Consider the following 57,671-nt stretch of genomic DNA (forward strand, 5'->3'; position numbering starts at 1 on the left):
GACTTGAGTGCCCGCACCGCCCGCTCCAGCAGGTCGGTGTAGAGGCTGAAACCGATCTCCTGAATCTGGCCGCTCTGGTCGTCACCGAGCAGTTCGCCGGCACCGCGAATCTCCAGATCGTGGGTGGCCAGGGTGAAGCCGGCGCCCAGTTCCTCGAGGGATTCGATCGCCTCCAGACGCTTGCGCGCATCCTCGGTGAGGGTCTTCGGCGGCGGCGTGAGCAGATAGGCGTAGGCGCGGTGGTGGGAGCGGCCAACCCGGCCGCGCAGCTGGTGCAGCTGGGCCAGGCCAAGCTTGTCGGCGCGGTGGATGATGATGGTGTTGGCGCTGGGTACGTCGATGCCGCTTTCGATGATGGTGGTGCTCACCAGCAGGTTGAAGCGCTGGTGGTAGAAGTCGCGCATGATCTGCTCCAGCTCGCTCTCGCGCATCTGGCCATGGGCGAAGGCGATGCGCGCGCCCGGCACCAGCTCGCCCAGGCGCTCGGCCATGCGGGCGATGCTTTCGACCTCGTTGTGCAGGAAGTAGATCTGGCCGCCGCGTTTGAGTTCGCGCTGGCAGGCCTCGCGGATCAGGCCGTCGTTCCACTCGCTGACGAAGGTCTTGATCGGGTGGCGTGCCGCCGGTGGGGTGGCGATGATGGACAGATCGCGCAGGCCGGACATGGCCATGTTGAGGGTGCGCGGAATCGGCGTCGCCGTCAGAGTGAGCATATCGACGTTGCTGCGCAGGGACTTCAGCCGCTCCTTGTGGCGCACGCCAAAGCGGTGTTCCTCGTCGATGATCACCAGCCCCAGCTGCTTGAATTTGATCTCGCTGTTAAGCAACTTATGGGTGCCGACGACTATGTCCACGGTGCCATCGGCCAGACCGGCCAGCGCCACCTTTTGCTCCTTGGCGCTGCGAAAGCGCGACAGGTTCTCGATGCGCATCGGCCAGTCGGCAAAGCGGTCGGAGAGGTTATCGAAATGCTGCTGCACCAGCAGGGTCGTGGGGGCAAGTATGGCCACCTGACGCCCGCCCTGAGCGGCCATGAAGGCAGCGCGCATCGCCACCTCGGTCTTGCCGAAGCCGACATCGCCGCAGACCACCCGGTCCATGGGCTGGGGCGCGGTCATGTCAGCGATCACGGCATCGATGGCGGATTGCTGGTCGGGTGTTTCCTCGAACTCGAAGGCGGCGGCAAAGGCGGCATACTCGGCGCCCGGCGGGGTGAAGGCGTGGCCCTGATGGGCCTCGCGGCGGGCATAAATATCCAAAAGCTCAGCGGCCACATCCCGGGCCTTCTCCATCGCCTTGCGCCGCGCCTTGTCCCACTGGCCGCTGCCGAGGCGGTGCAGCGGCGCGTTGTCCGGCGAGACGCCGGTGTAGCGGCTGATCAGGTTCAGCGCCGAGACCGGCACATAGAGCTTGTCGCCCTTGGCATATTCCAGGGTGAGAAATTCGCTGGTCTGGCCGCCGACGTTGAGGGTCTGCAGGCCGAGATAGCGGCCGACGCCGTGCTCCTCGTGCACCACCGGCGCGCCGATGTTCAGCTCGGTGAGGTTGCGCACCACCAGCTCGGGGTCGCTGTCGCTCTTGCGCTTGCGCCGGTTCTGCCGCACCCGCTGGCCGAGCAGCTGGGATTCGGTGATCAGGCTCAGGCTCGGCTGTTCCAGCCTGAAGCCTTGCTCCAGCGGCGCCACGCAGATGCCCAGCGGGCGGTCATCGACGCTGAACTCGGCCCAGCTGCTGTAGCTGTGGGGGTTGATGGCGAAATCCCGCAGGCTGGCCAGCAGTTGCTCGCGCCGGCCTGGACTTTCGGCGAGAAACAGCACGCGGCCCGGATCATTAGCCAGAAAATCCTGCAGCAGCCCGGCCGGGCGCGCAGCACGGGCGTTGAAGCCCAGCGGCGGCAGGGGGCGGATGTTGAGATTCTGCGCCGCCTTGAAGCCCTTGCGCGGTGCTTCGATGGCCTTGGGGTCGATCTCCACCAGGCTGCGGCGCTTGAGCTGGCTGACCAGCTCATCCGGGCTCAGATAGAGCCGCTCCGGCGGCAGCAGCGGCCGCTGGATGTCGTGGCGCAGCTGCTCGTAACGCAGGGCCAGATCCTGCTGGAACTGCTCTGCCAGCTGGCGGCTGTTGGCGAAGCTGACGCAGACCCGGTTCTCGCTCAAATAATCGAACAGGCTGACCAGCGGATCGAAGAACAGCGGCAGATAGTTCTCGATGCCGCCGGGCAGCAGGCCCTCGCTGATCCCTTGATAGATGGGGCTGGCCAGGGGGTCGCCGTTGATCTGGGCGCGCCAGGCCTGACGGAAGGCGGACAGGCTGTCCGGGTCGGTGGGGAACTCGCGCGCCGGGAACAAGCGAATCTGCTCGGTCTTGGCGCCGGAGCGCTGGCTGTCCGGGTCGAACAGGCGGATGCTGTCGATCTCGTCATCAAACAGGTCGATGCGGTAGGGCTGCGCCGCGCCCATGGGGAAGAGATCAAACAGCGAGCCGCGCACGGCAAACTCGCCGTGGGCCACCACCTGGGACACGCTGCTGTAGCCGGCATGGGTCAGCTGACGGCGCACCTGCTCCAGCTCCAGGCGGTCGCCGACCTTGAGATCAAACACCCGGCCATGGAGAAAGCTCGGCGGGCACAGGCGCTGCATCAGGGTGCTCACCGGCACGATCAGGGCACCGCGCTCCAGGCTCGGCAGGCGCGCAAGCAGGCTCAGGCGCTGGGAGATGATCTCCGGCAGGGGCGAGAAGACATCGTAGGCCAGGGTTTCCCAGTCCGGAAAGGCCAGCACCTCAGGCCCGTCATGGCCGAGAAAGAACTCCAGCCCCAGCTGCAACTCGGCGGCGCTCTGCATATCCGCCGCGGCGATAAGCACCGGACCCGGGTGGGCCTGCACCAGCTCCGCCAGCGCCAGGGCGGCAGAGGCGCCGGGCAGACCGCCCCATTGCAGGCGCTCACCCGCCTGCTGCGGCAGGGGCGGGGCAAGGAGGGGGGCGGTTTTCGGCTTGGCGGTCTGACTGGAAATGGGCTGGCTGGGCATGGGCTAATTGGGCATGAAAGACAGATGATGGCTGGCGGAAGGGGTGAGAGGCTAAGCCAAATCGAGGGGGATCGCAATTACGCGCTGCCCCTGTTAGCCCAAAGGGGCAAGGTCCCTTGCTGATTACCCACAAAGCTCAGCCAATCGAATAGGGCGGCCCGTGGCCGCCCCATGCCGCACGGCAAAGTCGGCCTCCCAGCCCAGGACGTGCACCGCCAGCCCAGCCGAGACAATGGCCGAGTCATGGCTGAGATACAGGGGTAATCAGGCGTCCCTTTCCACCAGGGCTTGGGTGTCGGCCAGTATCTCCTGCAGCAGGGCATCGGGCAGGGCTTGACCGCTTTGGCTGAGGGCGAGGATGCGGCTCAGTTGACTGATCTGCTCCTGGGGCAATCTGGCGTTGGGGATGATTTCGGCGTAGAGCCAGAGGTTGGCCTGCTCCGCGCTGGGGGCGATCTTGTCTCCAGCCAGTTGGGCGGCGGCGGCCAGGGCGGCGCTGCGCAGCAGCTCGGCAGCGGCGCTGGGGCAGTCTTGCTGCAGCAGCAGGCGCGCGGCCTTGAGCTTTTCCGCCGCCTGTTGCTGCAGCGGGTTTGCCTGGGTTGCCGCGGGCTCTGGGATAAACAAAGGTTCGGCCTGGGCGGTGGGGGCGGCCTCGCCCAGACGCTGGAGGCTGGTGAAGGTGCGCCGGTCGATGAGCGCCACCGGCAGGCGTCCTGGCAGGCCAGCGAGCTGGTCCTCGTCGGCATCCTCTACCCGATCCAGCACCAGCATGAGACCGCCGCTGGTTGTGCTATTGGTCCCAGCCTGAATCTCGCCATTGGCCGCCTTGGCCCTGCTGCTGAGGCCCAGAATCTGCTCGATGCGCGCACCGAAGCCTTGCTGCAGGGCGATGATCTGCTCGCGCACCGCTGCCGCCAGCTCGTCGCCGTAGCGCTGATATAGCCGCTCATCCTGCAAACCGTTGCTGGAAAGTTTGCTGGGTTCGGCCTCCGTTGCCTCCTTGGCAGGGTGGACATGCCCCGGCTCGCGCTCCCTCGGCGACCCATCCGGATCGAGGCTTTGCAGCAGTGAGGCGAGGAGCTTTTCCGAGACGCCAACCACGTCCTCGCTGGCGTCGTCTTCCACCACGTTATCGAACAGGTCGCGCTTGCCCTGGAGGATGCCGAGTACGGATTCCTCGTAGGCACCGGCGGCGACCATATTGACGATGAGCACCTTGCTGGTCTGGCCAAGGCGGTGGATGCGGGCGTTGCGCTGCTCCAGCACCGCCGGGTTCCAGGGCACGTCGAGGTTGATCAGCACGCTGGCGCTCTGCAGATTCAGCCCGGTGGCTCCGGCATCGGTGGTGATGAACACCTGGCAGGCGGGGTCGTCGCGAAAGCGCTCCAGCAGTTCACCGCGCTTGGCGGTGGCCACGCCGCCGTGCAGGCGCACATGGCCCAGGCCCTTGGCGCTGACACGCTCCTGCACCATCTGGGTCATGCGCTCCCATTGGGAGAAGATCACCAGCTTGAGGCCGGATTGCAGGCAGAACTGCTCCAGCAGGTCGTCCAGCTCATCGAGCTTGGGCGAGCCCTTGGTCTCCTTGTCCACCAACCCGGCGGCGTTGCAGGCCATGCGTGCTGCCTGCAGGGCAGCCATCAGGCGGTTTTTCTCGCTCGGCGTGAGGGGCCGACGCTGGGCGATACGCGCCAGATTGCCGGCATTGGCCAGAGCGGCGTTGTGCAGCTCCCACTGGGTTTCGGTGAGTTCGATATCGATGCGCTGGTCGATGCGCTCCGGCAGCTGGTCGCGCACCAGGCGGCGGTCGCGGCGCAGCATCACCCCCTGCAGGCGGCGGCGCAGCTCGGAGAGATTACGGTAGCCGATCACCTTGCCGCGCTCGTCGCTGATGTGAAAATCGAGCAAATAGCGCCACAGTGGCCCCAGCACATGGGGATCGACCACCTGCATCAGGCTGTAGAGGTCTTCCAGGCGGTTTTCCAGCGGCGTGCCGCTGAGGACGAAGGCGTAGCGGCTGCGAATTTGCTTCACCGCTGTGGCGATCTTGGTGCGCCAGTTCTTGATGCGCTGGGCCTCGTCGAGGATGACCAGGTCCGGCAGCAGCTGCAGGTTGATGTGGCTGGCATCGCGCAGGATCAGCTCGTAGTTGGCGATGTAGAAACCCGGCCCCTGGCGATACTGCACGCCGCGCTGCTCGGCGTTGCCCTGGATCACCGCCACAGTAGCATCGCTGAAGCGCTCGATCTCCCGCGCCCACTGATGCTTGAGCGAGGCCGGGCAGACCACCAGCACCCGCTCCACCCCGGCGTTCTGGCGCAGCCAAAGGGCGGCGGCTATGGCCTGCAGGGTCTTGCCCAGGCCCATGTCGTCCGCCAGCAGGGCGCGGCCCTTGGCGGCGAGAAAGGCGATGCCTTCGATCTGATAGGGATAGAACTGGGCGCGAATGCCGGGGATGCGGCCACCGCCGACGCGAATCTGCTGCTGGATGGTCTCGGCGCGCTGGCGCTGGGCCTGTTGCTGCGCCAGGCGGCGGGCGTAGGCTAGGGCGTCCTCGCCCAGATCGATCGCCTCCAGACCGTCGAGCAGGTCGGCCAGGCGCAGAAAATCGTCTGGCAGGCGCAAGCGAAACAGACCGGCATCATCGAAATAGCCGTTGAGCAGGTTGCCAAGCTCCCCCGCCAGGGAGCTGGTCCGATGCAGCCGCACCTGCGGCGGCTGGGGCGCGCTCCAGTCCAGATAGATGAAGGGCCGTGCCGCCGGGAGAAGCGCCCATTGGGCATACTCGGCCTGCTTTTGCAGGCGCTGCAACACCGCCTCGATGTGCTTGCAGGTGCCCAGCTGATTGACCTCAAAATCCGGGCAGGTGCAGAAGTTCACCCGCTTATTGAGGGAGCGAATGTGCACCCGGTAGCGCCGCTGAAAGCTACTGTCATGATTCACCGACCAGGCGCGCCAGGCACCCTGACCCCGCTCCGCCGACAGAGGTTCCACCCGCACCTCGGTCTGGGCACTTTGGATGCGCTCGGCCACCGCCTTTTGCGCCGCATCCAGCAAGGGCGCCTCCGCTTGCTGGGCGGCAGCGTAATCGAGCAACAGGGCAATGCCGTGGCGACAGATGCCCTGCTCCGCCACGCTGCCAGGGCGATCAGGGCTACAATCGCAGTCGCAGTGCAGATTGCCCTGGCTGTCGTAGCTCAGGCACAGGCTTAGGTCCTTGGCGCTGTCCGGATCCTCCACCTGGCCATGCAGGCTGCCCTCCTCCCCCAGCCAGCCGCGGGTGACGCAGTCGTTCTTGAAGGCATCCAACCCGCCGCGGATCTCATTCTCGGCAGCGATGCGGTGGAGCTCTTCGATGTCGAACAGGAAGGGGTCTGCGGGGGGTTGCTGGTCTTGGATCATGCTCTTGGTCACTGTGAAATTCGGGGCCAGATTCTAACCCGAACGCATCGCCCGGTGCAGGTGTGCAGAAAATGGCGTCAACTTAAGGCGTTTGCTGATGCATTGGCGCGAGGCCTACTTCGGCTGGAGCATTTACTCATGCTGGTCCATTCTGCTGCTTTCAATTGCATCGAGTATATTTTGTGTGCTTGCCTTTGTTTTTATTCCTGCTATCTGGAATGGAGATAATGATTTTTTTTCTTTTGATCTAAGAGAAAAAACAGTGCCGTCTTTTCTTTTTATTTCTACTTCTTCTAATTGAGCAAAAGCCAGTACCTTTGATAGGTTTTGACGAGCTTCAGAGTATGTAAATACTTTCATTGCATTCATTCCATAACTTGAATATTTAATGCTTGAGCGTAAAGTTATGGGCATTGGTGTGGCGAAGCGGGATACCGGCTCGGCCCCCTCGACAGGCTCAGGACGGTGTTCAGGACCATGCCCGGTTAGAGGAACATATCCAACAGGGCAGGGCGAGCGTCGCGGTCGTTTTGGATGCTGCTGTAGATATCGGCCTTGTTGCCAGATGCCGCCAAGCCCATGTTGGCGGGGGCCAGATCGCCCCCTTCCTGACGCTGCTTGGCCATCTCCATACGGGCCTCGGCGGCCATCTGACTGGCCTGGGCGGCTACACTGCGATCCTGGGAGGAGGGGTCCGCCGGGGCCAGTGCGGCGTTGCGAATCTTCTGCGCCTTGGCCAGGGTGGCCTCGGGGTCACCCCGTACCGGCGAGGTATCGATGCTGACCTCGCCGCCTACGGCATACCTCTTGCCATCCGGCCCTTGTTCGTACTCATAGCTGGCACCGCCCCGTACCAAACCGGAACCGGCCGCCATGTGCGCCGCCTCGTGGGCACGGACCTCGGCATCCCGCCGTTTGAGTTCCTCGACCTGCCTTTGTTCCTCTTCACTGAGTTCCTTTTGTGCCTGGGTTTGCTGCTTCTCAGCACGCACCGGCCCACTTCCCATGCCCATCGGGGGAAAGGCGGTGTAGGACATGGCGCTGGATGCGGCTGCAATCTCCATGGTGGTCGTTCTGTTTAGATCATGGGTATGGGTTCATTTATTATTTGGGCATGGCTACAAACTGTTTCGGCATCTCTGCGCCATCACCAAAGAAGAAATTTTCCATCTGCTCTTCCAGGTATTTGCGTGCCTTGGGGTCCATGGGGCTGAGGCGGTTTTCGTTGATCAGTATGGTCTGGTGCTTGAGCCAATCCTGCCAGGCCTGCTTGCTGACGTTGTCGAACACCCGCTTGCCCAGATCGCCCGGATAGGTGGGTCGATCCAGCCCTTCGGCCTCCTTCTTGAGTTTAACGCATTGAACCATTCTTGCCATGGAATCTGCTCCTGTTGAGGATGGGGATTGTTGCTGCGCTCAGCCGCTGGTTTGCAACTGGGCCTGCAACCGAGCCAGCAGCCTGGCCACCGGCGCGGCCAGGCCGATTTTCTCCGGTTGGCCCAGGTTATACCAGATCAGTTCCGTCTCCATCACCGCCAATGTCCCGCCAGTGATTCGGGTTTGGCAGGGGTGCATCTGCAGCTGGAAATGGCTGAAGCTGTGCTCCACAACGGCAAGCTGCTCCACAGACTCCAGCTTGACGCCGAATCTGCGCCCCGCCCAGACGGCGATATCCTCATCCAGCGGACATTCCGGCAGACTCCACAGACCACCCCAGATGCCGCTGGGCGGACGTCTGTGCAGCAGCACCCGATCCTGCTCGTCGCGCAGGATCAGCAGGCGGCAGGCCCGTTGTGGCAGGGCCTTGCTGGGGCGGCGACCGGGAAACTCGGCGGTGCGGCCTTGCAGCCGGGCGCTGCAGATGCCACTCAGCGGACAGGGCGCGCAATCGGGCTTGCTGCGGCTGCACAGGCTGGCACCCAGGTCCATCAGGGCCTGGTTGTAGGGGCCACAACCCTGCTCCGGCAACAACTGCTCGGCCAGTTGCCACAGCTGGCGCTGTACCGCCGCCTGGCTGGGATGGCCCGCGATGGCAAAGCAGCGCGCCAGTACCCGCTTGACGTTGCCATCCAGAATCGGCTGACACTGGCCCAGGGCCAGGGAGAGTATGGCTCCGGCGGTGGAGCGACCTATGCCCGGCAAGGCCATGAGCGGTTCCAGCTGCTGCGGCACCCGGCCGCCGTGTTCGGCAAGAACCCTGCCGGCCGCTTGGTGCAGATTGCGTGCCCGGGCGTAATAACCCAGTCCGGTCCATAGGTGCAGCACCTCGTCCTGATCCGCCTGCGCCAAGTCGGGCAGATCGGCAAAACGCTGGCAAAAGCGCCGGAAATAGGGGATGACGGTGCGCACCTGAGTCTGCTGCAGCATGATCTCCGACACCCAAACCCGGTAGGGGGTCGGGTCCTGCTGCCAGGGCAGATCCCTGCGCCCGTGCCGGGCATACCAGGCCAGCAGGCGTGGGGCAAATCCTGACTGGATCATGTCCTGCGCCGCAGATTGTATGGGTTTATGGGGTATGGATTCATCTGTGGGCCTGTTGAGGTTCGGCGGCCCTGGCGGGCGGGATTTACGACGGACGGATCTCGGGCTTGCCGGATCAGAATGGGCACCCAGCCACAGCGCGGCGGTATAATAGGACAAGAACCTTGCTCACCGAAGCCCGAACCCTGGAGAACCATGCGCCAACATCTTCTCTGCGCCGACATCGGCGCCACCCATGCCCGCTTTGCGGTCGTGGCCGTCTGCGCCGACCGATTGGAGGTCGTGCAACGGCTTAAGCTGTCCAGCGCGGCCCATGCCAGCGTGGCCGATCTGGTCGCGGCGGCACGGCGAGGGCTGCCCTTTGCCTTCACCGCCATCGCCCTGGCCCTGCCCGGCCCGGTCACCGACGGCTGCTGCCGCGTTACCCTGCTGCCCTGGCAGGTCTGCGAGGCCGAGATTGAACAGGCCAGCGGCCTGCCCTGTCGCCTGCTCAATGACCTGGAGGCCCAGGGCTGGGGTATCGCCGAGCTGGATCGCGACCAACTGCTGGCGCTGACCCCCCAGCGCCCGGGTCGGCCCGGCAATCGCTGCATCCTCGCCCCCGGTTCCGATCTGGGCGAGGCCATAATCTACTGGGATGGCCAACGACACCGGCCCTTCCCCACCGAGGGAGGACATTGCGACTTTGCCCCCAGCGACGGGCTGGAGTGGCGGCTGGCGGAACTCCTGCGGGAGCAATACGGCCAGGCGCGTTGGGGTGATCTGCTGTCCGGCCGAGGCATTGTCTCCCTGTATCGCCTGCTGTCGAATGACAGCAGCTGTTGCAAAAGCGGTGAGGACGTAGCCGAGCTGGCGGTTCAGGGCGAGGCCGCCGCGCAGCAGGCCATAGAGCGCTTCCTGCGCCTGCTGGGACGGGAGGCGGCCAACCTGGCGCTCACCTCCATGGCGCTCAATGGCGTCTATATCGCCGGTGGCATAGTCCCGGCCCTGCCCCGCTCCTGGCTGATGCGACTGACCCCGGCAAGCTTTGACAACAAACCCTCCATGGGGCATCTACTAGGCGACATACCCCTGTATCTGATCGACTCGGACAACCTGGGCATACTCGGCTGCGCCCGGTTTTTGTGCGCTGGTTCACAAAACGGTGAAAAATAACGGCAAGCTATTTGCCATGGCCTTCCCGCCTGCCTATGATGAGTCCATGGAGTACAGATTATGAATATAGGTGCAGTCAACAACTCGGCCCTGCTTGGCATACAGCGCGGTTTCGATAACATGAACCGCGATGCCGCCAAGATCGCCAGCGCCACCGCTGTCAGTGCCGCTGAGGCCCCAGCGCGGGAGGATCTGACCCGCACCCTGGTGGGGCTGCAAGAGAACAGCAGCAACGTGCAGGCCTCCACCAAGGCCTTTTCCACGCAAAACCGCATGCTCGGCATGTTCCTCGACGAAGTGGCCTGACAGGCCAGCGCTTCGCCCATCCTCAAATCCTGTTCCGGCGGTTCACCTCGCCCCCCTCACCCCTGCATCAGGCCCATGCGCCGACGTCGGCTTACCGCCTTCATCAACCCGGCTATCTCCACGCCCCTCGCCCCGGACCTCCCGCTTCGCTCCAGCGAGCATGGAGTGGGCAGCCCTGGCCGCTGACGGCTGGCAACTGATCTAAGCCACAAAGCGCATCGATAGATCCACCGCCTTGACGTCCTTGGTCAGGGCACCGATGGAGATATCGTCCACCCCGGTCTCGGCGATAGCGCGGATGCCCTCCAGGCTGACGTTGCCCGAGGCCTCCAGCCGGGCGCGCTTGGCACCACACTCATTATTCAGCACCACCGCCCGGCGCAGCTGCTCCAGGCTGAAGTTATCCAGCAGCACCCGGCGGGCGCCGGCGTCCAGGGCCTGCTGCAGCTCATCCAGGCTCTCCACCTCGATTTCGATCTCGGTGCCCGCCGCCACCTGGGCCTGGGCGGCGTGCAGGGCGGCGGCAATGGAGCCGGCAGCAAGGATATGGTTCTCCTTAATCAGCACCGCATCGTAGAGGCCAAAGCGGTGGTTGCTGCCACCACCGCAGCAGACCGCGTATTTCTGCGCCCGACGCAGGCCGGGCAGGGTCTTGCGCGTGTCCAGCACGCGGCTGTTGCAACCCTCCAGCCGCCGCACATAGCTGGCCACCTGGCTGGCGGTGGCGGAGAGGGTCTGCAGAAAATTCAGCGCCGTGCGCTCGCCGCTGAGCAGGGCACGGGTGTTGCCCTGCAGGCGGCAGAGCAGCTGATCGGGCTGGGCGGGCTGGCCATCCGCCAGCTGCCAGTGGATCTGAATCTGCGGGTCGATCTGCCAAAAGGCCTGCTCGAACCAGGCCTGACCGCAGACCACCGCGCTCTGGCGGCTGATCACCTCCACCTGGGACTGGCGCTCGGCCGGGATCAGGCCGGCGGTGAGATCACCCGCACCCAGGTCCTCGGCCAGGGCGCGGGCCACATCCTCGGCGATGCGCTCGGCAGGGGGCAGGGGGCAGTTCATTGCAGGCCCAGCAGTTCCACTTCAAAGATCAGGCTGGCGTTGGCCGGGATCACGCCACCGGCACCGCGGGCGCCATAGCCCAGCTGGGGCGGGATGATCAGCTTGCGCTTGCCGCCGACGCGCATCTTCTCCACCCCCAGGTCCCAACCGCGGATCACCTGACCGGCACCGAGCTTGAAGCTGAAGGGGTCGTTGCGATCCAGCGAGGAGTCGAACTTGCTGCCGTCCTCCAGCCAGCCGGTGTAGTGCACCGTCACGCGCTGGCCGGATTGGGCCTGCTCACCCTCACCTTCGATCAGGTCTTCGTATTTCAGCCCACTATCGAGCATCTTTTCTGCCATGGTTTCACCCCTGTTATGGTTAGTTGGCCAAGCATTATCCCGGAAGCGGGAAGCCCTGGCCAGAAGACAGGGGACAGAAGACGGAAGACAGATTTTTGCGTCGCTGCGCGACAGATTAAGTGAAACTGGCGCGAAGCGCCTCTGTCCTCTGTCCTCTGTCTGGTGTGCCTGGCAACTCGGGCATTTTAATCCCGCTGCAATTTTAATCACCCCCGCTACGCAACCTCAGATGCTTCTGCTAGACTTTGTCGCTTTAACCTTACCCGGCAGCAGGATTCCATCGCCCGTGAAGCCTAATCCGCCTCCCTCCACCGGCCTCCGTCCCTGGGGCTTGCAGCGCCTGCCGCATCTGTTTGGCCTGGCCTTGGTGCTGGCGCTGCTGTGGCTGGTATTGTCCGGTCACTACAACCCACTGTTGCTTGCCCTGGGTGCCTTTTCCGTGCTGCTGGTGGTGCTGCTCAACCTGCGCATGGACCTGCTCGATCACGAGACCCTGCCGCTGCACTTCGGCCTGGCCATAGCCCCCCTACTGGGCCTGGCTGTTGAAGGAGGTGGTGCTATCTAACCTGGATGTTATCAAATGTATCTGGCTGGGCACCGGCAGCATCTACCCGGCGGTGGCCTGCCTGCCGGTGCGACAGAAGACCGACCTGGGCCGGGTGATCTACGCCAACTCCATCACCCTGACGCCGGGCACCGTCACCATCGACCTGGATGATAACCGCATCCGCGTCCATGCCCTGACCCCGGCCGGGCTGGACGCCCTGCGCGAGGGGGAGATGAGCCGCCGCGTCGGGGCCCTGGAGCGCTGATGTTCATCGCCGTCACCCTTGCCATCCTGCTGACCATGCTACTGGTGCTGATCCGCGCCTTTTTCGGACCCACCCTGTACGACCGCATCCTGGCGGTGAACATGTTCGGCACCAAGACGGTGCTGCTGATCGCCGTACTGGGCTTTCTCATGGGACGGCCGGAGTTTCTCGACATCGCCCTGGTCTATGCCCTGATCAACTTCATCGCCATCATCGGCCTATTGCGTTATTTCGAGTACAACCAGGGGCAATTGCCGCGCAATAGCGAACCCACCTGCACGGATGACAGCCCCTGATGACCTGGCTTGCGGACATTCTCGACCTGCTCAGCTGGCTGGCTTTGATGGCCGGTGGCTTTTGCGTCTTCTCCGGTGGCCTGGGGCTTTTGCGCTTTCCCGATTTCTTCAGCCGTATGCACGCCGCCGGGGTGATGGATACCCTGGGTGCCGGGCTGATCCTGCTCGGCCTGCTGTTTCAGGTAGAGGACTGGCTGGTAGCGGTGAAACTGCTGCTGATCCTGGCATTCATCGGCCTGACCAGCCCCACCGCCTCTCACGCCCTGGCCAAGTCGGCCATTCACGGCGGCCTCAGGCCCCTGCTGGGGGAACAACTCAAGGCCGATGGAGGCAAAGACTGATGGAGATCCTGGTCGATGTGGTACTGCTCAGCCTGCTGGTGATTACCGCCCTGGCCATCAACGGTACCAAGGATTTGTTTGCCTCCATCATGCTCACCGGCATCTACAGCCTGCTCTCGGCCAGTTTTTTCGTGCTTATGGACGCGGTGGACGTGGCCTTCACCGAGGCGGCGGTGGGCGCGGGCATAGCCACCCTGCTGATGCTCTCCTGCATGACCCTCACCGGCCAATACGAGCGCAAGCCGCGTCGCAGCCAGCAGGCGCTGGGGTTGCTGGTGGTCAGTATCACCGGCGTGCTGCTCTATTTCGGCACCCTGGACACGCCCAACTTCGGCGATGCCCACTCCCCCATCCAGGACCACCTGGCACCCCATTATCTGCACCAGTCGATGGCGGAGATCGGCATCCCCAACGTGGTCACCTCAGTGCTGGCCAGCTATCGGGGCTTTGATACCTTTGGCGAGACGGTGGTGATCTTTACCGCCGGCATCGGCGTACTGGCCCTGATCGGCTTCAGGCCCAAGCGCAAGACCGACGGCCAGTTGCAAAGCCTGGTCGCCCCCATGCACCATCAGAAGATCCTGCGCGTGCTGAGCAAGCTGCTGATCCCGCCCATACTGCTGTTCGCCCTCTATGTGCAGTTCCACGGCGACTACGGCCCCGGCGGCGGCTTTCAGGCCGGAGTGATCTTCGCCGCCGCCATCATCCTCTACGCCATGATCTTCGGCGTGGATATCGCCCGCCGCGCCTTTCCCGATGCCGCCGTGCGCCTGCTCGCCGCCCTCGGCGTGCTGCTCTACGGCAGCGTCGGCCTGGTATCCCTGCTCTCGGGCAAGCATTTTCTCGACTACAGCATCCTCGGCGACACCCCCCAGCACGGCCAGCACTGGGGCATACTGCTGGTGGAGCTGGGCGTGGGCATTACCGTGACATCGGTGATGCTGATCATTTTTTTCACCTTCTCCGCTCGGGTGGACCGCCGCGGCCGTGATGGCGATGCGAGTCAACGCCAATGAGCTACTCTGAAACATCCGTGACAACTGCCGAGTCCCGAATCCCGAGTCCCGCAGCGGCCAAGGAATACGTCATACTCCAGGTTGCCGCTGCGCACACCATGGGCCTTGCCCAATGAGCGCCCTGCTGCATTACAACTATTGGATAGTCATCGTGTTGATGATGATCGGCTTTTACATCGTCATCACCCACTCCAACCTGATCAAGAAACTGCTTGGCCTGAGCATCTTCCAGACCTCTGTGTTTATCCTCTACATCAGCATGGGCAAGGTGATTGGCGGCAGCGCCCCCATCCTCAGCGACAAGGTACAGATCTACTCCAACCCCCTGCCCCATGTGCTGATCCTTACCGCCATCGTGGTCGGCATAGCCACCACCGCCCTGGGCCTGGCCCTGGTGGTACGCCTGCGCGAGGCCTACGGCAGCATTGAGGAGGAGGATATCCAGGCCCAGGAACGCGATGAGGGTCAGGCACCATGATGCAGCATTTGCCCGTATTGCAGGTGATCGTGCCCCTGCTGGCCGCGCCCCTGGCCCTGCTGCTGCGCCCCTCGCGGCTGGCCTGGCTGTTTGCCCTGATTGCCAGCGGCGCGGGGCTGTTCATCTCCCTCTCCCTGCTTGCCCAGGTGCTGGAGCAGGGCACCCTGATCTATGCCCTGGGCGGTTGGGCCGCGCCCATCGGCATCGAATACCGCATCGACCGGCTCAATGCCTTTGTCCTGCTGCTGGTGTCCCTGATCGGCTTTGTCGTCCTGCTTGCCGCGGATACCAGCATCCGGCGCGAGATCGATGAGGACAAGCAGCCCTACTTCTACAGCCTCTATCTGCTCTGCATGGCGGGCCTGCTGGGCATTGTCGCCACCGGCGACGCCTTCAATGTGTTCGTCTTTCTGGAGATCTCCGCCCTGTCCACCTATACGCTGATCGCCATGGGGCGGGATCGGCGAGCGCTCTGGGCCTCCTATCAATACCTGATCATGGGCACCATTGGCGCTACATTCATCCTCATTGGCATCGGCCTGCTGTATATGATGACCGGCACCCTGAACATGCACGATTTGGCCCTGCGCCTGCCGGCGGTGCAGAACAGCGCCACCGTGCTTACCGCCACGGCTTTTTTCGTGGTCGGGGTCTGCCTCAAGCTGGCCCTGTTCCCCATGCACCTGTGGCTGCCCAACGCCTATGCCTATGCGCCGTCCATCGTCACCGCATTGCTTGCCGCCACCGCGACCAAGGTGGCCATCTATGTACTGATCCGCTTCGTTTTCACCATCTTTGGCCTGGACTTCGCCTTCGACTCCCTGCCGGTACACGAGATGCTGTTGGTGCTGGGGGTGGTCGGCATCCTGGTGGCCTCGGTGCTGGCCATCGCCCAGAGCAACGTCAAGCGCCTGTTCGCCTACTCCAGCGTGGCGCAGATCGGCTACATGGTGCTGGGCATAGGCCTGGCCAACACCACCGGACTCACCGCCAGCCTGCTGCACCTGTTCAATCACGCCCTGATGAAGGGTGCCTTGTTTCTGGCCTTGGCTGGGGTGTTTTACCGCCTCAGCACGGTGGAGCTGAAATCTTTCCAGGGCCTGGGACGGCAAATGCCCCTGACCCTGGCCGCCATTGTCATCGGCGGCCTGAGCCTGGTGGGGGTGCCGCTCACGGTAGGCTTTGTCAGCAAGTGGTATCTGGTGCTGGCGATCCTGGAACGGGGCTGGTGGCCTCTGGCCTTTCTGGTGATGCTCGGCTCCCTGCTGGCCCTGGTCTATCTCTGGCGTATCGTTGAGATGGCCTATTTCAGCCCGGCCCCGGCCGATGGCGGCAATCCCCCGGTCAAGGAGGCCCCACTGATGATCCTGCTGCCCACCTGGCTGTTGGTCATCGCCAATGTCTATTTTGGCCTGGACACGGACCTGACGGTGAGCCTGGCCAGTCTGGCCTCCATTGAACTCTTTACCCCGGTGGTGCCATGAGCCTGGGCCTGAACCTTGAGCTGGGCTTGAACCTGGCCCTGCTGCTGCCCTGGCTGGCGGCCCCTCTGCTGCTGTCCCTGCGCCGCTGGCCTAATCTGCGCGAGGCGGTCACCCTGCTGAGCGGGATTGGCCTGTTCCTGCTGGTGTTTGGCCTCTATCAGGCCCATCTGGATGGCCAGCGGTTGCAACTGCACTGGCTGGAGGTCATGCCCGGCCTGAGCCTCAGCTTCCAACTGGAGGCCCTGAGCCTGCTGTTTGCCCTGGTGGCCAGCGCCCTCTGGCCGGTCACCAGCCTCTATGCCATCGGCTACATGCGCGCCCACGACGAGGCCCATCAGACCCGCTTTTATATCTGCTTCGCCATCGCCATAGGTGCCACCATGGGCCTGGCCTTCAGCGACAACCTGTTCAGCCTGTTTATCTTTTATGAAGTCCTGACCCTGTCCACCTATCCCCTGGTGACCCATGCCGGCACAGACAGGGCGAAGCGGGGCGGGCGGGTCTATCTGGGTATACTGATGACCACCTCCATCGGCTTCCTGCTGCTGGCCATCATCGCCACCTGGCTGCACGCGGGCCGTCTGGACTTCAGCCCCGGCGGCATCTTTCAAGGCCAGCTGGAACCTTGGCTTGGCAGCCTGCTGCTGGCACTGTTTGTGTTCGGTATCGGCAAGGCGGCGATCATGCCCTTCCACCGCTGGCTGCCAGCGGCCATGGTGGCACCGACCCCGGTCAGCGCCCTGCTCCACGCCGTGGCCGTGGTCAAGGCCGGGGCCTTCAGCCTGCTCAAGGTGGCAGCCTTCATCTTTGGCCTGGACCTGCTCAAGGATCTCCCCGCCACCGACTGGCTGCTCTATCTGGCCGGCATCAGCGTGGTGCTGGCCTCCCTGGTGGCCCTGACTAAGGACAACCTCAAGGCGCGACTGGCCTATTCCACCATCGGCCAACTGGGCTACATCAGCATCGGTGCCCTGCTCGCCACCCAGTCGGGGTTGATTGGCGGGGCCATGCACATCGCCGCCCATGCCTTTGGCAAGATCACCCTGTTCTTCTGTGCTGGGGCCATCTACATCGCCCTGCACAAGACCGAGATCAGCGACATGCGCGGCATCGGCCGCCAGATGCCCCTGACCCTGGCGGCCTTTTTCATCGGCGCGGTGAGCATCATCGGCCTGCCCCCCAGCGGCGGTGCCTGGAGCAAGTGGTTTTTGGTGCTGGGCGCCCTGGATGCCGGTCAGCTGGCGCTGATGGCCGCGCTCATGTTCAGCTCCCTGTTGAATATCGCCTATCTGCTGCCGATTCCTTATCGCGCCTTCTTCCCCAACGACGGTCGGCCGGTGTGGCAGCCGCAGGCCCGACAGGAGGCACCCCTGCCCATGCTCATCGCCATCGGCCTGAGTGCCTCGGCCAGTCTGGCGCTGTTTTTCTATCCGCAGCCGTTCTATCGACTGGCCAGCGGGATACTTGGAGGTTAGCCATGGCGACTCAACCGGACACCCAGGTTTATCTGTTCGATAAGCCCGCCAACGTCAAACGCCTGCTGCGCGGGCTCTATGTCGCCTGCGGACTGCTGGTGGCGCTGGATTTTGTCATCCACCGCCACGTGCTGCATGACTGGGAGAAGATCCCCGCCTTCTATGCCCTCTATGGCTTTGTCGGTTGCGTACTGCTGGTGCTGATCGCCAAGGGCATGCGCCGCTTTCTGATGCGGCCCGAGGACTATTATCTGCGCCGGGAGCAGGGGCCAGGCCCGCTGCCGGATGACACGGAAACGCAACAGGGTCCACACTAGATGAGCGCCTTGCATCCCTTCATCCCCTTTCTGATTGGTGCCCTGCTGGCCGGGCTGCTGCGCGGCCCCCTGCGCTCGGCCCTGGTGCTGGCCACACCCCTGATCGGTGGCTATCTGTTGTGGTTGACCCCGCTTGGGACGCAGAGCCAGATGCTGTTCATGGGCATGGAGCTGATGCCCTACCGGGTCGATCAGCTCAGCCTGGTGTTTGGCTATATCTTTCACATCGCCGGTTTCATTGGCGTGCTCTATGCGCTGCATGTCAAGGATAGCCTGCAGCAGGTCAGTGCCTTGCTCTATGCCGGCAGCGCCATAGGCGCGGTGTTTGCCGGTGACCTGCTGACCCTGTTCATTTTCTGGGAACTGCTGGCCCTGAGTTCGGTATTTCTGATCTGGGCGCGGCGTAGCGAGCGCTCCTTCCGTGCCGGCCAGCGTTATCTGATCATCCAGGTGCTCTCCGGTGTGCTCCTGCTCGGCGGCGCCCTGCTGCATTACCGCAACAGCGGCAGCCTGGCCTTTGATTTCATTGGCCTTGGCGGCCTGTCCGGCTGGCTGATTTTCCTCGCCTTTGGCATCAAGTGCGCCTTCCCCCTGCTGCACAACTGGTTGACCGATGCCTACCCCGAGGCCACCCCCACCGGCACCGTGTTCCTCAGCGCCTTCACCACCAAGGTGGCGGTCTATGCCCTGGCACGGGGCTATCCCGGTACCGAATTGTTGGTCTATATCGGCGTCACCATGGCCTGTTTCCCGATCTTCTTTGCCGTGATCGAGAACGACCTGCGCCGGGTGCTGGCCTACAGCATGATCAACCAGATCGGCTTCATGGTGGTGGGCATAGGCATAGGCACCGCCCTGGCGCTCAATGGGGCGGTGTCCCACGCCTTCAACGACATCCTGTTCAAGGGGCTGCTGTTCATGAGCATGGGCGCGGTGCTGCAGATGACCGGCACCATCAATGGCTCGGCCCTTGGCGGCCTGTACAAGACCATGCCCAAGACCACCATCCTGTGCATCATCGGCGCAGCCTCGATCTCCGCCTTCCCCCTGTTCAGTGGCTTTGTCAGCAAGTCCATGGTGATGAGCGCGGCACTGCAGGAGGGCTATCACATCAGCTGGCTGCTGCTGCTCTTCTCCGCCGCCGGGGTGTTCCATCACGCCGGGATCAAGATCCCCTACTTCGCCTTCTTCGCCCACGACAGCGGTATCCGCACCAGTGATCCGCCCCTGAACATGCTGCTGGCCATGGCGCTGGCGGCGGCCATCTCCATGTTCATCGGCGTCTATCCCTGGACCCTGTACAGCATTCTGCCGTTTGATACCGGCTACAATCCCTTCGACGCCACCCATATACTGACCCAGACCCAGTTGCTGTTCTTCTCCGCCCTGGCCTTTGTCTGGCTCAACCTGCGCGGCTACTATCCACCGGAGCTGCCCTCGGTGAATCTGGATGCGGAATGGTTCTACCGCCGCTTGGTCCCCGCCAGCCTGGGTCTGCTCGGTCGCTATCTGGTTCCGGCCTACCGCGGTCTGATCCAGCTGATTTCCAACCCATGGCAACGCTTAGGTCCGCAACTGCTGCGCCAGCAGGGGCCACAGGGCCTGCTGGCCCGCGCCTGGCCCAGTGGTAGCATGGTGCTCTGGGTTGCCATCATCCTGGCCACTTACCTGTTGTTCTATTATCTCTAGGCCTATGTCAAAGCTGTCCCTTCTGCTGTTATTCCTGTTGCCGCTCGGCCTGTTTCCGCTCAGCGCCCTGGCCTACGATGCCAGCGAGGGCATCCGCCTGACCGAGCACTGGATCGGCCCTACCGCGCTGATCCTGTTCGGCCTGGCCTATGGCCTGGTGATGGCCGAGGAGCTGACCGGCCTGCGTAAGTCCAAGCCGGTAATCCTCGCCGCCGGCCTGATCTGGCTGATGATCGCCTGGGTGTACAGCAGCCAGGGCATGACCCAACAGGTGGAATACGAACTGCGCCACCACCTGTTGCAATATGTGCAGCTGATGCTGTTCCTGCTGGTGGCCATGACCTACATCAACGCCCTGGATGAGCGCCAGGTATTCACCGCCCTGCGCTGCTGGCTGATCCGCAAGGGCTTTGGCTTTCGCAAACTGTTCTGGATCACAGGTGCCCTGGCCTTTTTCATCTCCCCCATCGCCGATAACCTGACCACCGCCCTGCTCATGTACGCCGTGGTGCTGGCGGTGGCCGGGGGAAACTCGGCCTTCATCCTGCTCGGGGCGATCAATATCGTGGTGGCGACCAATGCCGGCGGGGCCTTCTCGCCCTTTGGCGATATCACCACCCTGATGGTCTGGCAGCGTGGCGTAGAGACCGCCCAGGGGCCGGTCAACCTCTGGGCCTTCTTCGCCCTGTTCCTGCCGGCCCTGGTCAACTGGCTGGTACCGGCCCTGATCATGTCCTTCTCCGTGCCCAACGAAGTGCCTGCCACCCAGTGCGCCGTCGGCGGCATGAAGCGCGGGGCCAGGCGCATCATCGGCCTGTTCCTGCTCACCATCGCCACCGCTGTGCTGTTTCACCAGCTGCACATGCCGCCGGTAATCGGCATGCTCACCGGCCTGGCCTATCTGCAATTCTTTGGCTTTTATCTGAAACGGACCTATCAGCGGGAGCGCCTGCGCGATAGCCGCAAGGCAGCCCGTACTGAACTGGAACACGATGGCCAGATGGGCGACCCGGTGGCCTTCGATGTCTATAACCGCATCGCCCGGGCCGAATGGGACACCCTGCTGTTCTTTTATGGCGTGGTGATGTGCGTCGGCGGTCTGGGCTTTATCGGCTACCTGGCCATGGCCTCGGAGCTGATGTACATCGACTGGGGTGCCACCCAGGCTAATATCGCCGTGGGCGTGCTCTCCGCCATCATCGACAACATCCCGGTGATCTACGCCATCCTCACCATGCTGCCGGACATGTCCCTCGGCCAGTGGCTGCTGGTGACCCTGACCGCAGCGGTGGGCGGCTCCCTGTTGTCCATCGGCTCCGCCGCCGGGGTGGCCCTGATGGCCCAATCCGGCGGCTACTACAGCTTCATCGGCCACCTGAAATGGACCCCGGTCATAGCCCTGGGCTACGCCGCCTCCATCGCCTGTCACCTGTGGTTGAACGGGGGATTGTTTTAGCGGGTGAGCGGAAGACAGAGGACGGGGGACGGAAGACGGAAGACAGAGGACGGAGGACAGATTTTTGCGTCGCTACGCGACAGATTAGCGAAGCTCCTCTGTCCTCTGTCCTCTGACCTCTGTCCTCTGTCCTCTGTACCCGGTCGATGGTATAGTCGGTCCAGTTTTTCCGACCACCCCAGACCCCATTGGGTTCTGTAACATCAAGTCCCGAACACGGGCTATTGGGAGACCTATCCATGTCCAAACAACATCCTGTCGTCGTTGTCACCGGTTCCTCCGGTGCCGGTACCACCACCGTCAAGCGCGCCTTCGAGCATATCTTCCTGCGTGATGGCATCAAGCCTGCCGTCATCGAGGGTGATAGCTATCACCGATTCAACCGCAAAGAGATGCGTGCCGAGGTACAAAAGGCCCACGATGAGGGCCGCAACCTGAGCCACTTCGGCCCCGAGGCCAACCACTTCGACATCCTGGCCGACACCTTCCGCACCTACGGCGAGACCGGCGGCTGCAAGCAGCGCTATTACATCCACAGCGAGGAAGAGGCCGAGTTTCACGGTAAACGCCTGAACATCGAGGTAGGCCCGGGTGAATTCACCCCCTGGGAAGACATAGAGTCCGGCACCGATCTGCTGTTTTACGAGGGCCTGCACGGCATGGTAGTGGATGGCGATGCCGACGTGGCCAGCCATGTGGATCTGGGCATAGGCGTGGTGCCCATTGTCAACCTGGAATGGATTCAGAAGATCTTCCGCGACAACGCCGAGCGCGGCTACACCGCCGAGGCCACGGTGGACACCATACTGCGCCGCATGCCCGACTACATCAATCACATCACGCCGCAGTTTTCGCGCACCGATATCAACTTCCAGCGCGTGGCCACGGTGGATACCTCCAACCCCTTCATCACCCGTGACATCCCCACCCCGGACGAGAGCTTCGTGGTGGTGCGCTTCGCCGACCCGAAGAAGTTCGACATCGACTTCGCCTACCTGCTGGCGATGATCCCCAACTCCTTCATGTCACGCCGCAACACCATCGTAGTGCCCGGCGGCAAGATGGGCTTTACCATGGAGATCGTCCTCGGCCCCATCATCGAACGCATGATGGACGAGCGCTGATCCCCGCCCCCAGGGCAAAAAGCGGCCTTAACGGCCGCTTTTTTTGTCAATCAGAACCCCGCCCGGGCATACCACTTGCGCGCCTCCTGCGGGTTCTTCTCCACCCCGTTGCCCTGTTCGTACATCATCGCCAGGGTGGTCTGGGACCCGGCCAGGCCCTGCTCCGCCGCCTGGGTGAACCAGGTCACCGCCTTGGCCGGGTTCTTGTCCACGCATTCGCCCTCCAGATACATAAAGCCCAGGCCGTGCTGGGCCAGGGCATGGCCCTGCTCTGCCGCGGCCTTCATGTATCTATAGGCCTGCATCTCATTGGCCACCATACCCAGGCCGTTTTGCAACATGATCGCCATGCGGTACTGGGCCTCGGGCTCGCCATCGGCCGCCAGGGGCGAGAGCAACTGACTGGAACGGGAAAAATGCTTGGCCTCAAAGGCGGCGATGCCGCTGCTCAGGGCCATGTCCCTATCACTTAATTCTTCTGTCTGTATTTCTGTCATATTTTCTATCTCCAAGGTGGGGATTGGGGTGGAATCGGGGCGCTATGGGTTCAGGCCCAGGGCCCGCAGGTGATCAAGCCAGAGCCGCAGCATGACCGGGTTGGCCGCCGCCACGGCCTGGCGGGGGTGTAGGTCTATGTCCTCATAGCCCCGCTGCACGGCCGCAGCCCCGGCCTCCTGCTGGATCAGCCTGCCTGCGGCGTAGTCCCACAGGCCCTGGGCACCGTGCAGGTAGAGACCAAAACGGCCGGCCGCCAACCAACACCACTCCAGGGCCACCGAGCCCAGGCTGCGCAGGGAACGAAACGGCGGATGGCTGATCAGACTGAGGGAGATTTGGGGGTCAATACGTTTGAAGTCAATCACTGCCACAGTATCCGTCAGGGCATTCGGCCACTGTGGATCACGTCGCAGGCGCTGGCCGTTGAGCCAGGCACCCTGGCCTGCCTGGGCCTGGAAACACTCCTCGCGCAGGGGGTCATAGACCATGCCAAAGCGAATCCGCCCCTGCTCCAACAGGGCCAGGGAGATGCAGAAGAAGGGCATACCGGCGGCGAAATTGGTGGTGCCGTCGAGGGGGTCGAGCAGCCACAGAGGCCGTCCGCTCTCGGCCAGCGCCCGCTGTTGCTCGGCCTGGCCCATCTCCTCTCCGAGAAAGCCGGCCTCGGGCCAGCGCCGCGCCAGAGCAGCGCGGATTGCCGCCTGTGAGGCCAGATCGGCCTCGGTAAGCAGGCTGCCATCGGCCTTGTGGCGGCTGGCAACCTGCTGGAAACGGCCCAGCAACTCATCCCTGGCCACCTGCCGCAGCAACCCCTGCAGATAAATTTCATCAAGCCTCAACATCAAACTGGTATCCTGAACAACATGTCTAAACCACTCCTGCGATGGCCTCAGCGCACCACCGGCGGCGGCATTCTTCCCCTGGCATTGGCCCTGCTGCTGGGCCTGGGTGTCCTGTGGTCGCCCCTGCACGGGGCCGACCTTACACAACAACGCAAAGACTTTCTAGCGGCGGAGCAGGCCCTGCGCCAGGGCGACTCGGCCAGCTACATACCGCTGCGCGCCAAATTGCTCGACTATCCCCTGTTTGCCTATCTGGAATACGCCGAAACACTAGGCAAGGGGCCGCAACAGGTCGAGGCCTTTGTACACAAATACCCCGATGGCCCGCTGGCCTACGACCTGCGCCGGGACCACCTCAAGCAACTCGCCGCCGCAAACAACTGGGCCGACTTCCTCAGGCTCTGGCGCGACACCAGCAACATGGAAATGCAATGCCTGCACCTGCAGGCCCTGCTGGCCACGGACAAGGCCGCACAGGCCTACAAGGCTGGGGCCAGGATCTGGCTGTACGGCGACTCCCGGCCGGATAGCTGCGACCCGGTGTTCGAACAGATGCAGCAAGCCGGCAAGCTCAGCCGGGCGCTGGTGTGGGAGCGCATCGACCTTGTTCGGGTCGGCAATTCCGATCAACGCAGCGGCCTGATCCGCTATCTGCGCCGCTTTCTCCCGGCAACAGACCATGCCTGGCACGATCTCTGGCTGCACAGCCTGAACCAACCCGAGCGGGTCCTGCAAAGCCCATTGCTGAAGAAAAAACACCCCTCACGGGGCAAGCTGCTGGTTCATGCCATCATCAAACAGGGCTGGCGCAAGCCCGATGCCGCCCTCGCCGCCTGGCGCCGGGCCACCGCCCGCCACTGGCTCGATCCGGCGCAGAAAAAACGCATTCAGCTGGGCCTGGGCAAGGCCCTGGTACGGCGTGATCACGCCAAGACAATGAAGTTCTTCGCCGAGGTGGAACACTGCCATCAGATCGAAGGCCTGTGCGAGCTGCGCGTCGATTACGCCCTGCAAAGGCGTGACTGGAAGCGGCTGATCCGCTGGGTCAACGACATGCCCAGGGTTCTGCGGCAGCACGAAAAATGGGGCTACTGGAAGGCCCGCGCCCTGGAGCATCTGGGACGGAAAAAAGAGGCCCAAGCGCTGTTTCGCCAGGTCGCCGGGGATCGCAGCTACTACGGCTTCATGGCCGCCGACCGGGTAGGGGCCGATTATCGGCTCGATCATCGCCCCGTTCCCCTCCAGGCGCTGGGCAAGGTAAGCGCCCTGGACGGGGTTCAGCGCGCCCGCGAACTCTACCGGCTGGGACGCGAATACCAGGCCGCCCGCGAGTGGAACTGGGTCATAGACCAGCTCGACCGGGAGGAGTTGATGGCCGCCGCCCACCTGGCCCGACAATGGGGCTGGGATGAACGCGCCATCCTCACCCTGCTCGGCACCGACTACTGGGACGACCTGGAGATCCGCTTCCCCCTGAGGCACCGCAAGCAGGTTCTGGCAGAGGCAAAGAAATACGGGCTGGACCCGGCCTGGATCTTCGCCGTAATCCGCCAGGAGAGCATGTTCATCGGCCAGGCCCGCTCACCGGTAGGGGCCTTGGGGCTGATGCAACTGATGCCCGCCACCGCCCGTGGCGTAGCGAAAAAACTCGGCATCAAGCCCCCCGATGAAAACCAAATCCTGCAACCGCAACTCAACATTCAACTGGGCAGCCGCTACCTGAAGACCCTGATGCAGCGCTTCAACGACTGGGAACTGCTCGCCACCCCCTCCTACAACGCCGGCCCCCACCGTACCCTGCGCTGGCTGCCAAAAGAGCCCCAACCGAGCGACCTGTGGATCGAAGACATCCCCTTCGAGGAAACCCGGCTCTACGTGCAACGGGTACTCAGCTACCTGGTACTCTACCAATACCGCATGGGCAAACCCGTGGTACCCCTCAAGCAACTGCTGCCCGAGCAGGTCAGCAAGAAACTCCTCAAGCAAAGGCCCAAGCCACGCCAGGGCAAAAAGGCCAAACCTGCGGGCTTTCTCGATAGCTGAAGGCATACTCATGCACCTATAAACCGTAGATTAAGTCTTTCATTTTCATGGGGTTGCAATAACTCAGGCAGTCACCTGCTGGATGAGCGGGTGTGCTGGCAAACAGACTGAAAATCTGCTCAATCCGTGAAATCTGCGCTTCAACTGCCCTTTTCAGGGTGCGGATTACTCTCGAAAACCTCGAACTCGATCCCTATGCGCTGGTAAGAGAAGAGAGCTGAGCGGCCGTATTGGCCCTGAGAATGGGTGGAAAGGGACGGATTTTGGTGGCGGCATTGCATTGAGCGGCAAAGGGGATGGTATATACTGCAAGGCAGCTCCCGTATCAGGTTCCGCCAGCCCAGCAAGCCGCTGATGGCGTCGAAAAAACCGGACTTCACCCATGCACGATCCCGCCAGCCCTCGCCAGAATCACCTGCTCGCCGCCCTGCCGGAAGAGGAGTACAGCCGCCTGGCCGACCACCTTGAGCCGGTCACCATGCCTCTGGGCAAGGTGCTCTACGAGTCGGGCAACCAGTTGCAGCATGTCTATTTCCCCACCACCGCCATCGTCTCCCTGCTCTATGTCATGATCGACGGTGCCTCCGCCGAGATCGCCGTGGTGGGCAATGAGGGCATCATCGGCGTGGCCCTGTTCATGGGCGGCCAGACCATGCCCAACCGCGCCGTGGTGCAAAGCGCCGGCCACGCCTACCGGCTGCGGGGGCAGCTGCTCAAGCAGGAATTCAATCGCTCCGGCGAGTTGCAGCACCTGCTCCTGCGCTACACCCAGGCCTTGCTGACGCAGATGGCGCAGACGGCGGTGTGCAATCGCCACCATTCCCTCGACCAGCAACTCTGCCGCTGGCTGCTGCTCAGCCTCGATCGCCTGCCCTCGGATGAATTGGTGATGACCCAGGAGCTGATTGCCAACATGCTCGGCGTGCGCCGCGAGGGCGTTACCGAGGCGGCCGGTAACCTGCAACGGGCGGGCCTGATCAGCTACCACCGAGGCCACATCCGGGTGCTCGACCGCGCCGGGCTGGAGGCGCGCACCTGTGAGTGCTATGGAGTGGTCAAGAGGGAGTTTGATCGCCTGCTGCCGGAGGTCCTCCTGCGCTGATCAAGCCAGACCTGGCCGATTCCGGCTCCACCCGATTGCGGCCGGCCTCCTTGGCCCGGTAGAGTGCCTCGTCGGCGCGGCCCACCAGGCTGGAGGGGCTGTCCCCGCTGTGCCAGCAGGCCACCCCCAGGCTTGCGGTGCGTTGACCCACCTGGGCAAAATCCGCCTCGGCAATCCGCCCGCGCAGCCGTTCGGCCAGCTCCATGGCCCCCTCCATCGCGGTATCCGGGCAGAGGATGAGAAATTCCTCACCACCCCAACGTCCGATGACGTCCAGGGCCCGCCCCTGCTGCTGGAGGATGCGCGCCGTGCCCACCAGCACCTGATCCCCCACCTGATGGCCATAGGTATCGTTGACCGACTTGAAGTGGTCCAGGTCGATCAGGATCGCCGCATAGGGCTGGCCGCTGCGCTCGGCACGGCGATTCTCCTGGGCCAGGGCCTGATCCAGGCGCAGCCGGTTGGCCAGGCCGGTGAGGGTGTCGGTGATCGACAGCCGTTCCAGCTCGCGGCTCTTCAGGGCCAGCTCGGCGTGGGCCTCGGCCAGGGAGTTCTGCGCCGCCTTGAGTTCACTGATATCCACCGCGATGGAGTACTTGACCACGCGCCCATCGGGCCAGCTGATGGCCTTCTCCTGCATCTGATACCAGTGTTCGTCCAGTTCGTTGAATTGCTCAAAGATATGCGTCTGACCGCTGGGCCGACCATCGCCGCCCAGCAGTTGCCCCACCATGCAGCCCGGGCAAGGTCCGTCCAGCTCGTAGAGGGAGGACCAGCAGACGGCGGCGCGGTGGTCGCCAAAGCGCTCGACGAAGTGCTGGTTCATGAACACCACCTCGTAGGTCTCCACGTCCACCACATAGACGGCGAAGGGGATGATGTCGAACAGGCTCTCGAATACGCGGGATTCCAGCATGGCTCAGCCGCCTCGGTATTTCTGGATGACGTCGTTGATCACCTCGGCGAAGCGGTCTTTCTGGAAGGGCTTGAGGATGTAGCCCTTGGCCCCGGCCTCGATGGCGTCCATCACCATCTGCTCCTGGCCGTGGGAGGTGACCATCACCACCAGGGCGTCCGGGTCCTGGGCGATGATCTGGCCGGTAGCCTGAATGCCGTCCGTGTCGGGCATGGTGATGTCCATGGTCACCAGATCGGGCCTGATCTCGGCGTAGCTGGCCACCGCCTCAGCGCCATTCTTGCAGCTGGCGACCACCTCATGGCCCAGTTCCTCCAGCACCGCCTTGGCCTTCTTTATCGCCAGCAGTGAATCATCGACAATCATGATACGCAGGGATTTCATGCTCATACTCCTTATCGGTTGGACTGGGTTGTGGCGGGCAGCTCCAAGGTCAGATCGGCGGCGACGGCCTCCCTCGGACAGAGGAAGTGTACACTCATCAACCCGGCGGAGGTATGCAGGCGGAAGGAGGAGAATTGGGCATCCCGGTGTCGGGTCAGGCTCTTGGCCTCGCTCAGCACCACCGGCGGCGACAGGCCTATGGCCTTGCCCGGGGTCTGGATGTCGGCCATGGCGTTGCCCACCACGACGTTGATCACCTCGGCGGCGGTCTCCTCGATCATGGCCTCCTGTTCGTCATCCGCCACCTCCACGCCCTCGGCATAGATGCGGAAGATCTGCTCGATCAGGCCACGCTCGAAGCTACAGGCGATCAGGGTGCTGACATCCTCCTCGACACTGACGATAGAGGTCAGATAGCCCAGCCGCAAGCGCTGCATGTCCTCCTGTTGCGGCTCGGGCGGGCGCACCTCAAGCCCGATCTCCCCGCTCAGAAAGCCCTGCAGATGGCTGCCGACCGCATTCACCAGCCGATCATGGCTGCTGTGGGTTTGATTCATTGACTCACTCCCCCTTTGGATGGATATGGTTTTTGATTTAGGGCCAGGCCCGTCCTATGCCGCCGGGCTGTCCAGCCAGGGCAGGTAAAAGCAGAAGCAGGTGCCCTGGCCGGGCTGGGTCTGGATGCTGACCCGACCGCCGAGCCGATCCAGCTCCGCCTTCAGGGCCGCCAGGCCTATGCCCCGGCCGGACAGGTCCGAGACCTGGGAGCGGGTGCTCAGACGGTCGGTGAAGACCACCTGCAACAGCTCCTGCTCACTGGCCGCTGCGGCCTGCTGGGGGCTGAACAGGCCCAGCTCCAGGGCCTTCTGACGCAGCGCCTGCAGGTCTATGCCACGGCCATCATCGGCCACCTCCAGCAACAGCTCATCGCCCTGCCGGGTCAGGCGGCAGCTGATCCGGCCCATCTCATCCTTGCCCGCCGCCAGACGCTCCTCCGGGTCTTCGATGCCGTGGTCCAGGGCATTGCGAAACAGGTGTACCAGGGCCTTGATGAAGGGCTGGTAGGGCCCCGGCGGTACGCGCAGGGCCTCGCCCTCGATCACAAAGGGGTGGATCATCTTGTCCAGGCGCTCGGCCAGGCGCTCGGCCAGCGGGGGATAGCTGGCCAGCAGGGAGCGCAGGTCCACATGACGCAGGCGGCGCAGTTCCGCCACCATGCGCCGGGTCTCGCCGCAGCGGATGTCCGCCACATCGGTACGCAGCAGGCGCTCGGCGATGTCCTCCAGCAGCCGCACCTGCTGCGGGCTGAGGCGCAGCTCGCCACGACGCTGAAAGAACTCCTCGCCCAGGGCCTCGCGCACCAGGCCCAGGTCCCAGTCCAGGGCCTGAGCGGACTGCGCCATCGCCTGACGCAGCCGCTGCTGCCAGCCCGCCTCGATGCTGGAACCGCGCCGCCATTGGCCGATCAATCCCTCCAGCTGGTGCAGCGCGGACGGCAGGCGAATGAATTCCTGCTGGGCAAACAGCCCCTTGAAGGTGTGGATGCGCCGATACAGCTCCGCCAGCCGATCGGCGTCCGGCTGAGACTGCCCCAGCAAGGGCGGCAACTCATCGGCATCAAACCGCCGGTAATCGTCCAGCAGCTCGAAGAAGTCCTCCGGCTCGCGCACCGCCGCGACGATCAGGCGCAGCCGCCCCTGCTCCTCGCGCACCTGCTGTTCCAGCTGTTTTTGCCGGGTCACATCGCTCAGCACCAGCATCACCCGCTGTTGCGGCAGCAGGCGATAGTCCAGGCGCACGGTCTTGTCCCCGATCTGCAACTCCTTGGGCATCAGCGACAGAAACAGCTGGCGCTTGTTGGCATCCGCCTCGTGCAGGATACGCTGGATGTTGTTGCCGAAATCGCGCGCCTTGTCCGCGTCCTGGGGGAACAGCAGGCCGCTTATGTCCTGCCCCTCCGGGGCCTGGCCGAAGATATCGAGGCACTCCTGGCTGTATTCCGAATCCACCCGCAGGCCCTGATCAAAGGAGAGAAAGCCCTGATCGGAATTATCCAGCAGGCTGGCGATCTTGCCCCGCTTGGTCGCCAACTCCCGGTTGCGCTCGTCGAGCCTGGCGTACATCCAGCCGATGATCAGGGTCGCCAGCAGCACCACCAGGGCGATCAGGATGAGCACATAGACCACCCGCCAGATGCTGCGGCTCACCTCCGCCTGCTGCCGCGAGGTCTCTATGGTCACCCCCAGATAACCGGCATCCTCGCCTACCTGCCAATGGGTATGGCAGGCCACGCACTGCTCTTCCACTTGCAGGCGTTGGTAGAAGCTGGCCTTATCCGACTCGATCAACTGGGCACGGCCCTGTTGATCAAAGCGCAGGCGTTTATCCAGGACATAGTGGCATTCACCGCAGTCGCGCTCGCCGATCACCTGGCGGTGCAATTTCCCGGCCGGGGCGTCGGTCAGGTCCCGCTGACTCCAGTCACGCCGCAGGGGTTTATCCTTGGGATAGGGCTGAAAGCCCTCCGGGATGGCCTCGCGGCGCACGAAGGGCACGCCCTGGGTCTGCTCGCCGGAGCGGTAGGTCTGCAACCGGTAACGGGAATAGAGGGCCGTCTCCAGCACCGATTGCAGCCGGGCGATGTTGTTGATGGCCTGTTGAAAGGTGCGCGGCTGGCCCTTTTCGATGGAGTCCTGGGTCTGCGCCACATAGGCGTCCAGCACCCCCCTGCCCTCTTGCAGCACCCGTTCGGCCAGGGCGTCGGCCTGATGCTGGTAGAGGATCCCCACCGAAGGGATGGCGATCAGAAGCAATACGGTAACCACCACCGCAACGAACCGTCTGATCGGGGACGGCGCTTCCGGCTCTGTTTCGTTCAAATCCCCTGCTCCCAGACAAAGATCCCCCACGCAACTGACAGCACAGCATCGCAGGCTAATAGACCACCATTGGCAGGGAAATTCAACCGCTCTGCCAGGGGCCTGTCGGGAGGTGTTGGATGTTCCGTCTTGAGCCCATTGATTATTGCTCTGTGACCCCCTGGCCAAGCGCCCTTTCTGGCACCCACTCGGCCATTGCCGCTACCACCTTGAGGGCATCCACCGTGGCCTTGACATCGTGTACTCGGAGGATGCTGGCCCCGCGCTCGGCGGCCAGTACCGCCGCCGCCAGGCTGCCATACAGACGCTGGTCCACCGGCGCCTTGTCCAGCAGGGCACCGATCATGGATTTGCGGGAGATGCCCACCAGCAGGGGTAGCCCCAGGGCGTTGAATCTGGCCAGCCGGGCCAGCAGTTGCAGATTGTGTTGCAGGGTCTTGCCGAAGCCGAAGCCGGGGTCGAGCAACAGCCGATCCCGGCGGATACCGGCCTGCTCGCAGGCCCCGATGCGCTCGGCAAAGAAATCGGCCACTTCAGCAACCACATCCGCGTAGCTGGGGTTGTGCTGCATCAGCCTCGGTTCGCCCTGCATGTGCATCAGGCAGACCGGCACCGCCAGTTCGGCGGCGGCCTGCAGGGCACCTTCGCGGCGCAGGGCATAGACATCGTTGATCAGCCCGGCACCTGCCGCCACGGCGGCGCGCATCACCTCAGGCTTGCTGGTGTCGATGGACAGGGGCAGGGACAGTTCGTCATGCAGGCGTTCGATCAGCGGCATGACCCGGTCCAGCTCCTGCTGGACGGATACGGCCTTGGCCCCTGGGCGGGTGGACTCGCCGCCGATGTCGATAATGGCCGCGCCCTCGGCGGCCAGGCGTTCGGCCTGCCTGAGGGCGGCATCCCGGTCATTGAAGCGGCCACCGTCGGAGAAGGAGTCGGGGGTGACATTGAGTATCCCCATCACCCGAGGCCGACTCAGATCAAGCCCAATCCCCCGCCAGTGCCGCACCGGTCCGGCTCAATGCTGGCTGACCGGCCCGCCGATGGGGCCCTCGTCACCCTTGCCGGCGGGCTGCTCGTCCTGCTTTTCGGCCAGGGCGGAGCCGCCGTCATTGGCATCGTCATCCCAGTCCGCCGGTGGGCGCGGCTCGCGTCCCTCCATGATGTCGTCGATCTGGTGGCTGTCGATGGTCTCGTACTTGATCAGCGCCTGGGCCATGGTGTGCAGCTTGTCCAGTTGCTCATTGAGGATACGCTCTGAGCGCTGGTAATTGCGGTCGATGAATACCCGGATCTCTTCGTCGATGGCATGCGCCGTGTCGTCGGAGACATTCTTGTGCTTGGTCACCGAATGACCGAGGAACACCTCGCCCTCATCCTCACCGTAGGCCAGCGGCCCCAGACGGCTGGACAGCCCCCACTTGGTGACCATGCTGCGGGCGATCTCGGTGGCACGCTGAATGTCGTTCTGGGCGCCGGTGGTGACCTTCTCCTCGCCAAAGATCAGGGCCTCGGCGATGCGCCCGCCGAACAGGCTGGAAATCTGGCTCTCCAGGCGCTCCTTGGAATAGCTGTAACGGTCTTCTTCCGGCAGGAACATAGTTACCCCCAGGGCACGGCCACGGGGGATGATGCTGACCTTATAGACCGGGTCGTGGGAGGGCACCAAGCGGCCGATGATGGCGTGACCGGCCTCGTGATAGGCGGTGAGCTTCTTCTCCTCCGGGCTCATCACCATGGAGCGCCGCTCGGTGCCCATCATGATCTTGTCCTTGGCCCGTTCCAGGTCGGACATATCCACCATGTGCTTGTCGCTGCGGGCGGCAAACAGGGCCGCCTCGTTCACCAGATTGGCCAGATCGGCACCGGAGAAACCCGGCGTGCCGCGGGCGATCAGCGAGGCCTTGACGTCATCGGCGATGGGCACCTTGCGCATGTGTACCTTGAGGATCTTCTCCCGCCCGCGCACGTCCGGCAGGGGCACCACCACCTGGCGGTCGAAGCGACCGGGGCGCAGCAGGGCCGGGTCGAGCACGTCCGGGCGGTTGGTGGCGGCGATGACGATGATGCCCTCGTTGCCCTCGAAGCCATCCATCTCCACCAGCAACTGGTTCAGGGTCTGCTCGCGCTCATCGTGACCACCGCCGAGACCGGCACCACGATGCCGACCCACGGCATCGATCTCGTCGATGAAGATGATACAGGGGGCGTGTTTCTTCGCCTGCTCGAACATATCCCGCACCCGTGAGGCACCGACGCCGACGAACATCTCGACAAAGTCCGAGCCGGAGATGCTGAAGAAAGGTACCTTGGCCTCACCGGCAATGGCCCGCGCCAGCAGGGTCTTGCCGGTACCGGGCGGGCCGACCATGAGGGCGCCGCGGGGGATCTTGCCGCCGAGCTTCTGGAACTTGGCCGGGTCCTTGAGGAATTCCACCATCTCCTGCACGTCGTCCTTGGCCTCTTCGATACCGGCCACATCGCTGAAGGTGATCTTGACCTGGTCTTCGTTGAGCATGCGCGCCCGGCTCTTGCCAAAAGACATGGCACCGCGCCCGCCGGCACCGCCCTGCATCTGACGCATGAAGAACACCCAAAGCCCGATGAGGATGAACAGCGGGAACCAGTTGATGAAGATCTGGGTCAGCAGGCCGGGCTTTTCCGGCGGACCAGCGACAATTTCCACATCGGCATTGAGCAGATCGCCCACCAGGCCGTTGTCGTTGGGATTGTAGGTACTGAAACGCACGCCCCCATCGCTGATGCCGATGATGTTGTTGCCCTGGATCTCCACTTTCTTCACGCTGCCCTGCTTGACCTCATCGAGGAACTGGGAGTAGGCCACCGACTGGGTGCGGGGGGCCTGGGTGGAGAAGTTGTTGAACACCGACATCAGCACCACGGCGATGACGATCCAGAGAATGACGTTCTTGGCTAAATCACTCAAAATGCTTTCCTCTTGAGCCAGGATGGGCGGATTATGCTGAAAAAACGACCTGGTCCGCAAATAAACGCTAATTAAATTTAGGACGCAGAGATCGCGGAGAAGCGCAGAGCACGCAGAGTTTGCATTGCTAACTGCTTACACCGTCAAGCCCCTCGCCCCTGAGGGGAGAGAGGTTGGGGAGAGGGGCAAGCAGTACCACTTTCGTTCGCTTAGCTAGTCCTTTACAACTCTGCGGCCTTTGCGCTTCTTTGCGCCCTCTGCGTCCTAATTTTCTGTCGATTGTACCCGTTTCCCGCGGCCCAGCAGGTAAACTTCCCGGCTGATGCTGCGGGAGGCCTCGGGTTTGCGCGTCTGCACCTTGGTAAAACTGGCGCGCATTTCGCGCAAAAAGGGCTCAAACCCCTCGCCCTGATACACCTTGACCAGAAAATCGCCGCCGGGTTTCAGGCATTCCCTGGCAAAATCCAGGGCCAATTCGCACAGATAGATGGATTTGGGCTGATCCACCGCCGCAACCCCGGTGACATTGGGCAGCATGTCGGAAATTACAAGATCAACCGCAGCCCCGGCAAGGACTTCGCGCATCTGCCGCAACACGGCATCCTCGCGGAAGTCCCCCTGGATAAAATCCACCCCGGCCAGAGAATCCATGGGCAGCAGGTCCAAGGCAATGACCCGGCCCCGGCCATCCAGAATCCGCGCCGCTACCTGGCTCCAGCCGCCGGGGGCCGCACCCAGATCGACAATCACCTGGCCGCGCCGGATCAGCCTGTCTTTCTCCTGTATCTCCAGCAGCTTGTACGCCGCCCGTGAGCGCATGCCCTCACGCTGGGCCTTCTGCACATAGGGGTCATTGATGTGACGCTGGAGCCAGCGCTTGCTGCTTGCAGTCTTGGGCATGGAGTTTATCGAGCCGTGGGATTAGTGACTATAATGGCGCTTTTGCGGGGAAGATTGCCACAGTGGAACTCAGTCAAGCACAGAAGAAACACCTCAAGGGCCTAGCCCATCACCTCAAGCCGGTGCTGCTCATCGGCCAGCACGGCCTGACCCAGGGGGTGCTCGACGAGATGGCGATCACCCTGGACCACCATGAGCTGATCAAGGTAAAGATCAGCGTCGGCGACCGTGCGCAGCGCGACCAACTCATCCAACAAATGGCCCAGGCCAGCGCCGCCAGCCTGATCCACCGCATCGGCAACATGGCCATCTTCTTCCGCCGCAACCCCAAGCAACCCAAAATTGCCTTGCCCAGTGGTTGATATTTGGGACGCAGAGAGCGCCAAGAAGCGCAGAGAACGCAGAGTTTTAATCTTGCTTAATAGAAGCTTATCCGGTCGGAGCCCCTCTCTCCAAGGGGCGAGGTGCTTAACTACCCAATAAACTAATCTCTGCGTGCTCTGCGCTTCTTTGCGACCTCTGCGTCCGATCTATCTATTCGTAACGCACTTCGATAATTTCCAGCTCGCGTTCGCCGCCTGGGGTTTGCAATGCGGCCACGTCGCCTTCGCTCTTGCCGATCAGGGCGCGGGCTATGGGTGAGGTGACCGATATCAGGCCCTGCTTGATGTCTGCCTCGTCCTCGCCGACGATCTGATAGCTGTGCCTTTCGCCGCTGTCCAGGTCCTCTACATCAACGCTGGTGCCGAACACCACCTTGCCACCGGCATTGAGCGTGGTCACGTCGATGATCTGGGCGTTGGACAGCTTGCCCTCGATATCCCGGATACGACCCTCGATAAAGCTCTGCTGCTCACGGGCGGCGTGATATTCGGCATTCTCCTTCAGATCACCGTGGGCGCGAGCCTCGGCGATGGCCTGGATCACCTTGGGCCGGGCCTCGGATTTCAGTTCGTTCAACTCGGCGCGCAGCTTTTCCGCCCCGCGCACGGTCAGGGGTACCTTGGACATGGATTCTCACTCCCGATTATTAAGACATCGGGACTCGGGATTGGAGAATCGGGACTCGAAAAAACACGGCTTGGCCTTTTCATCGGGTCCCGGGTCCCGAGTCCCGGGTCCCGCCAATTCATTCAATGTAAATCCTGCAGTCGCCTTACGCGCAGCGAGGCACCGCGTTTCATCGCCATGCAGGTGGCCTCGGCCCCGGCGATGGTGGTGTTGTAGCAGGTCTTGTATTGCAGGGCCGAGCGGCGGATCTCGGAGGAGTCCTCGATGGCCTGCTTGCCCTCGGTGGTGTTGATGATCAGGCTGAACTCCTCGTTCTTGATCATATCCACCACATGGGGGCGGCCTTCCATTACCTTGTTGACGCCGGTGCAGGCCACGCCCTGTTCGTTCAGATAACGCGCCGTGCCGTGGGTGGCGAACAGGCTGAAGCCCAGTTCGGCCAGATCGCGGGCGACGTTGAGGGTACGCACCTTATCGGCATCGCGCACGCTCAGCAGCACCTTGCCGCCGCTGGGCAGGTCCACGCCCACCGCCTCCATGGCCTTGGCGTAGGCCTCGCCAAAGCCCTCGCCTATGCCCATGACCTCGCCGGTGGACTTCATCTCCGGCCCCAGCACGGTATCCACGCCGGGGAACTTGACGAAGGGGAACACCGCCTCCTTGACGAAGAAATGATTGGGGATCACCTCCCGCTCTATGCCCTGCTCGGCCAGACCCTTGCCCGCCATGCAGCGCGCCGCCACCTTGGCCAGGGCCACGCCGGTGGCCTTGGAGACAAAGGGCACGGTGCGCGAGGCGCGGGGGTTGACCTCCAGCAGATAGATGTCATCCCCCTTGATGGCGAACTGGGTATTCATCAGGCCGACCACCTTCAGTTCCAGGGCCATCTTGCGCATCTGGTCGCGCATACGGTCCTGGATCGCCGGGCTCAGGGTATAGGGCGGCAGGGAGCAGGCGGAGTCGCCGGAATGCACCCCGGCCTGTTCGATGTGCTCCATGATACCGCCGATGAGCACGTCCTTACCGTCGCAGATGGCGTCTATATCCACCTCGATGGCGTCATCCAGGAAACGGTCTAGCAGCACCGGCGAGTCGTTGGATACGCTGACCGCCTCGCGCATATAGCGGCGCAGATCGTTTTCGTCATAGACAATCTCCATGGCCCGTCCGCCCAATACATAGGAGGGCCGCACCACCAGGGGGTAGCCGATCTCCTCGGCCAAACGCACGGCAGAGTCATCGTCCCGCGCCGTGCGGTTGGGTGGCTGCTTCAGGCCCAGCTTTTCCACCATCTGCTGGAAGCGCTCGCGATCTTCCGCCAGGTCGATGGAATCCGGGCTGGTGCCGATGATGGGCGCGCCGGCGGCCTCCAGGTCTTCCGCCAGCTTCAGCGGCGTCTGGCCACCGTACTGGACGATGACGCCCTTGGGCTGTTCCTTGGCGATCACCTCCAGCACGTCCTCCAGGGTCAGGGGCTCGAAGTAGAGCCGATCAGAGGTGTCGTAGTCGGTGGAGACGGTCTCCGGGTTGCAGTTGACCATGATGGTTTCAAAGCCGTCCTCGCGCAGGGCCAAGGCGGCGTGTACGCAGCAGTAGTCGAACTCTATGCCCTGGCCGATGCGGTTCGGCCCGCCGCCCAGGACCATGATCTTGTCGCGGCTGCTCGGACTGGACTCACACTCCTCCTCATAGGTGGAGTACATATAGGCGGTGCTGGTGGCGAACTCGGCGGCACAGGTATCCACCCGCTTGAACACCGGTCGAATGCCCAGCTCCCAGCGGTGCTGGCGCACCTCGGCCTCGCTACAACCCAGCAGCAGGGACAGACGCTGGTCGGAGAAACCCTTGCGCTTGAGCTGGCGCATACGGCCGACATCCAGCGCCGCCATGCCCTGCCCGCGCACCTCGGCCTCCAGTTGAATCAGCTGTTCCACCTGGGCCAGGAACCAGGGGTCGATGTGGCAGACGGCGTGGATCTCGTCCAGGCTCATGCCGGCGCGGAAGGCATCGGCCAGATAGAACAGGCGATCCGGCCCGGGCATGCGCAGCTCTTGCCGGATCAGCTCCAGCGCCCCTTCCTTGTCGCGATCGACGATCTCACACAGGCCGGCGCGACCGGTCTCCAGGCCGCGAATCGCCTTCTGCAGGGACTCCTGGAAGGTACGGCCTATGGCCATCACCTCGCCCACCGACTTCATCTGGGTGGTGAGGCGGTCATCGGCCTGGGGGAATTTCTCGAAGGCAAAGCGCGGGATCTTGGTCACCACGTAGTCGATGCTCGGCTCGAAGGAGGCCGGGGTAGCACCGCCGGTGATGTCGTTCTGCAGCTCATCCAGGGTGTAGCCCACCGCCAGCTTGGCCGCCACCTTGGCGATGGGGAAGCCGGTGGCCTTGGAGGCCAGGGCCGAGCTGCGCGACACCCGCGGGTTCATCTCGATGATGATCATGCGGCCATCGGCCGGGTTGATGGCGAACTGCACGTTGGAGCCGCCGGTATCCACGCCGATCTCACGCAGCACCGCCAGGGAGGCGTCGCGCATGATCTGGTATTCCTTGTCGGTCAGGGTCTGCGCCGGGGCCACCGTGATGGAGTCGCCGGTATGCACCCCCATGGGGTCGAAGTTTTCGATCGAGCAGATGATGATGCAGTTGTCCCTGTGGTCGCGCACCACCTCCATCTCGTATTCCTTCCAGCCGAGGATGGACTCCTCGATCAGCAGCTCCTTGGTGGGCGACAGGTCCAGGCCGCGCTTGCAGATCTCGATGAACTCCTCCTTGTTGTAGGCGATACCGCCGCCGGAGCCGCCCATGGTGAAACTGGGCCGGATGATGGTGGGGTAGCCGATGGGTGCCTGCACCTGCAGTGCCTCTTCCAGGCTGTGGGCGATGGCGGAGGTGGGCATGTCCAGGCCGATCCTGCGCATGGCCTGGCGGAACAGGTCGCGGTCCTCGGCCTTGTCTATCGCCTCTCGACTCGCCCCGATCATCTCCACGCCATGCTCGGCGAGCACGCCCTCGCGCACCAGATCCAGGGCGCAGTTGAGCGCCGTCTGCCCGCCCATGGTGGGCAGCAGGGCATCGGGCTTCTCCCTGGCGATAATCTCCGCCACCGTGCGCCAGTTGATCGGCTCGATGTAGATGGCATCGGCCATCTCCGGGTCGGTCATGATGGTGGCCGGATTGGAGTTCACCAGGATGACGCGAAAACCCTCCTCCTTCAGCGCCTTGCAGGCCTGAGCGCCGGAATAATCGAACTCACAGGCCTGGCCAATGACAATAGGCCCGGCGCCGATGATGAGGATGCTGTGTAAGTCTGTACGTTTAGGCATGTTGATTTAAGTCTAAGTCCGCAAACGAAAGGCAAATCTCAGGACGCAGAGAGCGCTGAGTAGCGCAGAGCACGCAAAGTTAATTTTTCAGTCATGTTATCAATTCAGCATCCACTTGGTTTTCCTCTGCGACCTCTGCGCTTCTTCGCGTCCTCTGCGTCCTTAAAGGCTTTGAACTGCCGCTGTAGGCTTTATTTGGTCCCGAGTCCCGAGTCCCGCATTAAAGCAATAAACCGATCAAACACCGGCGCTACATCGTGGGGGCCTGGGCTGGCTTCGGGGTGGCCCTGGAAGCTGAAGGCCGGTTTGTCGGTGCGCTGGATGCCCTGCAGGCTGCCGTCGAACAGTGACTTATGGGTGGCCTTGAGGTTGGTCGGCAGGCTGGCCTCATCGACGGCGAAGCCGTGATTCTGGCTGCTGATCATCACCTGGCCCGTGGCCAGGTCCTGCACCGGGTGGTTGGCGCCGTGGTGGCCGAATTTCATCTTCAACGTCTGGGCACCGCTGGCCAGGGCCAGCAGCTGATGGCCGAGGCAGATGCCGAAGGTGGGCATCCCACTATCGACAATCTCGCGAATGGCCTCTATGGCATAGTCACAAGGCGCCGGGTCACCGGGGCCGTTGGAGAGAAAGACGCCATCGGGCTTGAGCGCCAGCACCTCGGCGGCGGGGGTCTGGGCTGGTACCAGGGTGAGGCGGCAGCCGCGATCCACCAGCATACGCAGGATGTTGCGCTTGACGCCGTAATCGTAGGCCACCACATGCAGCGGCAGATCCTCTGCCTGCGGCGGATGGCCGCCCTCCAGGCTCCAGCTGCCGCTGCGCCACTCATAGGGCGCGGCGGTGCTGACCTCGCGGGCCAGATCCATGCCCTTGAGGCCGGGGAAGCTGCGCGCCAGCTCCAGGGCCTGATCCTGATCAATCGCCCCGGCCATCACGCATCCATTCTGGGCCCCCTTCTCGCGCAGGATGCGGGTCAGGCGGCGGGTGTCTATGTCGGCGATGGCGACTATGCCCTGCTCAACCAGATACTCAGGCAGAGACTTCTGACTGCGCCAGTTGCTGTGCAGCAGGGGCAGATCGCGGATCACCAGACCGGCGGCCTGGATGCCGGGGGCCTCCTCGTCTTCCTCCGTGCAGCCGGTGTTGCCGATGTGCGGATAGGTCAGGGTGACGATCTGGCGGCTGTAGGAGGGGTCGGTAAGGATTTCCTGATAGCCGGTGAGGGCGGTATTGAACACCACCTCGCCCAGGGCATGGCCCTCGCAACCAATGGATTCTCCTTGAAAAACCGAACCGTCCTCAAGGACCAAAATCGCAGGCGTGCTCACATTTCTCTCCGGCGCAGGCACAGAAAACGGGAGGAACCAGAGGCTCATCCCGTCTTAAGACAAAATGGGGATTTGAGGGGCGATTCTAGGCCCTGAAGCCCCCTTTGTCCATGCTTGCTGCACCGCAACAGAAGGGTGATCTGAAACGGGGGCCATGCTGCTGACGTCTGTACCCCTGTTTGATTTGCCGACTCGACCCCGGTTTCTGCGATAATGTCGGCCATGCAAATCGATTCAACCCCGCCCCACCCCCGCGCCCTGGAGGTATTGCGCCAGACCTTTGGCTATCACGGCTTTCGCTCCGCCCAAGGCGCGGTGATCAACCGCCTGATCGACGGCGGCGATGCCCTGGTGATCATGCCCACCGGCGGCGGCAAGTCGCTTTGCTACCAGATCCCGGCCATGCTGCGCCCCGGCGTCGGCATCGTCGTCTCGCCGCTGATTGCCCTGATGCAGGACCAGGTATCGGCCCTGCTGCAAAACGGCGTGCGCGCCGCCTTTCTCAACTCCAGCCTGATGCCCGCAGATGCCCGCGCGGTGGAGCGCCAATTGCTCGATGGCGAGCTGGACCTGCTCTATATCGCCCCCGAGCGGTTGCTGCAGGAGAACACCCTGGGCCTGCTGCAACGCGCCCCCCTGGCCCTGTTTGCCATCGACGAGGCCCACTGCGTATCCCAGTGGGGCCATGATTTCCGCCCGGAGTACATCCAGCTATCCCAGCTGGCGCAGCGCTTTCCGCAGATCCCACGCATCGCCCTGACCGCCACCGCCGATGCCCGCACCCGGCAGGAGATCAGCGAGCGCCTGCAATTGCAGCAGGCCGAGGCCTTCATCACCGGCTTTGACCGGCCCAACATCCGCTACCGCATCATCGAGGCCCAGGGGGCGCGGCGTCAGCTGCTGGACTTTATCCTGCGCGAGCACCCAGGCCAAGCCGGTATCGTCTATTGCCTGTCCCGCCGCATGGTGGATGAGACCGCCGACTGGCTGTGCGCCAAGGGCCTCAAGGCCCTGGCCTACCACGCCGGCATGGATGCCCAAAGCCGCCGCCAGCATCAGGAGCGTTTCCTGCGCGAGGACGGCCTGATCATGGTCGCCACCATCGCCTTCGGCATGGGCATAGACAAGCCGGACGTGCGCTTTGTCGCCCACCTCAGCCTGCCCAAATCCATTGAGGCCTATTATCAGGAAACCGGCCGCGCCGGCCGCGATGGTGAACCGGCCGATGCCTGGATGGCCTACAGCCTGCAAGACGTAATCAACCTGCGCCGGATGATGGACCAGTCCCCCGCCGAGCCCCGGCAAAAACGCATCGAACAGCACAAGCTCTCCGCCATGCTCGGCCTGTGTGAGCTGATCAGCTGCCGCCGACAGGCCCTGGTGGGCTACTTCGGCGACATCATGGCCAAGCCTTGCGGCAACTGCGACAACTGCCTGGACCCACCCACCCCCTGGGATGCCACCATCCCGGCACAGAAGGCCCTGTCCACCGTCTATCGCACCGGCCAGCGCTTTGGCGTAGGCCATCTGGTGGACGTGCTGCTGGGGGCCGACAGCGAACGCATCCAACAGCTGGGCCACAACCAAATCAGCACCTACGGCATAGGCGGGGAACTCAATGCCGATCAATGGCGCGGCCTGTTCCGCCAGCTCATCGCCCTGGGCTATGTGGACCTGGACCCGGAGGGCCATGGCGGCCTGCGTCTCAACCCCAGCTGCCGGCCCCTGCTGCGCGGTGAACAGCAGCTACAGCTGCGCCCGCCGGCCGACAAGGCCAAGCGCAAGGCGCAGAAACGCGCCGCCCAGCAACAGCCCTTCGACAACCCCCAGGATATGCAGCTATGGGAGGAACTGCGCCAGCAGCGCCTGAACCTGGCCCGCGCCGAGGACGTGCCCGCCTTCGCCATCCTCACCAACGCCTGTCTCGCCGAACTAGTGGAACTGCGGCCGCAAGACCCGCACCAGCTGGGGCGCATCAATGGCATCGGCCAACGCAAGCTGGAGCGCTACGGCCCCGCCCTGCTGGAGACCCTGCGCCGCTATCCGCCCGAGCCCGGCCGCAAACCACCGCCCAGCGCCCCGGCCGTTCACCCGGAACTGAGCGAGACCGCCGAGCGCAGCCTGGAGCTGTTCGAAAGACTGGGCGATGCAGATCAGGTGGCCGAACAGCGCCAGCTCAAGCCGCGTACCGTACACACGCACCTCGTCAGTGCCATGGAACTGGGCCTGCTGCCCCTGGAGAGCCTGGTGGTCCTGGCTGCGGACGAGCTGGAGGCGATCGAAGCCATGCTGCAACAACAGGGCGACAAACCCCCGCTGAGCCCGCTGTACGAACACTTCCAGGGCCGTTACAGCTACGAACAACTGGCTTGTGTTCGCGCCGCCTGGATGGCCAGGACACAGGCCTAGTAGAACCCGCTCGGTAAGCGGTACGCCGTCGCGCAGCTAAGGACAGAGCATCTAATTCCCCCCCTTTGCAAAGGGGGGGGTAGGGGGGATTTCTTCAGCCAGACCCCCCTCAATCCCCCTTTTGCAAAGGGGGAGGTCAATGCTCTACCCATTAACCTAAAAAGAGCATTTGGCTACAGTCTGGGCCCTTCCTGCCGATGTGCAGGTTATGGAACTACAAACCCTGCAACTTGCCCTGTCCCTCTCGGCCGGCCCGCGCATGCCGCCGCCGGAGATGGGGTCGGCGCAGACCCAGGCCAGGCCCCTGGCCGAGGGAGATCTGCCCCCCCAGCTACGGGACAGGCTATGGTCAAGGCAGACCCAGGCGTTGACCGAGATGCTGACCTACCTGAAGCCGGCGCGGCTGAGCAGTGAACTTTTGTTGCGCCTGCTAGAGCCATTTCATGCCAAGCTTGACGCCGGGCAAAACCCGACTCAGACTCAGGCCCAGACTCAAAACGACACGCAGAATGCGCTCCATCGTCTCACCCCGGAGACCCAGCGTTTTCTGTTGCGCATGAGCCTGATGAGCCTGGGCGGTACCGAGGCCACCGACAAAACACCCCTGGGAAAGCTCATGGAGATGATCGGCGACAAGAACGCCATTAACCTGAACCAGGCCAGCCTGCTGGCCAAGGCCACTGCCGCCGCACCCGGCATCAGCGCCCTGTCGAGGATGATGGAGATTGGCCAGATCCTCAATGCCCGGGTTGTACAGCAAGACGCCAACGGCGTCCTGCGCCTGCAACTGGGCGAGCAGATACTCAAGGCCAATCTGCCCAGCCTGCCCCGCCTCAATCCCGGCGATAGCCTCAGCCTGCAGCTGCTCAGTCTGAACAACAGGCCACAGCTGAAGGTGATCTCCTTCGCCAGCCAGAGCGCCCCGGAGAACCAACTGCTGCGCCAACTCCTGCACCAGCAGGGCAGCCTGCAACGGCTCTTTCAACAGCTCTCCATCCCGGCCCAGAATGCAACCCCGGCCCAATCGGCCACCCCAGCTCCCCTGACGCCAGCCCAGGCACAGACTCTACCCCAGGGCCCAGCGACCGGGGGCACTGCCTCGACCCCGGCCTCCACCCTCAACAGCCTGCTGCAAGCCCTGGCGGGACAGGCTGGCCCATCGGCCTCCCCTGCCCCCGCACCCGTCGGCACGGCCCAACCCTTGATGCAACAGCTGGCCGGTACGGATGTGGCGCAGAACCTGAAACCCCTGATCGAACTGCTGGCCAACCACCAGCTGGACCCGGATCGGATCAGCGAGGGCCAGGTGCGCAGCCTGATCCTCAACTCCGGCCTGTTTCTTGAGGCCAACCTGGCGCGCAAACGCAGCGCGCCGGCCGACCTGAAATCGGCCCTGCTGCGCATGGTGGCGCAACTGCGCAGCGGCCCTGACCTGCACACCAGCAATCTGGCCGCCCTGATGTACAACCGCCTGCTGCAGCAGGGGGAGAAAAGGCCCCAGGCCCTGCCCGAGCGTCAGCAACAGCTGCTCAATCAGCTGCGCAGCAGCGTCGAGGGGGCCTTGGCCAAGGTGGAGGTGCGTCAGTTGAGGAGCCTGCAGCAAAGTGATGAAAACCGTCAGACCTGGCAGCTGGCCCTGCCCCTGCTGGATCAGCAGAAGATCAAGGACCTGGAGATCCGCATCCAGCGCGATAAGCAGCGCAAGCAGCAGGAACAGGGTGAGGATTGGACGGTCAACCTGCATTTTGATTTCGACAGTAGCGGCCCGATGGACGTGCGCATCAACCTGAAGCAGGACAAGATCGCCGTGGTATTCTGGGCGCAATGGCAGGACACCCTGCACCGGCTGGGGGAATTGATGCCCAAGCTGGAGCAATCCCTGCGCAAGGCAGGGCTGGAGGTAGCCCAGCTGAGCGCCTATCCAGGCGCTATCCCGGAACCGTCCCAGGATCAGCCAAACCCTGAAGATTCCCTGCTGAGGGTAACCGCATGAACAGAACCTATCACCAGGTCCGGGACAACGAGATCGCCGTGGCCTTGCAGTATGACGGCAACACGGCCCCGCGCATCACCGCCAAGGGCAGTGAGGCACTGGCCCGACAGATCCTGGCGCAGGCCGAGCGACATGGCATTCCCCTGCGTCAGGACCCGGAGATGGCCAGCATTCTGGCCCAGATCCCGGTCGGCGACGAGGTGCCGGAGAACCTGTACCGGGCCATCGCCGAGATCATTGCCTTCGCCTATCTGGTCTCGGGCAAACGACCGCCGGGGTTTGAGGACGTGGCCGAGGGGTTGGTGGACTCACCCATTGCCCTCTCCCCCCAAGGCCCAACCTAAGGATCATGAAGTGGGAAGCACCACCCCGGAACATGAAACATCTCTTGGCGGCTTAGGTTACGGCCTGCTCCCTTAGAACGCGCCGCCGTCCTCGGCACCGAAGTTGGTCTCCATCCAGTGTTCGAAATCCACCAGGATCAGCAGGCTGCCCTGGTGCTCCAGGGTACCGGTGATCATCGGCGTGTTGCCGCCGTCAACCGAGTGCTCCACCCGGTCCAGCTCCAGGGTGATGATGTTCTCCACCCCATCCACCTGTAGCCCAAAGCTGCCCCCTGAGGTGTCAAAGATAACAATCTTGCTGTCTTCCGGGTGCTCGCTTTCCGGCAGGCCGAACAATGCCCGGGTAGAGAAAATGGTCAATACCCCGCCACGGATGTCCAGCATCCCCAGGGACCCGGCCGGCCCGCCGGGCAGGGGATTGGGCTCCTGATAGGTGATGATGGAGCGAATACAGTCCACCGAGTGGATGTAACGCTCATTGTCCAGGGAGAAACAAAGGCAGGTTACCCGCATAAGCCACCGCTTCAGGCCCGACGGGCCTTGTCATAGTCCGCCTGATGGGGATGGGGGCTGTAGGCACCGTCCTCATCGTGCATTTCCCGTCCGATTATGGGCGGAGTGAAGGCGCAGATCAGGCGCATGTCGGCGCTGCCCCCGCGCAACAGGTGTTCGTCATGATCATTCAGCAGGTACAGGGTGCCGTCTCTGATCGGGTGGATCTGACCGGTCTTCAGGTCCTCGATCTCACCGTCGCCGGCCACGCAATACACCGCCTCGATATGGTGTTTATACCAGATATGGGTCTGGGTGCCCGCCTTGATCAGGGTTTCATGAAAGGAAAAACCCGCCTTGTCCTCATCCAGCACCAGGCGGCGGCTGATCCAGTTACCGTTTTCGGCATGTACCTCGCGCTCGGTGCCGCTGATCTCCTGCAGGGTGCGTACCAGCATCAGAGGGCCTCCTGAAAGGAATGGGACTTGCTTTCCACCAACTCGCCGATCACCTTGTCGATGATCCCCATACCCTCACGCAGGACTTCCTCCTCGATGGTCAGGGCCGGCAGGAATTTGACCACATTATCATCCGCGCCCGCCAGCTCGATGATCAGATAATTGGCAAAGGCCTCGCGGGATACCTCGCCGGCAAAGTTGGCGCGGGGGATGTCCAGACCCCAGATCATACCGCGACCACGCAGCTCCATCTCCAGCTGCGGGTACTTGGCGACAATCTTGCCCAGCTCTTCCTCCATGATGCGTCCCTTGTAGCGGATCTCGTCGGCGAAGTCCTCGTTGTCCCAGTAAGTCAGGGCCTGAGCGGAAGCGACAAAGGCCAGATTGTTGCCACGGAAGGTGCCGGTGTGCTCCCCCGGCTGCCATTGGTCCAGCTCCGGGCGCATCAGCAGGATCGCCATGGGCAGGCCGCCGCCGATGGACTTGGACATGCACACCATGTCCGGCTTGATGCCGGCCTCTTCAAAGCTGAAGAAGCTGCCGGTACGGCCGTTGCCCACCTGAATATCGTCAACAATCAGCAAAATGTCAAATTCATGGCAGAGATCGGCCAGCTGCCGCAGCCACTCGAAACTGGCGACATTGATGCCGCCCTCGCCCTGTACCGTCTCGACGATGATCGCCGCCGGCAGGTCTATGCCCGAGGAGCCGTCGGTGAGGAACTTGCGCAGATAATCGATGGTGTTGACCTCCGGCCCCAGATAGCCATCGAAGGGCACCGAGTCGGCATTGTTGCGCGCACCGTAGGATTCATCCCGGTAGAAGTCGTTGCCGGTCACCGCCAGGGCACCCATGGTCAAGCCGTGATAGCCATTGGTGAAGGCGATGACATTGGAACGGCGCTTGACCATGCGCGCCAGCTTCAGGGCCGTCTCCACCGCATTGGTACCGGTGGGACCGGTAAATTGGATCTTGTAGTTGAGATTGCGCGGGGCGAGGATGCTGTCATGGAACTTCTGCAGGAAGTTCTTTTTGGCCACCGTGGCCTTGTCCAGGGCATGGACAATGCCATCCCGTTGCAGGTATTCGATCATCGCCTGGCTGATGATGGGGTTGTTGTGGCCGTAGTTGAGGGTGCCGGCACCGGCAAAGAGGTCGATGTAGCGGTTACCCTGATCGTCGTAGATAAAGGATCCCTTGGCCGTGTCGAAAATGGCCGGAAAGGAGCGTACATAACCACGGACCTCGGATTCCATTTCTTCAAAAATGCGCATGTCTTTGTACCTGTGTTGTGGATAATTGATTGGACCGGGAATCGCCTCTGACTCCCTGGCTAGATAACTTTTTTCAGTTTATCGGGGTAGCGGCCCCAGCCGCAGCAGGGGTTCGGGCTCGTGCCCGCCCCCTGGCGGAAAGTGTTCCTGGGCCATGTAGGGCTGCTCATGCAGCTCCACCCCGAGGTCCCGCGCCAACCCGGCGAACAGGGCCCGCGAGGCCTGATTGGAGGGACCGACGGTGGCCTCGATCCATTCCAGATCGGCGCAGGCCGACCGCCGCGTCAGCTCTTGCAGCATGGTCTTGGCCACCCCCCGGCCACGGGCCTGGGGTAGCACCCCCACCTGCCAGACGAACAGGGTCCGGGGCCGGTCCGGGCGCAGAAAGGCGGTGACGAAGCCGACCAATTCCGCCTCCATCTCGGCGAGGATGCAGGTCTCGGCAAACTGGTCACACAGCAGCAGGTAGAGATAGCTGGAGTTGAGGTCCAGGGTACCGGCCTGCTTGATCGCCTGCCAGACGCGGGCACCATCTGCCAGGGCGGGCCTGCGATAACTGATAGGTTTTGTATTTATATTCATTTGGTTACCCTCGTTTTTTGGTCATGGATCTGACAATCAGCAGGGTAAAGCGGGGCTGCGGTCAGGGGGCCTGCGCTCAATACCGGAGCGGCGTCGATATCGCTGGCGTCCATCATGCTGGCGATGCGCTGCAGGGAGGACAACAATAGCATCTGCTCCCAGTCTTGCAGGCAGGAAAAGCGTTCGACAAAGCGGTCCTGCAGCAGGGGCACGTCCTCGGCCAGCAACTCCAGGCCGGTCGGGGTCAGACTGACCAGCACCTGGCGCTTGTCCTGGGTGGAACGGACCCGACGCGCCAGGCCTCTGGCCTCAAGGCGATTGATGACATCGCTCAGGGTAGCGGGGCTCAGGCTAACCTTGCGCGCCAACTGGCCCAGGGTGAGTTCGCCCGACCGCTTGATAACACGCAGGATCAAGGCCTGTGGGCCGGTGAGTTTGTGGCTGTGGAGCAGCTGGCGGGAGTGGAGATCCACCGCGCGCATGATCTGGCGCAGTGCGATCAGGACCTGGTCCTGGGTGGATTCCATGGTGATGACTGGACACTCTGTGGCGAAACGAAGGCGAAATATAACGTACCCGAAGCATTTTTTCCAGTAATCAAGGCCTTCACCGGAGACGACCTGAAACAGAGCCTTGATCCCAATGGTGCCGATCAAACCCTGAAGACAAATAAATAATCTATTATTTTCAAATTGTTGTATATTAACCGACGTCACCTGACAGGTATTCATCACTCAGTCTGGAACCCCTTGATTGTTCTCTGCGTGCCCTGTGGCTCTGGGACTGAACCCCCTGTTTAGGTTGACCCCTAAGTATCTTGCTCGGCGCTGGCCAGCTCCTGACCCGTGTGTCTGAGCAGATACTCCAGCAGGGCACCGTAGGCGATGACGGCACGGGAGCGAGGCGCGAACTCGGCCGGAGTCAGGCCCGATTTGCTGGCATCGCGCAGCTTGGTATCCACCGGGATGACGCCGGGCCAGAGGTGTTCGGCGTAATTTTGACGCAATACCTTGAGGCTGTCCTGGGCGGCGCGGGTGCGCTGGTCATACATGCTCGGCACCACCAGATAGGGCAGTGGCCGATGACGCGCCTTGAGCACCATCTTCAGGGTATGGGTCATGCGATCGAGGCCCTTGAGGGCGAGAAACTCGGTCTGCACCGGGATGATCAGCTGATCACAGGCAGCCAGGGCATTGATCAGCAGCACCCCGAGCAGGGGCGGGCAGTCGATCAGTACATAGTCGTATTCATCCTCCAGCTGTTTCAGCCCGCCCTTGAGGATCAGGCCCATGCCGTTGAGCTTGCCGGCCTGGCGGTCCAGGGTCGCCTGACCCAGGGAGGCGGGCAGCAGGGACAGACCCTCGGTGCCGGTGTCGCAGATCAGGCTTTCCACCCTGAGCGGCTGCTTCTCGGCATTGGCCTGGAACAGGTTATAGACGCTGGTGTCGATGTTGTCCGGGTCGTAGCGGAAATAGCTGGTCATGGAGCCGTGCGGGTCCATATCCACCAGCAATACGCGAAAGCCCCAGCCCGCCAGCAACCCACCCAGGGCGACGGTGGTGGTGGTCTTGGCCACCCCACCCTTCTGATTGGCCACCGCCCAGACCTTCATGCCGACCACCCATTGGGCGGGCTGGGCCGGGCTTGGGGGGTGTGTCCGATGGGGTTGCCGCTGTTCACCTCATCGGCCCTCAGGCAAAACGCTGGGTCAGGGCCTTGGCGATATCCTTCAGCGGCAGCACCCGATCCGACAGACCGGCGCTCTCCACTGCCTGGGGCATGCCATAGACCACGCAACTGGCGGCATCTTGCGACCACAGCCCGGAGCCGGCCTGCTTCAACAGGCGCGCCCCTTGCAGGCCATCGGACCCCATGCCGGTGAGCACCAGGCCCAGGGCCTTGTTGCCATAGACCCGCGCCGCCGAGCCAAACAGCACGTCCACGCTGGGGCGGAAGATCTGGCCGCTGGCGCTCTCCCGGATCTGTACCCGGCCCTGGCCGGGGCGGCCATCGAGCAGTAATTGCATGCCACCTGGGGCAATGAGTACGCTGCCGGCCCTGGGGGTATCGCCATCCGCCGCCTGTCTGACCTGGATCTGGCACAGGCCGTTGAGCCGGTCGGCAAAGGCCTGGGTAAAGTTGGCCGGCATGTGGATGGCCACCACCGTGGGCACGGCAAAGTTGGCCGGCAGCAGGCTGAGGATATTCTGCAGGGCGATGGGTCCGCCGGTGGAGGCACCGATCAGCAGGATCTGTTCGGCGCGGTTGCCCGCCGCCGGCCGCACCGGCTCGGGCTTGACCGGGGCCGGGGTCGGCCGGGCCAATTCGGCCGGGCGCGCCCCCCCTGGGGCGCGCTGACTGATGGCGACAATGCGTTTGCACAGCTCGCAACCCCTGGGGTCGTTGGCGACATAATTCAGCTGCTTGGGCAGAAAATCCACCGCCCCGGCGTCGAGGGCCTCCAGTGTCGCCTTGGCCCCCTCGTAGGTCAGGGCGGAGAACATGAGTATGGGGGTTGGCCGATTGGCCATGATGCGCCGTACCGCCTCGATGCCGTTCATCTTCGGCATCTCTATATCCATGGTGATGGCATCGGGTTTGAGCAGGCGCGCCTGTTCCACCGCCTCTATGCCATCCCGCGCGCAGCCCACCACCTCCAGGCGGGCATCGGCGGCCAGGGCCTCATTGATGCGTTTGATGAAAAAGGCGGAATCATCCACCACGAGAACACGAAGTCTGCCGGCCATGGGGCTCCTAACTATTGCTTGCCGCGCCCGAGGGCTCGGCGGGACGCTCCTTGATGGGATTCAACCGCTTGCTACCGCGCCAGATTGAAACTAAAACCGCTGCGCGTATTTGCGCATCAGCCCAGGCACGTCGAGGATCAGGGCAATCTTGCCGTCGCCGGTGATGGTGGCCCCGGCCAGACCGTCTATGCCTTGCAGCATCTGACCCAGGGGCTTGATCACCACCTCTTCCTGACCGATCAGGTGATCCACCACCAGCCCCACCTGGATGCCCCCCATGTTGACCACCACCACATGGCCCGAACCGCCGGCGTAATCACCGCAGTCAAAGGCCTGATTCTGGATCAGCCACTCGCGCAGGAAGAACAGCGGCAGGGCGCGGTTGCGCACCATAATGGTCTGCCGTCCATCGACCACGTTGCGCTGGCCCATGTCCAGGTTAAAGATCTCCACCACGCTGGACAGGGGCAGGGCGAAGGGCTGTTCCCCCAGCACCACCATCAGGGTGGGCAGTATGGCCAGGGTCAGGGGCAGCTTGATGGTGATGGTGGAGCCCTTGCCCTCTGCCGAGTCGATCTCCACCTGGCCGTTCATCTGGGCGATACGGGTCTTGACCACGTCCATGCCGACGCCTCGGCCGGAGACATCGGAGATCTCGGTCTTGGTGGAAAAGCCGGGGGCGAAGATCAGGTTGAAGCAGTCCCTGTCATCCAGGCGGGCGGCGGACTCCTCGTCCATCAGCCCCTTCTCCACCGCCTTGCGCCGCAGGACTTCGGCATTCATGCCCTTGCCGTCGTCGCGGATGGAAAGAATGATATGGTCGCCCTCCTGCGCCGCCGAGAGCACCACCTCGCCCTTGCGCGGCTTGCCCAGTTGTTCGCGCTCGTCGGGCATCTCGATGCCGTGATCCACGGCGTTGCGCACCAGGTGTACCAGGGGATCGGCCAGGGCCTCCACCAGGTTTTTGTCCAGGTCGGTCTCCTCCCCCACCAGGGTCAGTTCAATCTCTTTCTTCAGGCTGCGGGCCAGGTCGCGCACCACCCGGGGGAAGCGGCCGAAGACCTTCTTGATCGGCTGCATGCGGGTCTTCATCACCGACAGTTGCAGGTCCGAGGTGACCACGTCCAGGTTGGCCACCGCATGCACCATGTCCTCGTCCTGAATACTGGCCTTGAGGGTCTGCAGGCGGTTGCGCACCAGCACCAGCTCGCCGACCATGTTCATGATCTCGTCCAGGCGCGCGGTGTCCACCCGCACCGTGGTCTCGCCGCTGGCGGCCGGGCTGTGCTTGGCATTGCCGACCGCCGGGGCCGGCTTGGCCTGCCGGGCGGGCTGGGCGGGTTCGGCCTTGGCCTGGGGTTTGGGTTCAGGCTTGGGTTCAGGCTTGGGTTCAGGCTTGGGTTTGGGTTCGGGTTTGGGCGTAGCTTCGGCCTTGGGCTCGGGCTGAGAAGGCGCAGCCACCGGGGCGGTGTCGGCGGCTGCCGACTCCGCCTCCAGGCCGGCACCGAATTGACCCTTGCCGTGCAGCTCATCGAGCAGGGCCTCGAACTCATCTTCACTGATCTCATCATCGCCAGCGGAGGTGGCCGCTTCCGGCTGGACCGGCTCGGATTGGGTGGGTTCTTGCTGTATGGGTTCTGGCTGGGCCGGTTGCGCCCCGCTGACCGCCACCTCGGGCTTGAACTGCCCCTGACCATGCAACTGGTCGAGCAAGGCCTCGAATTCATCCTCGGTGATGTCTTCCGAGTCCGCCCCGGCGGGGCTGGTGGCCCCTGGCTGGGCAGACTGATCGCTGGCCGGGGCCTCGCTGTCCGCCGCCTCATTCAGGGCATTGGGGTCGAACCTGCCCTCGCCGTGCAGCTGATCGAGCAGGGCCTCGAATTCGTCCTCGGATATCTCATCGGAATCGGCGGCGGCCGGGGCCGGTTCCTCGCTGCCGATCATCTCATCGATCATGTCGGCGGCCGGGTCGGCAGCGGTCCCAGTGCTGGTCTCAGTGCTGGCCTCAGGGCTTGGGGCCGGTTCCGCCTGGGGTTCTGCCGCCTGCTCGGCTGCCGCTTCCTCGGGCCGCGCCTGCGCCACCTCCTCCGGCCGGGTCAGGGCGGTCAGGCTCTGCAACAGCTCGGGGCTGGCGTGTTCCGGCATCTCGCCCTGGCGCACCAGTTCGAACATGCCATTGACCACGTCGAGCACCTCCATCAGCGGGTCCATCAGGTCGGCGGTGATGCGGCGCTGTCCCTGGCGCAGTATGTTGAACACATCCTCGGCGCGGTGGGTCACCTCCACCAGGGGGTGGATATTGAGAAACCCGGCACCACCCTTGATGGTATGAAATCCACGGAAGACCGCATTGAGCAGGTCGTAGTCGTCCGGCCGCTGCTCCAGATCCACAACCTGCTCGTTGAGCTGTTCGAGAATCTCCCCCGCTTCGACCAGGAAGTCCTGCAAGATTTCGTCGTCAGTATCCAGACTCATGGTTTAAACCCAGTTTTTATACCCTGTTATCGTCCATGCATAGCATCGGCCGGTTGAGCAAAAAGTAAAGTTTTTCTTGTGCTTTGAGCGCAATCGTGGCAAATCAACTCAGCTATGCCGCCTGCAACCCTGCATCAAGCCGCCTCGGGCGGCCAGGCATCAGCTTTTGATGCGCTCAAAGATCTTCTCGATCTTCTCTTTCAGGGTGACCGCGGTGAAGGGCTTGACCACATAGCCATTGACCCCGGCCTGGGCCGCCTCGATGATCTGCTCACGCTTGGATTCAGCGGTGACCATGAGTACCGGCAGGGTCTTGAGTTCCGGGTCGGCACGCACCGCCTTGAGCAGGTCGATGCCGGTCATGCCCGGCATGTTCCAGTCGCTGACCAGAAAATCAAAGTGCCCGGACTTGAGCATGGGCAACGCCGTGGTGCCGTCATCCGCCTCGTGAACATTGGTGAAGCCCAGATCACGCAGCAGGTTCTTGATGATTCGGCGCATGGTGGAGAAGTCATCCACCACCAGAATCTTCATGTTTTTATCCAACGCCTACCTCCAAAATTTAATCATGTGGCCTGCGCGTAGAGTTGCGCACTGCCGCTATCACCCAACCAATCGGCCAATTTGGCCCTCAACCTCGATGTGGCCTGACTGTGGATCTGACAGACCCGCGATTCGGTCACCCCGATCACCTCGCCAATTTCACGCAGATTCAATTCATCGTCGTAATACAGGGCGATCACCAGCTTCTCCCGTTCCGGCAGCTGGGTGATGGCCTGGGCCAGCGCCCGCTTGAAGCCCTCCCGTTCCAGGCCGTCGCCGGGACCGGCCCGGGTCTCGGTCAGACTGCTCGGGGCGGTGACGCCCAGGGTCTCCATCTCGTCGATGCTGAGCACCCGGGAGCCGACGCTATCTTGCAGAATCTGGTGGTATTCGTCGATGCTGATATTCAGCTCGGCGGCGATCTCGCTGTCCTTGGCATCGCGCCCCTTGGCGTTTTCCACCCGGCGGATGGCCTCGGCCACCTCGCGCGACTTGCGATGCACCGAGCGCGGCGTCCAATCGCTGCGCCGGATCTCGTCGAGCATGGCCCCGCGGATGCGGATGCCGGCATAGGTCTCAAAGCTGGCACCCTGCTCGGAGTCGTAGTTGCGAAAGGCCTCGATCAGGCCCAGCATGCCCACCTGCACCAGGTCCTCCAGCAGCACGTTGGGCGGCAGCCGGGCCAGAAGATGATAGGCGATACGTTTCACCAGGGGTGCGTATTGCAGCATCTGCGCCTCTGAGGAGGAGGCCGCCGCCGTCTCCCGATATGCATTGAGGCCGTTCATCTCAGCCCATCTCCTGTCCGGTAAATTGAATCAATCGTTCCACAAAAAACTGTAGCTGGCCATTGGCGCCGTTGGGCAGGGGCCAGTTATCCACCTTGCGCGCCAGGGCCTTGAAGGCCTGCGCGGCGCGGCTGCGCGGCGCGGCGTTGACCACCGGCCGCTGTGACTTGACCGCCTTGCGCAGGGCATCATCGTAGGGAATGCTGCCGGCATGTACCAGCATCACGTCCAGGTAACGGTCGGTGACGCGAAACAGCTTGCTGAACAGCTCCTGACCCTCCTGCGGCCCGCGCGTCATGTTGGTGAGGATGCGAAAACGCTCCACCCCGTAGTCCCGGTTGAGCAGCTTCATCAGGGCGTAGGCATCGGTGATCGAGGCCGGCTCGTCGCACACCACCACCAGGATCTCCTGGGCCGCGCGGCTGAAGCTGATGACCGTATCCGAAATGCCCGCTGCGGTATCCACGATCAGGGTATCCAGGTCCCCGCCCAGCTCGCTGAAGGCATGGATGATGCCGGCGTGCTCGGCGGTGCTCAACTCGGCCATGGCCTGAATCCCCGAGGCACCGGGCACCACGCGCAGCCCGGATGGGCCTTCGACGATCACCTCCTCCAGGTCGCGCTCGCCGCGCAGGACGTGGGAGAGATCATATTTGGGATGCAGCCCCAGCACCACATCGATGTTGGCCAGCCCCAGGTCGGCATCGAGCAGCACCACGCGGCGACCGGCTTCGGACAAGGCCACCCCCAAGTTGACAGCGATATTGGTCTTGCCGACACCGCCCTTGCCTCCGGTAACGGCCAGTACCCGGACTGGTTGTGGATTCATCATGCGGCGTAACCCTTCAGCTTGATCGATTGGCTTAGTAGTATAGGCGGTATCAGACGCGAGCATCGGCTTGCCCCCCTGCCAGGGAGAGCGCCACGAACTGATCACTCTGTCCTATTGCGTATTGTTGGCTCATATTCACCGCCCGGTTGACCAGCGCCTGGGTACGCGGCAGATGCAGGTCCTCAGGCACCTTCTGGCCATCGGTAATAAAGGCCAGGGGCAGGCCCTGGCGGATCAGGGCGGAGAAGACGCCGCCCAGAGAGGCCGCCTCATCCACCTTGGTGATGACGCAGGCCTCCGGCCGGACCGCCTTGAAGGCCAGGATGGCCTGCTCCAGCGCCGCCTGCTGGGTGCTGGAGGAGAGGGTGAGAAAGCTGCGCACCGGCCGCCGCTCGCTGCCGAGCAGGGACAGTTGTTCCTGCAGGCGGGCGTCGCGCTGGCCCATGCCGGTGGTGTCCACCAGGATCAGGCGCTTGTCAGCAAAGGCGTTGACGGCGATCTCCAGGTCCTTGACCGTGGCGGCCGAGCGCACCGGCACGTCCAGCAGGCGGGCGTATTGGATCAGCTGATCCTGACCGCCCAGCCGATAGCCGTCGGCGCTGATCAGACCCAGGTGACGATTGCCGTGACGCAGACAAAAGCGCGCCGCCAGCTTGGCGATGGTGGTGGTCTTGCCCACCCCGGTGGGGCCGACCAGGGCCACCACACCGCCCTCGTCGATCAGATTACCCTGGAATACCGGCAGGCTGGCGGCGAGTATGGCCAGGGCCTTGCGCCAGGATTTCTCCAGCTCTTCGACCCCTTCCACCTTGCGCGCCAGGCCGTGGCACAGGTCGGCGCTGAGATCCAGCGACATCAGCCGCCGAAACAGCTCCTGCGCCTCGGGCTGCTTGCGCCCCATCTCGTCCCAGCCGAGCAGGGAGAATTCGTTGCGCATCATGCGCCGCATGTTTTCCATCTCGCGCCGCATCTCCAGCAGGATGGGGTTGTTCGCCAGATCGTCCGTTTGTCCATCCAGGCCACCGCTGGGGCCGGCGGACAACGGCTGCTTGACGTTTATTTGACTTACCGGTGCCGAAGAACCGGCACTTGGTCTGGATACGGGCCGTTGATAGGTGGGCTGGGCCTGGGCCTGGAGCCGAGACTGCGCCTGGGCCTTGGCCGGACGGCTCGGGGCCGGTCTGGGGCTGTTGACCGAGGCCAACCGCGCCGCCTGGGCCGCTGGCCGCCGATAGCCATCGCTTGCGGGCCGGGGGATTGCCGAGCGGGCGTTTGCGCCCTGGGCCTGGGCCTGGTGTTGTTGCTGGGCCTGGTGCTGGGCCGAAACCTGGGGTCGCGCCGGGGCCTGGGCCTGATCGGTCGGGAAGTCGCTCGCAAAGCGGGCCTGGGGCGCGTTGTCCGCCTCGTCCGGCCCCTCTGCCGGATCAAAGGCGCTCTCGTCAAAATCCACTGCGGCGACGATCTCTATGCCCTCCGGGCCCTTGCGGTTGGAGAGAATCACTGCGTCCGGGCCCAACTCTTCCCGAACCTGCTGCAGTGCCTGGCGCATATCCGCTGCTTGAAAACGTTTGATGTTCATCGGTCATACCTGTCAGTTGGTCTGTTGCCCTATGGTTGCCACGACCCGGATCCGCCGGTTCTCGGGGATCTCGTTGTAGGAGAGGACGTGTATCCCCGCCACGCTGTGTTTCACGAATCGTGCCATCCAGGGGCGAATCCCCGCAGCGACCAACAGGATCGTCTCCTCGCCGGTGGCCCCCTGGTTCCGCGCCGTCTGCATCAGCGACTCCTGCAACCGCTCCGCCAGACCCGGCTCAAAGCCCGCGCCGGTGCCATCGGCCCCCTGGATGCCCTGCAACAGGATCTGCTCCAGCCCCGGCTCCAGCACGGCGACCGGGATCTCGTCCACCGGGCCTGCGATCTGCTGCACTATGGAGCGGGACAGGGCAATACGCACCTGGGCGGTGAGCACGCCGGTATCCTGCATCGTGGCACCGTGCTCGGCCAGGGTCTCGGCAATGCTGCGCATATCCCGAATCGGCACGCCCTCGGCCAGCAGGTTCTGCAGAATCTTCAGTATCTTGCCCACGGTCAGGGTCTTGGGTACCAGGTCTTCCACCAGCTTGGGCGCCACCCGCTCCAGGTTCTCCAGCAGCTTCTGCACCTCTTCGTGGCCGAGCAACTCATGGGCATGGGCGCTGAGGATCTCGCTTAAGTGGGTGGCCACCACGGTACCGGCATCCACCACGGTGTAGCCGTAGCTCTGCGCCTGATCACGCTGGTTTTCGTTG

The 57,671-nt window shown here is 63.3% G+C and carries 51 protein-coding genes and 1 pseudogene (2 of these 52 cut by a window edge); 19 read left to right on the top strand and 33 right to left on the bottom strand.

Translation table 11 applies throughout. The annotated features are described in order from the left end of the window. The 6 genes from mfd to mutY all read right to left on the bottom strand — a co-directional run. Nucleotides 1–3,029: the 5' portion of a transcription-repair coupling factor gene (mfd, locus tag D5125_01345; protein QFY88227.1), read on the bottom strand. Its footprint begins 469 nt before the window's first position; the window shows 3,029 of its 3,498 coding nt (coding positions 1–3,029); it begins with the start codon at nt 3,027–3,029; the stop codon falls past the left edge of the window. 264 nt (nt 3,030–3,293) lie between these two features. Next, nucleotides 3,294–6,431, bottom strand: coding sequence for a DEAD/DEAH box helicase (locus tag D5125_01350; GenBank protein ID QFY88228.1), 3,138 nt, complete (start codon nt 6,429–6,431; stop codon nt 3,294–3,296). Nucleotides 6,432–6,563: 132 nt separating this feature from the next. Next, nucleotides 6,564–6,791 carry a prevent-host-death protein gene (locus D5125_01355; GenBank protein ID QFY88229.1) on the bottom strand — a complete coding sequence of 76 codons (228 nt, stop codon included), beginning with the start codon at nt 6,789–6,791 and terminating at the stop codon, nt 6,564–6,566. Nucleotides 6,792–6,916: 125 nt separating this feature from the next. Next, the gene (locus tag D5125_01360; protein QFY88230.1) at nt 6,917–7,495 is read right to left on the bottom strand and encodes a hypothetical protein; all 579 of its coding nucleotides are present in this window, start codon (nt 7,493–7,495) and stop codon (nt 6,917–6,919) included. 40 nt (nt 7,496–7,535) lie between these two features. After that, on the bottom strand, nt 7,536–7,808 hold the full coding sequence (locus tag D5125_01365) for an oxidative damage protection protein (GenBank protein ID QFY88231.1): 273 nt from the start codon (nt 7,806–7,808) through the stop codon (nt 7,536–7,538). A gap of 39 nt (nt 7,809–7,847) precedes the next feature. Then, nucleotides 7,848–8,912, bottom strand: a complete 1,065-nt coding sequence (mutY, locus tag D5125_01370) for an A/G-specific adenine glycosylase (protein QFY88232.1) — start codon at nt 8,910–8,912, stop codon at nt 7,848–7,850. 195 nt (nt 8,913–9,107) lie between these two features. Here mutY and D5125_01375 point away from each other — a divergent pair, with 195 nt between their 5' ends. Together D5125_01375 and D5125_01380 are read left to right on the top strand one after the other, a co-directional pair. Next, on the top strand, nt 9,108–10,067 hold the full coding sequence (locus tag D5125_01375; GenBank protein QFY88233.2) for a glucokinase: 960 nt from the start codon (nt 9,108–9,110) through the stop codon (nt 10,065–10,067). Between the two features lie 60 nt (nt 10,068–10,127). Then, on the top strand, nt 10,128–10,373 hold the full coding sequence (locus D5125_01380; protein ID QFY88234.1) for a hypothetical protein: 246 nt from the start codon (nt 10,128–10,130) through the stop codon (nt 10,371–10,373). Between the two features lie 201 nt (nt 10,374–10,574). Here D5125_01380 and nadC read toward each other — a convergent pair whose 3' ends face one another. Beyond that, entirely contained in the window at nt 10,575–11,432 is an 858-nt protein-coding gene (nadC, locus tag D5125_01385) for a carboxylating nicotinate-nucleotide diphosphorylase (GenBank protein ID QFY88235.1), read from the bottom strand. Continuing rightward, a complete protein-coding gene (locus D5125_01390) occupies nt 11,429–11,773 on the bottom strand; it encodes an FKBP-type peptidyl-prolyl cis-trans isomerase (protein QFY88236.1) in 345 nt (114 codons plus the stop codon). Before D5125_01390 ends, nadC begins: the two co-directional genes overlap by 4 nt. A gap of 229 nt (nt 11,774–12,002) precedes the next feature. Here D5125_01390 and D5125_01395 point away from each other — a divergent pair. From D5125_01395 to D5125_01445, 11 genes and pseudogenes are all read left to right on the top strand, one after another. Further along, a pseudogene (locus tag D5125_01395) lies at nt 12,003–12,585 on the top strand (Na+/H+ antiporter subunit E). Beyond that, nucleotides 12,585–12,881 carry a pH regulation protein F gene (locus D5125_01400; GenBank protein ID QFY88237.1) on the top strand — a complete coding sequence of 99 codons (297 nt, stop codon included), beginning with the start codon at nt 12,585–12,587 and terminating at the stop codon, nt 12,879–12,881. Before D5125_01395 ends, D5125_01400 begins: the two are co-directional and overlap by 1 nt. After that, the gene (locus D5125_01405) at nt 12,881–13,222 is read left to right on the top strand and encodes a monovalent cation/H(+) antiporter subunit G (GenBank protein ID QFY88238.1); all 342 of its coding nucleotides are present in this window, start codon (nt 12,881–12,883) and stop codon (nt 13,220–13,222) included. Before D5125_01400 ends, D5125_01405 begins: the two co-directional genes overlap by 1 nt. Beyond that, nucleotides 13,222–14,238 carry a Na(+)/H(+) antiporter subunit B gene (locus D5125_01410; protein ID QFY88239.1) on the top strand — a complete coding sequence of 339 codons (1,017 nt, stop codon included), beginning with the start codon at nt 13,222–13,224 and terminating at the stop codon, nt 14,236–14,238. Before D5125_01405 ends, D5125_01410 begins: the two co-directional genes overlap by 1 nt. A gap of 112 nt (nt 14,239–14,350) precedes the next feature. Then, complete coding sequence (locus D5125_01415) at nt 14,351–14,716, top strand: cation:proton antiporter subunit C (protein ID QFY88240.1); 366 nt, start codon at nt 14,351–14,353, stop codon at nt 14,714–14,716. After that, nucleotides 14,713–16,200 carry a monovalent cation/H+ antiporter subunit D family protein gene (locus D5125_01420; GenBank protein QFY88241.1) on the top strand — a complete coding sequence of 496 codons (1,488 nt, stop codon included), beginning with the start codon at nt 14,713–14,715 and terminating at the stop codon, nt 16,198–16,200. The genes D5125_01415 and D5125_01420 overlap by 4 nt, the downstream gene beginning before the upstream one ends. Beyond that, entirely contained in the window at nt 16,197–17,675 is a 1,479-nt protein-coding gene (locus D5125_01425) for a monovalent cation/H+ antiporter subunit D family protein (protein QFY88242.1), read from the top strand. The genes D5125_01420 and D5125_01425 overlap by 4 nt, the downstream gene beginning before the upstream one ends. Before the next feature lie 2 nt (nt 17,676–17,677). Then, on the top strand, nt 17,678–17,992 hold the full coding sequence (locus tag D5125_01430) for a hypothetical protein (GenBank protein QFY88243.1): 315 nt from the start codon (nt 17,678–17,680) through the stop codon (nt 17,990–17,992). Beyond that, a complete protein-coding gene (locus D5125_01435) occupies nt 17,993–19,681 on the top strand; it encodes a Na(+)/H(+) antiporter subunit D (GenBank protein QFY88244.1) in 1,689 nt (562 codons plus the stop codon). Between the two features lie 4 nt (nt 19,682–19,685). Continuing rightward, entirely contained in the window at nt 19,686–21,137 is a 1,452-nt protein-coding gene (gene nhaD, locus D5125_01440; protein QFY91026.2) for a sodium:proton antiporter NhaD, read from the top strand. Nucleotides 21,138–21,376: 239 nt separating this feature from the next. Next, complete coding sequence (locus D5125_01445; protein QFY88245.1) at nt 21,377–22,261, top strand: phosphoribulokinase; 885 nt, start codon at nt 21,377–21,379, stop codon at nt 22,259–22,261. A gap of 50 nt (nt 22,262–22,311) precedes the next feature. Here D5125_01445 and D5125_01450 read toward each other — a convergent pair whose 3' ends face one another. After that, nucleotides 22,312–22,719, bottom strand: a complete 408-nt coding sequence (locus D5125_01450) for a sel1 repeat family protein (GenBank protein QFY88246.1) — start codon at nt 22,717–22,719, stop codon at nt 22,312–22,314. A gap of 81 nt (nt 22,720–22,800) precedes the next feature. After that, nucleotides 22,801–23,601: an inositol monophosphatase gene (locus tag D5125_01455; GenBank protein QFY88247.1), complete on the bottom strand. Its 801-nt coding sequence runs from the start codon at nt 23,599–23,601 to the stop codon at nt 22,801–22,803. A gap of 21 nt (nt 23,602–23,622) precedes the next feature. Between D5125_01455 and D5125_01460 the strand changes: the two genes are divergently transcribed. Both D5125_01460 and D5125_01465 read left to right on the top strand, forming a co-directional pair. Continuing rightward, nucleotides 23,623–25,644 (top strand): transglycosylase SLT domain-containing protein, encoded by a 2,022-nt coding sequence (locus D5125_01460; GenBank protein ID QFY88248.1) that lies wholly within the window; start codon nt 23,623–23,625, stop codon nt 25,642–25,644. Nucleotides 25,645–26,026: 382 nt separating this feature from the next. Then, nucleotides 26,027–26,746 carry a Crp/Fnr family transcriptional regulator gene (locus D5125_01465; protein ID QFY88249.1) on the top strand — a complete coding sequence of 240 codons (720 nt, stop codon included), beginning with the start codon at nt 26,027–26,029 and terminating at the stop codon, nt 26,744–26,746. Here D5125_01465 and D5125_01470 read toward each other — a convergent pair. From D5125_01470 to rlmE, 7 genes are all read right to left on the bottom strand, one after another. Beyond that, complete coding sequence (locus D5125_01470; GenBank protein ID QFY88250.1) at nt 26,700–27,662, bottom strand: sensor domain-containing diguanylate cyclase; 963 nt, start codon at nt 27,660–27,662, stop codon at nt 26,700–26,702. The genes D5125_01465 and D5125_01470 overlap by 47 nt on opposite strands. 3 nt (nt 27,663–27,665) lie before the next feature. After that, nucleotides 27,666–28,046, bottom strand: a complete 381-nt coding sequence (locus tag D5125_01475) for a response regulator (protein QFY88251.1) — start codon at nt 28,044–28,046, stop codon at nt 27,666–27,668. 11 nt (nt 28,047–28,057) lie between these two features. Further along, nucleotides 28,058–28,603, bottom strand: coding sequence for a chemotaxis protein CheX (locus D5125_01480; GenBank protein QFY88252.1), 546 nt, complete (start codon nt 28,601–28,603; stop codon nt 28,058–28,060). A gap of 54 nt (nt 28,604–28,657) precedes the next feature. After that, complete coding sequence (locus tag D5125_01485; GenBank protein ID QFY88253.2) at nt 28,658–30,925, bottom strand: ATPase; 2,268 nt, start codon at nt 30,923–30,925, stop codon at nt 28,658–28,660. A gap of 142 nt (nt 30,926–31,067) precedes the next feature. Further along, nucleotides 31,068–31,886, bottom strand: coding sequence for a dihydropteroate synthase (gene folP, locus D5125_01490; GenBank protein ID QFY88254.1), 819 nt, complete (start codon nt 31,884–31,886; stop codon nt 31,068–31,070). 57 nt (nt 31,887–31,943) lie between these two features. After that, nucleotides 31,944–33,872, bottom strand: a complete 1,929-nt coding sequence (gene ftsH / locus D5125_01495) for an ATP-dependent zinc metalloprotease FtsH (protein QFY88255.1) — start codon at nt 33,870–33,872, stop codon at nt 31,944–31,946. A 264-nt stretch (nt 33,873–34,136) separates the two neighbouring features. Further along, on the bottom strand, nt 34,137–34,772 hold the full coding sequence (gene rlmE / locus D5125_01500; GenBank protein QFY88256.1) for a 23S rRNA (uridine(2552)-2'-O)-methyltransferase RlmE: 636 nt from the start codon (nt 34,770–34,772) through the stop codon (nt 34,137–34,139). 62 nt (nt 34,773–34,834) lie between these two features. Here rlmE and yhbY point away from each other — a divergent pair, with 62 nt between their 5' ends. Continuing rightward, on the top strand, nt 34,835–35,134 hold the full coding sequence (gene yhbY / locus D5125_01505; GenBank protein QFY88257.1) for a ribosome assembly RNA-binding protein YhbY: 300 nt from the start codon (nt 34,835–34,837) through the stop codon (nt 35,132–35,134). A gap of 172 nt (nt 35,135–35,306) precedes the next feature. Here yhbY and greA read toward each other — a convergent pair whose 3' ends face one another. The 3 genes from greA to carA all read right to left on the bottom strand — a co-directional run bounded on the left by greA (nt 35,307) and on the right by carA (nt 40,443). After that, complete coding sequence (greA, locus tag D5125_01510; GenBank protein ID QFY88258.1) at nt 35,307–35,783, bottom strand: transcription elongation factor GreA; 477 nt, start codon at nt 35,781–35,783, stop codon at nt 35,307–35,309. Nucleotides 35,784–35,905: 122 nt separating this feature from the next. Next, nucleotides 35,906–39,112: a carbamoyl-phosphate synthase large subunit gene (carB, locus tag D5125_01515; protein QFY88259.1), complete on the bottom strand. Its 3,207-nt coding sequence runs from the start codon at nt 39,110–39,112 to the stop codon at nt 35,906–35,908. Nucleotides 39,113–39,303: 191 nt separating this feature from the next. Continuing rightward, a complete protein-coding gene (gene carA, locus D5125_01520) occupies nt 39,304–40,443 on the bottom strand; it encodes a glutamine-hydrolyzing carbamoyl-phosphate synthase small subunit (GenBank protein ID QFY88260.1) in 1,140 nt (379 codons plus the stop codon). A gap of 222 nt (nt 40,444–40,665) precedes the next feature. Between carA and recQ the strand changes: the two genes are divergently transcribed. The 3 genes from recQ to D5125_01535 all read left to right on the top strand — a co-directional run bounded on the left by recQ (nt 40,666) and on the right by D5125_01535 (nt 45,189). After that, nucleotides 40,666–42,852: a DNA helicase RecQ gene (gene recQ / locus D5125_01525; protein QFY91027.1), complete on the top strand. Its 2,187-nt coding sequence runs from the start codon at nt 40,666–40,668 to the stop codon at nt 42,850–42,852. Nucleotides 42,853–43,060: 208 nt separating this feature from the next. Beyond that, on the top strand, nt 43,061–44,845 hold the full coding sequence (locus D5125_01530) for a flagellar hook-length control protein FliK (protein QFY88261.1): 1,785 nt from the start codon (nt 43,061–43,063) through the stop codon (nt 44,843–44,845). Continuing rightward, entirely contained in the window at nt 44,842–45,189 is a 348-nt protein-coding gene (locus tag D5125_01535) for an EscU/YscU/HrcU family type III secretion system export apparatus switch protein (protein ID QFY88262.1), read from the top strand. Before D5125_01530 ends, D5125_01535 begins: the two co-directional genes overlap by 4 nt. Before the next feature lie 72 nt (nt 45,190–45,261). On the opposite strand, the gene D5125_01540 is transcribed toward D5125_01535, so the two are convergent. The 13 genes from D5125_01540 to flhA form a co-directional block, all read right to left on the bottom strand. Next, entirely contained in the window at nt 45,262–45,702 is a 441-nt protein-coding gene (locus tag D5125_01540) for a chemotaxis protein CheW (GenBank protein QFY88263.1), read from the bottom strand. A gap of 11 nt (nt 45,703–45,713) precedes the next feature. Further along, complete coding sequence (locus D5125_01545; protein QFY88264.1) at nt 45,714–46,139, bottom strand: ectoine synthase; 426 nt, start codon at nt 46,137–46,139, stop codon at nt 45,714–45,716. Next, on the bottom strand, nt 46,139–47,413 hold the full coding sequence (gene ectB / locus D5125_01550; GenBank protein QFY88265.1) for a diaminobutyrate--2-oxoglutarate transaminase: 1,275 nt from the start codon (nt 47,411–47,413) through the stop codon (nt 46,139–46,141). Before ectB ends, D5125_01545 begins: the two co-directional genes overlap by 1 nt. A gap of 78 nt (nt 47,414–47,491) precedes the next feature. Continuing rightward, nucleotides 47,492–47,995 carry a diaminobutyrate acetyltransferase gene (gene ectA / locus D5125_01555; GenBank protein ID QFY88266.1) on the bottom strand — a complete coding sequence of 168 codons (504 nt, stop codon included), beginning with the start codon at nt 47,993–47,995 and terminating at the stop codon, nt 47,492–47,494. Continuing rightward, the gene (locus D5125_01560) at nt 47,992–48,522 is read right to left on the bottom strand and encodes a MarR family transcriptional regulator (protein QFY91028.1); all 531 of its coding nucleotides are present in this window, start codon (nt 48,520–48,522) and stop codon (nt 47,992–47,994) included. Before D5125_01560 ends, ectA begins: the two co-directional genes overlap by 4 nt. Nucleotides 48,523–48,803: 281 nt before the next feature. Next, the gene (locus D5125_01565; GenBank protein ID QFY88267.1) at nt 48,804–49,607 is read right to left on the bottom strand and encodes a ParA family protein; all 804 of its coding nucleotides are present in this window, start codon (nt 49,605–49,607) and stop codon (nt 48,804–48,806) included. 79 nt (nt 49,608–49,686) lie between these two features. Beyond that, complete coding sequence (locus D5125_01570) at nt 49,687–50,742, bottom strand: chemotaxis response regulator protein-glutamate methylesterase (GenBank protein ID QFY88268.1); 1,056 nt, start codon at nt 50,740–50,742, stop codon at nt 49,687–49,689. A gap of 90 nt (nt 50,743–50,832) precedes the next feature. Next, nucleotides 50,833–53,217: a chemotaxis protein CheA gene (locus D5125_01575; protein ID QFY88269.1), complete on the bottom strand. Its 2,385-nt coding sequence runs from the start codon at nt 53,215–53,217 to the stop codon at nt 50,833–50,835. Nucleotides 53,218–53,376: 159 nt separating this feature from the next. After that, a complete protein-coding gene (gene cheY / locus D5125_01580) occupies nt 53,377–53,763 on the bottom strand; it encodes a chemotaxis response regulator CheY (GenBank protein ID QFY88270.1) in 387 nt (128 codons plus the stop codon). Nucleotides 53,764–53,783: 20 nt separating this feature from the next. Beyond that, entirely contained in the window at nt 53,784–54,548 is a 765-nt protein-coding gene (locus tag D5125_01585) for an RNA polymerase sigma factor FliA (GenBank protein QFY88271.1), read from the bottom strand. A 1-nt stretch (nt 54,549) separates the two neighbouring features. Then, nucleotides 54,550–55,380: a MinD/ParA family protein gene (locus D5125_01590; protein QFY88272.1), complete on the bottom strand. Its 831-nt coding sequence runs from the start codon at nt 55,378–55,380 to the stop codon at nt 54,550–54,552. A gap of 49 nt (nt 55,381–55,429) precedes the next feature. Beyond that, nucleotides 55,430–56,959, bottom strand: a complete 1,530-nt coding sequence (gene flhF, locus D5125_01595; protein QFY88273.1) for a flagellar biosynthesis protein FlhF — start codon at nt 56,957–56,959, stop codon at nt 55,430–55,432. Nucleotides 56,960–56,971: 12 nt separating this feature from the next. Continuing rightward, nucleotides 56,972–57,671, bottom strand: the end of a protein-coding gene (gene flhA, locus D5125_01600; GenBank protein ID QFY88274.1) for a flagellar biosynthesis protein FlhA. Its footprint extends 1,400 nt past the window's final position; only the last 700 of its 2,100 coding nucleotides appear in the window; its start codon lies off the right edge, out of view; its stop codon occupies nt 56,972–56,974.

The organism is gamma proteobacterium SS-5, from assembly GCA_009497875.2.
GTDB lineage: Bacteria > Pseudomonadota > Gammaproteobacteria > Chromatiales > Chromatiaceae > Magnetovirga > Magnetovirga frankeli.

What these genes read in the sequence shown, in the direction of transcription:
- D5125_01350 (QFY88228.1), bottom strand. Translation starts at nt 6,431, where the DNA reads ATGATCCAAGACCAGCAACCCCCCGCAGACCCCTTCCTGTTCGACATC.
- D5125_01355 (QFY88229.1), bottom strand. Translation starts at nt 6,791, where the DNA reads ATGAAAGTATTTACATACTCTGAAGCTCGTCAAAACCTATCAAAGGTA.
- D5125_01360 (QFY88230.1), bottom strand. Translation starts at nt 7,495, where the DNA reads ATGGAGATTGCAGCCGCATCCAGCGCCATGTCCTACACCGCCTTTCCC.
- D5125_01365 (QFY88231.1), bottom strand. Translation starts at nt 7,808, where the DNA reads ATGGCAAGAATGGTTCAATGCGTTAAACTCAAGAAGGAGGCCGAAGGG.
- mutY (QFY88232.1), bottom strand. Translation starts at nt 8,912, where the DNA reads ATGATCCAGTCAGGATTTGCCCCACGCCTGCTGGCCTGGTATGCCCGG.
- D5125_01375 (QFY88233.2), top strand. Translation starts at nt 9,108, where the DNA reads ATGCGCCAACATCTTCTCTGCGCCGACATCGGCGCCACCCATGCCCGC.
- D5125_01380 (QFY88234.1), top strand. Translation starts at nt 10,128, where the DNA reads ATGAATATAGGTGCAGTCAACAACTCGGCCCTGCTTGGCATACAGCGC.
- nadC (QFY88235.1), bottom strand. Translation starts at nt 11,432, where the DNA reads ATGAACTGCCCCCTGCCCCCTGCCGAGCGCATCGCCGAGGATGTGGCC.
- D5125_01390 (QFY88236.1), bottom strand. Translation starts at nt 11,773, where the DNA reads ATGGCAGAAAAGATGCTCGATAGTGGGCTGAAATACGAAGACCTGATC.
- D5125_01400 (QFY88237.1), top strand. Translation starts at nt 12,585, where the DNA reads ATGTTCATCGCCGTCACCCTTGCCATCCTGCTGACCATGCTACTGGTG.
- D5125_01405 (QFY88238.1), top strand. Translation starts at nt 12,881, where the DNA reads ATGACCTGGCTTGCGGACATTCTCGACCTGCTCAGCTGGCTGGCTTTG.
- D5125_01410 (QFY88239.1), top strand. Translation starts at nt 13,222, where the DNA reads ATGGAGATCCTGGTCGATGTGGTACTGCTCAGCCTGCTGGTGATTACC.
- D5125_01415 (QFY88240.1), top strand. Translation starts at nt 14,351, where the DNA reads ATGAGCGCCCTGCTGCATTACAACTATTGGATAGTCATCGTGTTGATG.
- D5125_01420 (QFY88241.1), top strand. Translation starts at nt 14,713, where the DNA reads ATGATGCAGCATTTGCCCGTATTGCAGGTGATCGTGCCCCTGCTGGCC.
- D5125_01425 (QFY88242.1), top strand. Translation starts at nt 16,197, where the DNA reads ATGAGCCTGGGCCTGAACCTTGAGCTGGGCTTGAACCTGGCCCTGCTG.
- D5125_01430 (QFY88243.1), top strand. Translation starts at nt 17,678, where the DNA reads ATGGCGACTCAACCGGACACCCAGGTTTATCTGTTCGATAAGCCCGCC.
- D5125_01435 (QFY88244.1), top strand. Translation starts at nt 17,993, where the DNA reads ATGAGCGCCTTGCATCCCTTCATCCCCTTTCTGATTGGTGCCCTGCTG.
- nhaD (QFY91026.2), top strand. Translation starts at nt 19,686, where the DNA reads ATGTCAAAGCTGTCCCTTCTGCTGTTATTCCTGTTGCCGCTCGGCCTG.
- D5125_01445 (QFY88245.1), top strand. Translation starts at nt 21,377, where the DNA reads ATGTCCAAACAACATCCTGTCGTCGTTGTCACCGGTTCCTCCGGTGCC.
- D5125_01450 (QFY88246.1), bottom strand. Translation starts at nt 22,719, where the DNA reads ATGGCCCTGAGCAGCGGCATCGCCGCCTTTGAGGCCAAGCATTTTTCC.
- D5125_01455 (QFY88247.1), bottom strand. Translation starts at nt 23,601, where the DNA reads ATGTTGAGGCTTGATGAAATTTATCTGCAGGGGTTGCTGCGGCAGGTG.
- D5125_01460 (QFY88248.1), top strand. Translation starts at nt 23,623, where the DNA reads ATGTCTAAACCACTCCTGCGATGGCCTCAGCGCACCACCGGCGGCGGC.
- D5125_01465 (QFY88249.1), top strand. Translation starts at nt 26,027, where the DNA reads ATGCACGATCCCGCCAGCCCTCGCCAGAATCACCTGCTCGCCGCCCTG.
- D5125_01470 (QFY88250.1), bottom strand. Translation starts at nt 27,662, where the DNA reads ATGCTGGAATCCCGCGTATTCGAGAGCCTGTTCGACATCATCCCCTTC.
- D5125_01475 (QFY88251.1), bottom strand. Translation starts at nt 28,046, where the DNA reads ATGAAATCCCTGCGTATCATGATTGTCGATGATTCACTGCTGGCGATA.
- D5125_01480 (QFY88252.1), bottom strand. Translation starts at nt 28,603, where the DNA reads ATGAATCAAACCCACAGCAGCCATGATCGGCTGGTGAATGCGGTCGGC.
- folP (QFY88254.1), bottom strand. Translation starts at nt 31,886, where the DNA reads ATGGGGATACTCAATGTCACCCCCGACTCCTTCTCCGACGGTGGCCGC.
- rlmE (QFY88256.1), bottom strand. Translation starts at nt 34,772, where the DNA reads ATGCCCAAGACTGCAAGCAGCAAGCGCTGGCTCCAGCGTCACATCAAT.
- greA (QFY88258.1), bottom strand. Translation starts at nt 35,783, where the DNA reads ATGTCCAAGGTACCCCTGACCGTGCGCGGGGCGGAAAAGCTGCGCGCC.
- carB (QFY88259.1), bottom strand. Translation starts at nt 39,112, where the DNA reads ATGCCTAAACGTACAGACTTACACAGCATCCTCATCATCGGCGCCGGG.
- recQ (QFY91027.1), top strand. Translation starts at nt 40,666, where the DNA reads ATGCAAATCGATTCAACCCCGCCCCACCCCCGCGCCCTGGAGGTATTG.
- D5125_01530 (QFY88261.1), top strand. Translation starts at nt 43,061, where the DNA reads ATGGAACTACAAACCCTGCAACTTGCCCTGTCCCTCTCGGCCGGCCCG.
- D5125_01535 (QFY88262.1), top strand. Translation starts at nt 44,842, where the DNA reads ATGAACAGAACCTATCACCAGGTCCGGGACAACGAGATCGCCGTGGCC.
- D5125_01540 (QFY88263.1), bottom strand. Translation starts at nt 45,702, where the DNA reads ATGCGGGTAACCTGCCTTTGTTTCTCCCTGGACAATGAGCGTTACATC.
- D5125_01545 (QFY88264.1), bottom strand. Translation starts at nt 46,139, where the DNA reads ATGCTGGTACGCACCCTGCAGGAGATCAGCGGCACCGAGCGCGAGGTA.
- ectB (QFY88265.1), bottom strand. Translation starts at nt 47,413, where the DNA reads ATGCGCATTTTTGAAGAAATGGAATCCGAGGTCCGTGGTTATGTACGC.
- ectA (QFY88266.1), bottom strand. Translation starts at nt 47,995, where the DNA reads ATGAATATAAATACAAAACCTATCAGTTATCGCAGGCCCGCCCTGGCA.
- D5125_01560 (QFY91028.1), bottom strand. Translation starts at nt 48,522, where the DNA reads ATGGAATCCACCCAGGACCAGGTCCTGATCGCACTGCGCCAGATCATG.
- D5125_01565 (QFY88267.1), bottom strand. Translation starts at nt 49,607, where the DNA reads ATGAAGGTCTGGGCGGTGGCCAATCAGAAGGGTGGGGTGGCCAAGACC.
- D5125_01570 (QFY88268.1), bottom strand. Translation starts at nt 50,742, where the DNA reads ATGGCCGGCAGACTTCGTGTTCTCGTGGTGGATGATTCCGCCTTTTTC.
- D5125_01575 (QFY88269.1), bottom strand. Translation starts at nt 53,217, where the DNA reads ATGAGTCTGGATACTGACGACGAAATCTTGCAGGACTTCCTGGTCGAA.
- D5125_01585 (QFY88271.1), bottom strand. Translation starts at nt 54,548, where the DNA reads ATGAACGGCCTCAATGCATATCGGGAGACGGCGGCGGCCTCCTCCTCA.
- D5125_01590 (QFY88272.1), bottom strand. Translation starts at nt 55,380, where the DNA reads ATGATGAATCCACAACCAGTCCGGGTACTGGCCGTTACCGGAGGCAAG.
- flhF (QFY88273.1), bottom strand. Translation starts at nt 56,959, where the DNA reads ATGAACATCAAACGTTTTCAAGCAGCGGATATGCGCCAGGCACTGCAG.